The sequence below is a fragment of the Hyphomicrobiaceae bacterium genome (genome assembly GCA_041397645.1).
Lineage (GTDB): Bacteria > Pseudomonadota > Alphaproteobacteria > Rhizobiales > Hyphomicrobiaceae > Hyphomicrobium_B.
Window position 1 is genome coordinate 1 of record JAWKWE010000004.1, and the last position, 57671, is coordinate 57671.

The 57671-nt window shown below is 58.4% G+C and carries 43 protein-coding genes, 1 tRNA gene and 1 pseudogene (1 of these 45 running past the window's edge); 23 read left to right on the forward strand and 22 right to left on the reverse strand.

The window, feature by feature from the left end:
- The 9 genes and pseudogenes from R3D51_00120 to R3D51_00160 form a co-directional block, all read right to left on the reverse strand.
- Window positions 1-327 (reverse strand): hypothetical protein (locus tag R3D51_00120; protein ID MEZ5897875.1); only part of this gene is annotated, 327 nt, incomplete at its 3' end.
- A gap of 1133 nt (window positions 328-1460) precedes the next feature.
- Complete coding sequence (locus tag R3D51_00125) at window positions 1461-1994, reverse strand: hypothetical protein (protein MEZ5897876.1); 534 nt, start codon at window positions 1992-1994, stop codon at window positions 1461-1463.
- Window positions 1995-2069: 75 nt separating this feature from the next.
- Complete coding sequence (locus tag R3D51_00130) at window positions 2070-2483, reverse strand: hypothetical protein (protein MEZ5897877.1); 414 nt, start codon at window positions 2481-2483, stop codon at window positions 2070-2072.
- Window positions 2484-2580: 97 nt separating this feature from the next.
- Complete coding sequence (locus R3D51_00135; protein MEZ5897878.1) at window positions 2581-3321, reverse strand: hypothetical protein; 741 nt, start codon at window positions 3319-3321, stop codon at window positions 2581-2583.
- A gap of 548 nt (window positions 3322-3869) precedes the next feature.
- The gene (locus tag R3D51_00140) at window positions 3870-4430 is read right to left on the reverse strand and encodes a hypothetical protein (GenBank protein MEZ5897879.1); all 561 of its coding nucleotides are present in this window, start codon (window positions 4428-4430) and stop codon (window positions 3870-3872) included.
- 45 nt (window positions 4431-4475) lie between these two features.
- Window positions 4476-5147 (reverse strand): hypothetical protein, encoded by a 672-nt coding sequence (locus R3D51_00145; protein ID MEZ5897880.1) that lies wholly within the window; start codon window positions 5145-5147, stop codon window positions 4476-4478.
- Window positions 5148-5375: 228 nt separating this feature from the next.
- Window positions 5376-5834 carry a hypothetical protein gene (locus tag R3D51_00150; GenBank protein MEZ5897881.1) on the reverse strand — a complete coding sequence of 153 codons (459 nt, stop codon included), beginning with the start codon at window positions 5832-5834 and terminating at the stop codon, window positions 5376-5378.
- A gap of 112 nt (window positions 5835-5946) precedes the next feature.
- Window positions 5947-6093, reverse strand: a pseudogene (locus R3D51_00155) (ParA family protein).
- A 341-nt stretch (window positions 6094-6434) separates the two neighbouring features.
- Window positions 6435-7991, reverse strand: coding sequence for a DUF1254 domain-containing protein (locus R3D51_00160; protein ID MEZ5897882.1), 1557 nt, complete (start codon window positions 7989-7991; stop codon window positions 6435-6437).
- A 220-nt stretch (window positions 7992-8211) separates the two neighbouring features.
- Here R3D51_00160 and R3D51_00165 point away from each other — a divergent pair, with 220 nt between their 5' ends.
- Window positions 8212-9177, forward strand: a complete 966-nt coding sequence (locus R3D51_00165) for an AraC family transcriptional regulator ligand-binding domain-containing protein (protein ID MEZ5897883.1) — start codon at window positions 8212-8214, stop codon at window positions 9175-9177.
- Between the two features lie 773 nt (window positions 9178-9950).
- Here R3D51_00165 and R3D51_00170 read toward each other — a convergent pair.
- Window positions 9951-11450 carry an MBL fold metallo-hydrolase gene (locus R3D51_00170; protein ID MEZ5897884.1) on the reverse strand — a complete coding sequence of 500 codons (1500 nt, stop codon included), beginning with the start codon at window positions 11448-11450 and terminating at the stop codon, window positions 9951-9953.
- Window positions 11451-11916: 466 nt separating this feature from the next.
- On the opposite strand from R3D51_00170, the gene R3D51_00175 reads away from it, so the two are divergent.
- From R3D51_00175 to R3D51_00200, 6 genes are all read left to right on the forward strand, one after another.
- Window positions 11917-12192 carry a hypothetical protein gene (locus R3D51_00175; protein ID MEZ5897885.1) on the forward strand — a complete coding sequence of 92 codons (276 nt, stop codon included), beginning with the start codon at window positions 11917-11919 and terminating at the stop codon, window positions 12190-12192.
- Between the two features lie 99 nt (window positions 12193-12291).
- Window positions 12292-12900: a hypothetical protein gene (locus tag R3D51_00180; protein ID MEZ5897886.1), complete on the forward strand. Its 609-nt coding sequence runs from the start codon at window positions 12292-12294 to the stop codon at window positions 12898-12900.
- A 115-nt stretch (window positions 12901-13015) separates the two neighbouring features.
- Window positions 13016-14359 carry a DNA methyltransferase gene (locus R3D51_00185; GenBank protein ID MEZ5897887.1) on the forward strand — a complete coding sequence of 448 codons (1344 nt, stop codon included), beginning with the start codon at window positions 13016-13018 and terminating at the stop codon, window positions 14357-14359.
- Window positions 14356-14733 carry a DUF5681 domain-containing protein gene (locus R3D51_00190; protein ID MEZ5897888.1) on the forward strand — a complete coding sequence of 126 codons (378 nt, stop codon included), beginning with the start codon at window positions 14356-14358 and terminating at the stop codon, window positions 14731-14733. The genes R3D51_00185 and R3D51_00190 overlap by 4 nt, the downstream gene beginning before the upstream one ends.
- Window positions 14720-15901 carry a hypothetical protein gene (locus R3D51_00195; protein ID MEZ5897889.1) on the forward strand — a complete coding sequence of 394 codons (1182 nt, stop codon included), beginning with the start codon at window positions 14720-14722 and terminating at the stop codon, window positions 15899-15901. Before R3D51_00190 ends, R3D51_00195 begins: the two co-directional genes overlap by 14 nt.
- 480 nt (window positions 15902-16381) lie before the next feature.
- Entirely contained in the window at window positions 16382-18127 is a 1746-nt protein-coding gene (locus tag R3D51_00200; GenBank protein MEZ5897890.1) for an AAA domain-containing protein, read from the forward strand.
- A 214-nt stretch (window positions 18128-18341) separates the two neighbouring features.
- Here R3D51_00200 and R3D51_00205 read toward each other — a convergent pair whose 3' ends face one another.
- The 7 genes from R3D51_00205 to R3D51_00235 all read right to left on the reverse strand — a co-directional run bounded on the left by R3D51_00205 (window position 18342) and on the right by R3D51_00235 (window position 39742).
- Window positions 18342-20555, reverse strand: a complete 2214-nt coding sequence (locus R3D51_00205; protein ID MEZ5897891.1) for a 3'-5' exonuclease — start codon at window positions 20553-20555, stop codon at window positions 18342-18344.
- The gene (locus tag R3D51_00210; protein MEZ5897892.1) at window positions 20552-26950 is read right to left on the reverse strand and encodes a DEAD/DEAH box helicase; all 6399 of its coding nucleotides are present in this window, start codon (window positions 26948-26950) and stop codon (window positions 20552-20554) included. The genes R3D51_00205 and R3D51_00210 overlap by 4 nt, the downstream gene beginning before the upstream one ends.
- An 85-nt stretch (window positions 26951-27035) precedes the next feature.
- Window positions 27036-31895, reverse strand: a complete 4860-nt coding sequence (locus R3D51_00215) for an N-6 DNA methylase (protein ID MEZ5897893.1) — start codon at window positions 31893-31895, stop codon at window positions 27036-27038.
- Window positions 31892-34591 (reverse strand): helicase-related protein, encoded by a 2700-nt coding sequence (locus R3D51_00220; GenBank protein ID MEZ5897894.1) that lies wholly within the window; start codon window positions 34589-34591, stop codon window positions 31892-31894. The genes R3D51_00215 and R3D51_00220 overlap by 4 nt, the downstream gene beginning before the upstream one ends.
- A gap of 657 nt (window positions 34592-35248) precedes the next feature.
- Window positions 35249-38608, reverse strand: a complete 3360-nt coding sequence (locus R3D51_00225) for a TM0106 family RecB-like putative nuclease (GenBank protein MEZ5897895.1) — start codon at window positions 38606-38608, stop codon at window positions 35249-35251.
- Window positions 38609-38640: 32 nt separating this feature from the next.
- Window positions 38641-39354, reverse strand: a complete 714-nt coding sequence (locus tag R3D51_00230; GenBank protein ID MEZ5897896.1) for an RES family NAD+ phosphorylase — start codon at window positions 39352-39354, stop codon at window positions 38641-38643.
- 1 nt (window position 39355) lies between these two features.
- Window positions 39356-39742, reverse strand: coding sequence for an antitoxin Xre-like helix-turn-helix domain-containing protein (locus tag R3D51_00235; GenBank protein MEZ5897897.1), 387 nt, complete (start codon window positions 39740-39742; stop codon window positions 39356-39358).
- Window positions 39743-39864: 122 nt separating this feature from the next.
- On the opposite strand from R3D51_00235, the gene R3D51_00240 reads away from it, so the two are divergent.
- The 8 genes from R3D51_00240 to R3D51_00275 all read left to right on the forward strand — a co-directional run bounded on the left by R3D51_00240 (window position 39865) and on the right by R3D51_00275 (window position 45647).
- Complete coding sequence (locus R3D51_00240) at window positions 39865-40350, forward strand: hypothetical protein (protein ID MEZ5897898.1); 486 nt, start codon at window positions 39865-39867, stop codon at window positions 40348-40350.
- Between the two features lie 2 nt (window positions 40351-40352).
- Window positions 40353-40832 carry a hypothetical protein gene (locus R3D51_00245; GenBank protein ID MEZ5897899.1) on the forward strand — a complete coding sequence of 160 codons (480 nt, stop codon included), beginning with the start codon at window positions 40353-40355 and terminating at the stop codon, window positions 40830-40832.
- Complete coding sequence (locus tag R3D51_00250; protein ID MEZ5897900.1) at window positions 40786-41313, forward strand: hypothetical protein; 528 nt, start codon at window positions 40786-40788, stop codon at window positions 41311-41313. The genes R3D51_00245 and R3D51_00250 overlap by 47 nt, the downstream gene beginning before the upstream one ends.
- Complete coding sequence (locus R3D51_00255) at window positions 41310-42665, forward strand: hypothetical protein (protein MEZ5897901.1); 1356 nt, start codon at window positions 41310-41312, stop codon at window positions 42663-42665. Before R3D51_00250 ends, R3D51_00255 begins: the two co-directional genes overlap by 4 nt.
- 272 nt (window positions 42666-42937) lie before the next feature.
- A complete protein-coding gene (locus R3D51_00260) occupies window positions 42938-43303 on the forward strand; it encodes a DUF3489 domain-containing protein (GenBank protein ID MEZ5897902.1) in 366 nt (121 codons plus the stop codon).
- Window position 43304: 1 nt separating this feature from the next.
- Window positions 43305-43763, forward strand: coding sequence for a DUF2924 domain-containing protein (locus R3D51_00265; protein ID MEZ5897903.1), 459 nt, complete (start codon window positions 43305-43307; stop codon window positions 43761-43763).
- Window positions 43756-43953 carry a hypothetical protein gene (locus R3D51_00270; GenBank protein MEZ5897904.1) on the forward strand — a complete coding sequence of 66 codons (198 nt, stop codon included), beginning with the start codon at window positions 43756-43758 and terminating at the stop codon, window positions 43951-43953. The genes R3D51_00265 and R3D51_00270 overlap by 8 nt, the downstream gene beginning before the upstream one ends.
- Window positions 43950-45647: a recombinase family protein gene (locus R3D51_00275; GenBank protein MEZ5897905.1), complete on the forward strand. Its 1698-nt coding sequence runs from the start codon at window positions 43950-43952 to the stop codon at window positions 45645-45647. The genes R3D51_00270 and R3D51_00275 overlap by 4 nt, the downstream gene beginning before the upstream one ends.
- A gap of 207 nt (window positions 45648-45854) precedes the next feature.
- Here R3D51_00275 and R3D51_00280 read toward each other — a convergent pair.
- Together R3D51_00280 and R3D51_00285 are read right to left on the reverse strand one after the other, a co-directional pair.
- Window positions 45855-45928, reverse strand: a tRNA-Gln gene (locus R3D51_00280).
- Window positions 45929-46272: 344 nt separating this feature from the next.
- Entirely contained in the window at window positions 46273-47088 is an 816-nt protein-coding gene (locus R3D51_00285) for a M15 family metallopeptidase (protein MEZ5897906.1), read from the reverse strand.
- Window positions 47089-47342: 254 nt separating this feature from the next.
- On the opposite strand from R3D51_00285, the gene R3D51_00290 reads away from it, so the two are divergent.
- The gene (locus R3D51_00290; protein MEZ5897907.1) at window positions 47343-48725 is read left to right on the forward strand and encodes a Ppx/GppA phosphatase family protein; all 1383 of its coding nucleotides are present in this window, start codon (window positions 47343-47345) and stop codon (window positions 48723-48725) included.
- Window positions 48726-48784: 59 nt separating this feature from the next.
- On the forward strand, window positions 48785-49504 hold the full coding sequence (locus R3D51_00295) for an RlmE family RNA methyltransferase (GenBank protein ID MEZ5897908.1): 720 nt from the start codon (window positions 48785-48787) through the stop codon (window positions 49502-49504).
- Between the two features lie 67 nt (window positions 49505-49571).
- Here the strand turns inward: R3D51_00295 and R3D51_00300 are convergent, their stop codons facing one another.
- Together R3D51_00300 and hpt are read right to left on the reverse strand one after the other, a co-directional pair.
- Window positions 49572-49934: a response regulator gene (locus tag R3D51_00300; GenBank protein MEZ5897909.1), complete on the reverse strand. Its 363-nt coding sequence runs from the start codon at window positions 49932-49934 to the stop codon at window positions 49572-49574.
- A 52-nt stretch (window positions 49935-49986) separates the two neighbouring features.
- Window positions 49987-50529 (reverse strand): hypoxanthine phosphoribosyltransferase, encoded by a 543-nt coding sequence (hpt, locus tag R3D51_00305; GenBank protein MEZ5897910.1) that lies wholly within the window; start codon window positions 50527-50529, stop codon window positions 49987-49989.
- A gap of 232 nt (window positions 50530-50761) precedes the next feature.
- Here hpt and ftsE point away from each other — a divergent pair, with 232 nt between their 5' ends.
- From ftsE to R3D51_00335, 6 genes are all read left to right on the forward strand, one after another.
- Window positions 50762-51418, forward strand: coding sequence for a cell division ATP-binding protein FtsE (gene ftsE / locus R3D51_00310; GenBank protein ID MEZ5897911.1), 657 nt, complete (start codon window positions 50762-50764; stop codon window positions 51416-51418).
- Window positions 51402-52520 (forward strand): ABC transporter permease, encoded by a 1119-nt coding sequence (locus tag R3D51_00315; protein ID MEZ5897912.1) that lies wholly within the window; start codon window positions 51402-51404, stop codon window positions 52518-52520. Before ftsE ends, R3D51_00315 begins: the two co-directional genes overlap by 17 nt.
- Before the next feature lie 155 nt (window positions 52521-52675).
- Window positions 52676-53341, forward strand: a complete 666-nt coding sequence (locus R3D51_00320) for a YdcF family protein (protein MEZ5897913.1) — start codon at window positions 52676-52678, stop codon at window positions 53339-53341.
- A complete protein-coding gene (locus R3D51_00325) occupies window positions 53334-54155 on the forward strand; it encodes a lysophospholipid acyltransferase family protein (GenBank protein MEZ5897914.1) in 822 nt (273 codons plus the stop codon). Before R3D51_00320 ends, R3D51_00325 begins: the two co-directional genes overlap by 8 nt.
- 79 nt (window positions 54156-54234) lie before the next feature.
- Window positions 54235-56724 (forward strand): adenosylcobalamin-dependent ribonucleoside-diphosphate reductase, encoded by a 2490-nt coding sequence (locus R3D51_00330; protein ID MEZ5897915.1) that lies wholly within the window; start codon window positions 54235-54237, stop codon window positions 56722-56724.
- Between the two features lie 317 nt (window positions 56725-57041).
- Window positions 57042-57467: a hypothetical protein gene (locus R3D51_00335; protein ID MEZ5897916.1), complete on the forward strand. Its 426-nt coding sequence runs from the start codon at window positions 57042-57044 to the stop codon at window positions 57465-57467.
- Window positions 57468-57547: 80 nt separating this feature from the next.
- Here the strand turns inward: R3D51_00335 and R3D51_00340 are convergent, their stop codons facing one another.
- On the reverse strand, window positions 57548-57671 hold the final stretch of the coding sequence (locus R3D51_00340; GenBank protein MEZ5897917.1) for a gamma-glutamylcyclotransferase. It continues 539 nt past the right edge of the window; the window shows 124 of its 663 coding nt (coding positions 540-663); its start codon lies off the right edge, out of view — the gene reads right to left on this strand; it ends in the stop codon at window positions 57548-57550.

A 57671-nucleotide genomic window follows, 5' to 3' on the forward strand; every position in this document is an offset into this window, starting at 1 on the left:
TGCACCTGTGATGGCACCGTTAGCGAACTTGCCGCCTGAGAGCACCGAGGCCGTACCGCCGGCCACAGCCGAAACGGCGGTGCGGGCGGCGACGTTCTCAGGCACACCATCGCCCGAGTGGCCCATGAGACCGGAGCTGTCCATGAGCAGGCTTGAACCTGCTGCGACTGCGCCGGTGAGCGCACCTGTTTCAAACGATCCGCCTTGCGCGACCGAGACCGCGCCGCCGACAACCGCATGCAGGCCGATCTTGACCGCCGCAGAGAGCGCCCTGTCGGCAATGCCCCCGATGATCTGGTGGATCTGCGTGTACGCACCTATCTGCACGAAGGAGATCGCCGCCCCTATGAGGGCTTGTTCTATCGTGCCGCCGGAGGCCCGCTAGCTGCGGTACGCGGGCCGAGACGTTAGCCTCTCGTCCTGCTCGGTGGTGTCTTAGACCCAAGACGGAGGTACCCTGGCCGGGCTACGATGCGCGGCTACGCGTTATCCGAGGTCATTCCATACATATCGTCACAAATTCTGCTGAACCGCTCCAAAAGCCTCCGCACCTCTGATGGCGATACCCCAATGCGCGTTTGAAATTCCCACTCTTCGATATTCTCGAGGCTCTCTCCAAGGGCACTCGCTATTATGGCAGCTTCTTGCCATGAGAGTTGCACAGCAACAGCGTCTTTCTCGAGCTTGAGCAAGTTCATGCGGCACCCTATTTCAGCACGTTGTCAAAATAGTATCGGCCTAATCGAGGCACAAAAGTGGTCCCACCATCAACTGTACTTGGGTTACGTATCACGACTGACTGAGTTGCGTTGTGCCAATAACCGATCCGCCCATTACTCAAATTTTTAACGGCTGAAGGGTTCAGTATCACGTCTTCAATATGACTTGCCATCTGATTGCGCTGCTCGTGGCATGTGCGTGCGGCCGGCTCGACGCAGGAGAGTCGCACGCACCTCTAAAGTATAACCGCGGGGCGAGAGCTGCCAGTTGAAGGGGTTGGACGGCGTATAGCTGGTCCAGTCGATCTGACGGCGCTTGCCCGCTTTACGCGCGTGGCGGCAGGCTCGCGGAACGCGAGTCGCCACGCGCACGCAGGGGGCGTCGAAGGAGTAGCTCTGCTGGATGACGCCCTGATCGTCGGCCTCTATTTCTTTATTACTGCTTCTAGATATTGCTCTGGCACCTCTACAGCATGTCCGTTCGGGCATTCAATCAAATACAGGAGACTGCCAATGGGCGCATGAAATGCTTCAGCAAGTTTCTGCGAGTCGATAGATCTTATTCCGCAGACGCCGCCTATTAGTATTTCCTCGGAGAGATGTTTAGGTTTAACGATTTTCACTGAATCGCCCCACGAGAATTTAGTCATTGTCGCCTCACTGGGAGCCAAGGTGTCCCGTCTGAATTGGTGACACCAGGAACATTTGCATGTGAATCAAGTGCTCGAGGGTCAGAATGGGTCACCGGACTATGACCTCCATCGATTCGCATGCCCGTGGGTCTCCATCCGGTTTTCTGACTTGTATCCATTTGCCATCGGGTGATCCTGTCAGGTACTCGCCTTCCTGAAGCGGGATTGCATTGCCCTTAGAATCGACGGCGACAGTCTCTGGAGAACTATCCTCGGTCTTGCTATACACCTCTCCGCCGAGCACATTTGAGACGGCATCATAGATCACACCTGCGGTTTGTCCGCCAACCAATGCTCCGCCAACTACACCGGTCATTATGATACCGGGAGTTACGGTTCCGCATGCTCCGTAAGTTCCAGCCGTGCACAATCCGGCGGTACCCGTTCCGACTATACCGCCGAATATGGCACCCAGAGCACGACCGCCGCCTACAGCAAAGCTCTTTCCTATGCCATCCGCATTATACAGCTGCGCAAACGCGCCTGTTATTGCGCCGTTAGCGAACTTGCCACCTGCGAGGACGGATGCGGTGCCGCCGGCGACAGCTGCGACGGCAGTGCGGGCTGCAACGACCTGTTTCAAACGATCCGCCTTGCGCGACCGAGACCGCGCGGATGTGGGTGGGCATCCGAAGCGCAAGAACAGGACAACGTGCTGCTATTTGTGTGGCTCGTCCTTTTCAGCGAGGTGCACATGGGCCGCAAGCACCCAGCCCGACAATCCCATTGTAGATGTGATGACGACTGCGATCATATTCGCATCAATCAGCGCTATGGCCGCAGCTTCTTTGCTCAGCGCCCAATTATCCAATGCTCCAGCTTCCTTAAAGGCAGCAGACATCTCGGATGCATAACACTGGATAAAATCTTCGACTTTAGGAGTTTCGATACTCATGATGATGTTGCTGAAAGCGTCGTTCTTAAAATGATATCCTAGAACACCTTGAAATTTGATGGTCTGTCCATTGGGTGCCGACTCCCAATGGGGTTGCTGTGTGTGGAGCGTAATCGTTCGATTAAGACAATCCACCTCATAACCGATTAGGAGATGATCATGCAAAGTCGGGAGCATTGGAACACTCTATATGGTTTCAGCTATCCAGGTGGAACGTTTGGCCCGCGTGGCATAGGCGGATCGCCTTCCTGGGGTAAACGCGGAGGTCCTCGATCTAGATGTGTCGGGCGGCCCCACCTTCCGGCCTTCCCCAATCATGGCAATGATCACCGCAACCAACACCTGCTTCGTCCTGATGTGGCCAGTCCCTATCTATAAGAGGATAGCCGTCCTCGCCATATGTTCTGGAACCGGTCCCTGTGCGAACGGTTGAGCCCGGTTCTCCCACAATGGGCGGTTTATTGCCCGACAAGTCGGTGTATCCGTCGCTATTGAAGATGTAGCCGTAGACAGTTGTCACCGCATCATAGATCAGAAGGCCACCGCCAATTATGTCGCCAACAGGGAGTGGCCCGTCCATCGCGGCGATAGTGGCGGCCGTCGCGGCTGTTGCGGTGAAGCGCACTGCGAAACCACGCGTAGCAGCTTTTGCAAGAGCTGCGGCGTCCGCATTATACAGCTGCGCGAATGCACCTGTGATGGCACCGTTAGCGAACTTGCCGCCTGAGAGCACCGAGGCCGTACCGCCGGCCACAGCCGAAACGGCGGTGCGGGCGGCGACGTTCTCAGGCACACCATCGCCCGAGTGGCCCATGAGACCGGAGCTGTCCATGAGCAGGCTTGAACCTGCTGCGACTGCGCCGGTGAGCGCACCTGTTTCAAACGATCCGCCTTGCGCGACCGAGACCGCGCCGCCGACAACCGCATGCAGGCCGATCTTGACCGCCGCAGAGAGCGCCCTGTCGGCAATGCCCCCGATGATCTGGTGGATCTGCGTGTACGCACCTATCTGCACGAAGGAGATCGCCGCCCCTATGAGGGCTTGTTCTATCGTGCCGCCGGAGGCCCGCTAGCTGCGGTACGCGGGCCGAGACGTTAGCCTCTCGTCCTGCTCGGTGGTGTCTTAGACCCAAGACGGAGGTACCCTGGCCGGGCTACGATGCGCGGCTACGCGTTATCCGAGGTCATTCCATACATATCGTCACAAATTCTGCTGAACCGCTCCAAAAGCCTCCGCACCTCTGATGGCGATACCCCAATGCGCGTTTGAAATTCCCACTCTTCGATATTCTCGAGGCTCTCTCCAAGGGCACTCGCTATTATGGCAGCTTCTTGCCATGAGAGTTGCACAGCAACAGCGTCTTTCTCGAGCTTGAGCAAGTTCATGCGGCACCCTATTTCAGCACGTTGTCAAAATAGTATCGGCCTAATCGAGGCACAAAAGTGGTCCCACCATCAACTGTACTTGGGTTACGTATCACGACTGACTGAGTTGCGTTGTGCCAATAACCGATCCGCCCATTACTCAAATTTTTAACGGCTGAAGGGTTCAGTATCACGTCTTCAATATGACTTGCCATCTGATTGCGCTGCTCGTGGCATGTGCGTGCGGCCGGCTCGACGCAGGAGAGTCGCACGCACCTCTAAAGTATAACCGCGGGGCGAGAGCTGCCAGTTGAAGGGGTTGGACGGCGTATAGCTGGTCCAGTCGACCTGACGGCGCTTGCCCGCTTTACGCGCGTGGCGGCAGGCTCGCGGAACGCGAGTCGCCACGCGCACGCAGGGGGCGTCGAAGGAGTAGCTCTGCTGGATGACGCCCTGATCGTCGAGTTCGGCAGCAAGCGAGCCCAGGTGATCCTTGAGGAAGTAGCGGGTTTCCGAGACGCCCCAGGTGGCAGGCGCGCTCTCAGAGCGCATGACGACAGCAGTGCCCGCGATGTAGGCGCGCTGCGTCTTCAGACCCGATTGGGCCACCGAGACCTCGAAGCTTCCGCCTGCAATGTAATAGGTGGTCGTGGTGCCGGTCTGGTTGACATCGGTGCGCTTGAAGCGACCCCGCTCGGGGCCATACGCGAGATCGATGCTGTTGGTGCCCTTCTCAATGTGCGTTGGTGGGCGGGGCAATCAGCAACAATTGGATAGTATTTTAATCTGTCTCGCTTCTATTCCTTAATCCCCAACATCAAAACACTTTCTGACAAAATCAAGGGGTGCGGAGGTGAGTTCGCGTGAAAGGCCCGATGCTATAAACTTCGAATATGGTGTAAGTTGTAACAGGATTTGGTCGTCTGCAATCCCGGCTTTTCTGCCCGCCATGACAGCTTGTGCCGCTCGCAAGGCGCCATGCACTTGGCTCCATCGGAATGCAACTGAATCGGAGACAAGAACGCTATAATAGCTGGAAAAACTTGTTATATCTTCGCAAGGCCTAACAATTTCTTCGCGAATTTTGCTCTCTAGAATCTTCGACGTATGTAGCAAGTCCGCATCCGGCAAATACACCGATAATCCCCAACGGCCGTGATCCTCAAGCAGCGGGAACGCCATATATCCATTGTCAAGCGTGTATTTTGAGGGATTATCATGTTGATACAATTTGCCACCAAATGTACAGAGCGCGTTCCCCGAAAAGGCGAACACGTCGGGGTTGAACATTCCATACTTGACTCCCAGCATATCGGTGGGTCCGCGGGCGTTCGACCGCCCCTGTTTTAAGTACAGATAGTGATTGACCTCTGTCGAACTCCACATTCCCTTGTACCGATTTCGCCCCGCCGGAGTATACCCGCAACTCTCAATTGCCTGACGCAATACAATCGCTTCCAAGTCCTCGGGCTTCATTACCTACATCCTGATACGGTGCATGATTGGGGCTCTGCCCCGACGCTTCGTAATGCGTCATTCAATTGTTGATTTTTGATCCAGGGAGACACGTCTGGGCCAAATCCAACAGCCTTATACATAACGCCGGACACTTCACCATGAACGCTTCGTCCGCCCTCGGTCGCTACGACAACGTCCTTGGCGACTTGGTCCTGACTAAGAGAGATTCCGCCAACTGACGTCGTCTTAACTTCCACGCCAATTAGCGTTCTCTGTTTGCAGCCGATCGAGGAGGCCAACTACCATAGGCTGGGTGGCAATAAAAACGATAGTTCTATCCCGCACGAAATTCCTGATTGATGGAACCAGTTGTGGAGCGACCTCTGTCTCTTGAGCAACGTCGAGCGGGTCGTGGCATTCAACGAGACGCCATTCACTGGAAGTTTGAACAACTGATTCAACGTTTCGCCATGCCAAGTGCACTTCCGCAGTATTTGTCACTTCGCTTGGTAGCCAGAATGGCTCCTTCTGCGACTCGTAGTTGGTGAGAGCGGATCGCAAATTTTCCGCATTGCGATTAACTGTCGTCACAGCATATACGCGATTCCGGTACTCGATATCGCTCGCAACCGCTTGAAAAAAAATGACCGACTGATCGCTCTGTCTGAGTGCAATTCCCGATATTGGTCCATCGTAATAATCCATTGCGATAAGCCATCGACAGTAAGGACTTTCTGACATCTTCAGTAATCTCAGTTGGCGTCTCGACGTTCGGACCATGGCCGCTGACGATAATGGGATTGTCGGCCGTTCTAAGCCGTGCCCAGCGGGCGGCCGACTGCTGCGGGTCGAGATCGATGATGACGACTGATTTGCCGCGCAGTGCTGCTGCTATTGCGAGATTGATCGAAAGGGTCGTCTTCCCCGACCCACCCTTTTGCGAAAGCAACGTCACTATCCTCATGACGACATGAGAACATGTAAGCCTGTATACGTGAACACGTGGGAGCACGTGAATGCTTATGGAACGGGCAGTGTTCGACTAGTGACGTCGGGTCTTGAAGCACAAGCGGCGGCGTGGACACAGCGACGAAAAGTCGGCTAAGGGCCAGGAACGGAAGTTGCCTGATCGAGGATGAATGGTTTTCTGACGACAGTTTGTGGATGGACAGCAGAAGGTCGCGGAGAGGGAAAACTGTCGCGTTTCACCCCGCCGGGCAATCTCTCAGCGTCGAGCATCAGGGAGCAGGAACACGTCAACCCCCTGATATGCCTTTGCGCTAGGTAGCCAATCGAAGCAGTCTGCTACTTGGTCAATTCGATCTCGCCTGGCCGCCAAGTCTTGTCGAACCACGGCTGAAGCGGGCCATAGAGCCTGAGGATCGGATACCATCCCTTGCCGGGAACAGTCTGGATCCAATTCGCCTCCTTGCCTACAGGCGCCGTCGCCCCAAAATAGAGGTCCACCGAACCATCAGAGTTTTCGAAGAGCTTGTCGCGCTTGTTATTCTTGCTCGGGAACGTTTGCCCCGTCTGGAGTTCCGAGCGGGTCTGGGGGTCGTAGACCACCACCGACCAGAAATCCTTGGCGGGAGCATTGGCCGGGATTTGCAGCTTGTATGTCTTCGAGCCGTCGAGATACTCGCCGTCCTTGTCTACCGTCGCGATGGCGTATTGGGACCCTTTGCCGACCATCTCCAAAACCATCGCGGGTGTGTTGACCGTGGCCTGGTAGAAGAACATGGTTCGGGCATCTAGGTTACGACCTCCCATTCCCTTGTTCTTGAGCCATTGATAGCTTCCGCCGACAAAGCCGGTGCCCCAGGCGCTGTTGGGGTAGTAGGCGAAGCCCTCAAGCCGCGGTCGGAAAATGATTGCCCGGGCCGTGGCATTGCCGATGGCCACGGCCTCGGTCAGTAGCTTCTTCATGCGCGCATCGGGCGCAAAAGGCTTGCCCTTCTCTATACCAACCGCAGAAAAGATACCGCGCAGGTGCGGATCGAGCATTTCAACGGGCTCGCGCTCGATGACGGTGTGAAGCTCCTCGTAGAAAGCGTAATCGTTAGCGTGAATCGTGTTGAAGGGTTTGCCCGAGCCGCTGATGAATTCCATCTTCGGCGGGTTGTTCCGATCGGCCAACGAGTAGATCTTCAGTCCATTCTTGTACATTGCCGTGGCGACGTCCGGCTTCCCGTCGACGAGGAACCCGCGCAGGATGAGCAGGTTTGCGTAGCTGGTCGATTTGGACACGTAGTACTTCTCACCGTCGACCTCGGCCTCCATGCCGCCCTCCGGCGGGTCGAGATCGCCCTTGTAGTCGGGCGGCAGGATAAGGTACTTGCCGCCGTTGCCGCGGTCGGGTCCAGGAATTCCCATGTCGATCACGAAGCGGAAATAGGCATCGTCGACAGTGCCTGGGCCTGATCCAGGCGGAACTTCGACCACGGTCGCGCCGTCGCGCTTCAGGTCAAGCATGGTCACGACATAAACGGTGTCTGTGTTGCCGGTGAGGAACAGCGGTGCCGAATCCAACAGCCTGTCCATTACGACCACTTTTTGTGGAGTATCCGCGCCGACATCGATGAAACCACGCCGCAGCCCCTCGATCGACGTTGCCGGGATTCCGTTCAGAAAGGTCTCCACGCCGCGGTTGATGATGAGGTTGTCGTAGAGCTTGTCCACCGTCTCCTTGTCAGGCATGCCGTCGAAGAACTTCAGGGTACCTAGCCGTGTTTCGACCACGTCCGGTGTCATTATTTCTTCTGGAATTTTATGATTGTAACCGGGCGTTTTGTCTTCAGCACTGGCGACAAAAGTACCGGCGAGCAACCCGGTTGCGGCCAGAATCAATAAGTTCTTCATAGCATTCTCCGTTCAGACTTTGAGAAGGCTGTTCGTTCTGCCTGTGCGCGGGCGCTTTGAGTGTCGAACCGTCCTGTTGCAAGAGAACACGGTACGACACGATTGTTGCAATTCAAACTCGGATCGTCCAGGATCACTTGTCATCTGATGCCAAAATGACTGACGACGGCGCGGCTCCGAGCTGGAATCGACAGGCACCGGATAACTCATCTTGAAATGCATGGCGCCTGAAGGAAGAGCTGCGGTCTGGAGCGTTGATACGTTACTTCACTTGGGACCTTACCTTGCGAAGAACGATATAGACGCCTTAGAATTCATTAGCCGCCTCGGCATCTCCCCCAACATATTCCTGCAACACGATGCGTGGTTCGAGCGCGACAAAGTGCTGGAAGCGGGAAGCCGACTGGCGGAAGTTACCGGGATTCCGTTTGCCGGCGCGTTCGCGGGTAATGACGTCCCGATCCCAAATTTTGGCACATGGGGGACAATCGTCAGCCAGGCGGAAACTCTGCAGCAGGCCTGCGAGCTGGTGAGGGGGAAGCTCTATACGATCGAACAAGGATCAATGGTTTCGCTGCGTGATGAGGACGGCCCGCTTTGTCTGGCGTACTCAATTGAAGGCCCGGTTCGTGACGATCCCCTGCAAATCCTACTGGCTTCCGTCGCGATGCTGAGAAATGTTGCCTTGCTGTACGGTGAAGCCGATGCAGTGCGAGTTCATCTAACGATGCCGTGGAGTTACGATGCACGACATCTCGAAGAGGCGTTTGGCGAAAGGTTGATTTTCAACAGCAAGTTTAACGGGGTCGAAATCGACAATGATGTGCTGGCGAACGAATTGATAGCCCGGCCAACGGCCGATTTCGCGACACGGGCCATCGACACAACAATTGCAACTGCTACTTTAATCAATCAGTCGTTGATCACGGGCAATACCTCGATTCACCAGATTGCTGCCCATCTTTACATATCGGTGCGCACCCTACAGAGACGGCTGAAATATTGCGGCGTGAACTTCGAGGATCTGTTGGACGTCTCTCGTCGCGATGCCGCTGTTTCGTACTTGGCAAGCGGCGCCTCAAACATGAGCGAATTGGCGACGCGCCTTGGCTATAGGGACCCCGCTAACTTTACGCGCGCCTTTAAGCGCTGGACCGGCAAGCCACCTACGAAATTCTTTAACTAACGCCAAGGCCCAATTTCCGCAGTTGGCCAAGGGCTGTCTTCAGCGGTCTGCGCGTGTTGCACTTGCCTGGGGGCAGCTTTGGGTCAAAAGCGTGCCCGGCAACGCGAGTAGATCGCGTCTGCTTTGACCGAGCTAACTGACAAAGCGTCGGCCCAACGTTGTCACTGCCACAAGCATCGAAACACAGAGAGTATGCTGCAAGCTTTGTGCGGAGCGACGGCATCCGCTCCACCTCGTGAACGGTACGCCCGCGGTACGCCGGACGATTTCGAGGTGATTTCGGAAGCAGCTAAGTCTTTGATTTCATTGGCTGTGCTGGCAGTCTGGCGCGAACCGGTCTCTACCGGAAAATTGCCTGTTATCAGGGAAAATTCCCGAAATCCGGCCCTAAGGCGCTGCTCAATGCCCCGGAAAACGGGGCTGTTTGCGGGTGATTTCCCTGCAAACGGAACAGGGTCCTAGTCGAACCGAAACAGGGATCGATCTCGTGGGTACTGGGATCTATTTGCCCATAACACGGATCGCCCTATCAGCATCTTTCTCATCCCCAGCCTGCTATTTGTCCGTGTGTCGGACGCAACTGCATTGATTTAATAGCTGACAAATACAGCTCGCGCTCCCCGTCATCCGCAAGACAAAATACGGTTATTATGCCGGCGTCGCAGGACAAGCCCGCCTCTCGAGAGCAAGACTAGGACTTTTCCCAGGACCTCACTGCCATTGTGAGCATCGCCGCGGCGCGCCCAGGGACCCGGTGCTAGGTCGGGTTTGCCTCAGAACCGCGATTTGAACTTCTTGACCGTCCACGTGCCCTTGCCCTCGTTGAGGGTCGCGGTCAGGATCATTTCGCCGTCCGTGCGCACATTTACAAGCCCGTATATCAGGCCAGCCACAATGCTTGGCCCCGACAGTCGGCGCGCTCCCTTACGCGGCCTGATCGCGCCGGGCAGGCGCTCGGTATACTCAACGCGCGCCGATGAGAGCCGTGATCCCGTCAGCTCCACATCCTGTCCTTGCCCGTCTTTGAACGATAGGCTTACGGGCGTGCCGAAACTGGTGGAACGCGCCAGCTCGGTTGAATAGACGAGCGGCGTGATGAGTTCGTCCTTATCGAGCGTCACATGGCCCGCCGCGCCGCTCGCGGCAACAATGCGCGGCCGCGGGTGGTCGTGACCTTCGGCGTCGCCAGAGCTGATGACAGTGACGGCCGCTTTCATCGCTTGCAGGAACGAGAACGCCACATCCTCGCTGCCGTGATGGCAACCTTTGGCAACATCGCACTGGAACTCAAGCCGGTCGCCCGCGAACGCCTCCAGCAGCAGGTTCTGGCTTTCGGTGTTGAGATCGCCGGTCAGAAGGATACGCGTCCGCCCGTAATCGAGGCGTAGCAGAATGCTATTGCCGTTGGTCGTTGTTGAATTGCTCTTGAATTTTGGCAAGGCGGGCTTGCCGCCGACCGTTTCCTCTACTGGGCCAAGCACCCGTATAACGGCTTCGCCGTCACCGGGCGCAAATCCGGGCAAATGGCCGCTCTTGTTGCTGAGCCGCGTGAACGGCGACGGCGTTCCATCAGAAGCCTTCGCCGCAACGGCCTGTCTGATGAATGCACCCCAATTGCCCTGGAGCGTGGGTCCACCGCCGCCGGGAGCCGAGGCGGATTCCGCCGAAGCCCGGTCGACCAGCAGCTGCGTATAGTAGCTCTTTCCGCCTTTTTTCGCTGTCCGGCCGAGCGTGCGCTTGCCGCCGTTCAGCCACCACGACAGCCCCGCATGGCAAAATCGCTCGACCGTGACTTCCTTCGCATCGAGCTGTGTTGCCTGAGCGGCGTCCAGCAGGTCGGCAAGCCCACCGTAATGGTCGAGATCGTTGTGCGAGGCGATAATGGCATCGAGCTCGATTGCTTTGCGCCCATAGTCCTTCACGAACTTCCAGTCGACGAAGTCAGCGGCGTTCTTCCCAGTGTTCTGCCGCTCCCGCGGGTTGCCGCCGTCGATCATAATGTGCCGGAATTCGGGTGTTTTGATCAGCACGCCGTCTCCCTGCCCCACGTCGATAAAATACACCTCAAGCAGGGACTCGCCCCCGAGTGCGCTTTCAGCGATCCAGCCGGTCTTGCCTCTGGCCTTCACCTCGATACGCCCGCCGCTCTGCTTGCCCGACCTCTTGACTCCGTCACCCCATAGGAGGTGGCCCTGCGTTTTGGACCCCGTCGCGGAGACGTGGAGCGGCGTGGTATCGACACCGACGAATTCGGAAAAAGGCTTGCGTTTCATGGTGACCTCGGCCCGGCAATAACTGTGGTCCCGGATCATAGCCCGTTCCTCGGCTTGCTTAACCGCTGCAGTTCATTGTGATGAACACTGAGGGCGGTGCCCTGCTCACTCCCTGGCGTTTTCACCTTGATCGCTGCCATTATTCCGTACGGGCGCGCAGGCCCGTCACCCTATGAGTAGTGGCCGCTCACCTGTGGGGGCCTGTTACCGGTCTGCTTGCCCGCCCGACTCTGCATTTCGCGTCAATGTGAAGGCCAATTTGAAGGGAAAAAAATCAGGACGCATCAGTTAACAACTTTCGCACTCGAGATCGCCGCGCAATGAACTCTTGTCGTGTTTCCTCGGTGGCGTTCATTCGTCGTCACCGCGTGATTATTTTCCCGCCTTTCATCGTCGCGTTTGCGGGAAAGCGATCTGCCGACAAGTGTCATATGTAGAGGGCTTCCAAAACTCAAAGGAGGCCAATATGGCTAAGTCAAAAGCAAAGCAGGCGACCAAGAAGTCCTTCGTTCCTCTTCTCAAACCTGTCTCCCCCGAAATCAACGGCGTTGTCCATCCGCGCCGTCTCGTGCCCGGACGCGAACTCGAAAGCGTTCTGACCGGGATTAAGGATGCTCAGGCCATCCTCGAAGAACTGCGGAGTGGAAGGATTTCGCAGCGCAACTTTGTCGGCTTGTGCGATGCCGTGACCGTTCTCGATGCGGCGCGCCGCATATTGGCAGGTAAGATCAACAAGGATTGACCTGATGTTAGGCGCTGCGTTCGGGCAACCGAACACAGCGCTTGGCCTGCGTCTTGCTGTCAAAACCATTGGTTGCACCAAACCGGGACAGTAAATGCCATGGCCGAGGTCAAGAACGGGAAAACAGGACGCAACGACGACAAGCTTGACCAAAGCGTGTCGGAACGCGTGATCGACTGCCGCCTCGAATTACCAAAATCCCTGCGCGACAAGGGCTTTCATGAGCTATGGGGACCGGGTGGCCCAGCTGCACTCTTTCGTCGGTTGGAACAGGAGAATGAACTCGGCCCCTTGGCACCGTATCCCCTGTCAAACAAGGAACTTGCCCAGCTTGTACAGTTTTGCGACGGCGAACCATTGCCATCGGCGCTAAGAAGCATCTTGATTCAAGAACTGCGTGGTGAGCGGCGTGTGCGGACCGGTCCCAAAGTTGACCTTAGTCCCACTGCTCGACTCAAAAAGCTTCTGCTCCCGGCGCTCTACGAGCAAGGGAAGCTTATTGCTCGCCGCTATCGTCGCCGATTGCAGCTGATCGAAAGTCGTAAGCAGCGCCGGCATCGGGCCGAACAAATCCCAACTGAGGCCGATGTTGCTCTGCGCTACGTTCAGAAATGGTCACCTTTGAGCGGCAAGACACTCGCGAATAAGTTAAGTGCGATGAAGGATGAGACTGAGAAGAGGCCGAGAGCCAAAGGGGCCAGGCGCTAGTCTTTTCCGGCTTGACGCGACTTTCCCTGAATTCCGGACGACAATCCCGTGAATGCGTTTAGTGCGTCATGCGCCTAATTGAAGGGTCGAACTCTGTTTTTCGGAGCCCCGACCCATGCCTGCAAAGCTCACCATCGAGCACGTTGCCGTTGCTGCTCTCAAACCATACAGCAACAACGCGCGCGTCCATAGCCCCAAGCAAATTGCCGAGATCGCGTCGAGCATCAAGACCTTCGGGTTCAACAACCCGGTCTTGATCGACAAGGCCGGAATTATCATCGCCGGTCATGGTCGCGTGGAAGCCGCGAAAAAGCTCGGCATGGCTGCCGTGCCGTGCATGCGACTCGAGCATCTGAGCGAGGCCCAGAAGCGCGCCTACATCCTTGCCGACAACAAGCTTGCGGAGAAGGCGGGCTGGGATCGCGAGATTCTAAGAATTGAGCTGCAGCATCTCACGACGCTGGATCTTGATTTCGACGTTACGATCACCGGCTTCGAAATGGCCGAGATAGACGTTCTTCTTGGCGAGGCTGAGGTGAAGGCCGACGCGGCAGACGTGGTGCCGCCTCTGGCCGACGGTCCGGCCATCACGCGGCTCGGCGACCTTTGGCAGATCGGCGCGCATCGCCTCATCTGCGGCGACGCGACCGACCTCGAAGTCTCGGCTCGCCTGCTCGATGGCGAGCGCGCGCAGATGGTCTTCACGGACCCGCCTTATAACGTGAAGATCGATGGCCATGTCTCGGGTCTTGGAGCGGTAAAGCACCGCGAGTTCGCGTTTGCGTCCGGCGAGATGACGGGAGCCGAGTTCACAGCCTTTCTTGAGCGCGTCTTTGCCAACCTCGTTCATCGCGCGGTCGATGGCGCGATCCATTTTGTATGCATGGACTGGCGCCACCTCGGCGAGGTACTGGCGGCCGGCGGCAGCACCTTCAGCGAACTCAAGAACATCTGCGTCTGGAATAAGACCAACGGCGGCATGGGTTCGCTGTACCGCTCGCAGCATGAAATGGTCCTTGTGTTCAAGAGCGGGACCGCGCCTCATATAAACAACGTCGAGCTTGGCCGCCATGGCCGTTATCGCACGAATGTGTGGACCTATGCCGGCGCCAACGCCTTCAGCGCGACGCGTGACGCAGACCTGGCCATGCACCCGACCGTCAAGCCGGTCGCGCTCGTCGCGGACGCCATCCTTGACTGCTCGAGGCGTCGCGGCATCGTGCTCGACGCGTTTGCTGGGTCTGGCACGACGCTCGTTGCCGCCGAGCGCACTGGCCGGCGCGGCTATGGCATCGAACTCGATCCCGCCTACTGCGACACCATCCTGAAGCGCGTCAGCAGCATCTCTGGCGTCGAGGCGCGCCTGCTTGCGACGGGGCAGACGTTCGCGGAAGTCGCGGCCGAGCGGCTCGGCGAGGCGGCCCTGATGCCCTGCGAGCCGTCGGAGGTCTCATCATGAGCGCCGAGGACGACGATGAGGTTGGCTACTGCAAGCCTCCGAAGCACAGCCGGTTCAAGCCCGGCCAGTCGGGCAATCCCCGTGGCCGGCCGCGCAAGAACCGCAGCATCGAAGCCATGATCAAGCGCGAGCTCGATCAGACCGTCGCCCTCAAGGAAGGTGGGCGTGAAATACGTCTGACCAAGCGTGAGGCCTTAATCAAGCAACTCGTCAATCGCGCCATCAGCGGTGACCTAAAGCCGATGCAGCTGGTCCTCGCGCATCTTGAGAAACACAAGGACATCGAACCATTCACGGCGACGGAAGCGGATGACGCCGAGCTGCTGAGGGCACTCGGGTCCCCACCGACAGGAGAAGACAATGAGCAAGGCTGAACAGATCAAGGCTCTTTACCGGTCGAACTTCTCGGCCTTCTTGAGATTCGCGTTTCGCGAGTTGAATCCCAAGACGGATTTGATCGACACTTGGCACATTGACGTGCTGGCAGACTATCTGGAGCGCGTTGCCAAAGGTGAGATCACGCGGCTGATCATCAATCTTCCGCCGCGCTGCTTAAAGTCGCTAGCAGCCTCGATCGCGCTGCCGGTCTGGATGCACGGTCGCAACCCCGAACTCAAGATCATGTCGATTGCCGGCTCTCGCGAACTAGCCCGTGATTTTGAGCGCGCGACCCAGGATCTGCTGAACTCGCAGCGTTGCCGCGCCCTGTTCCCGCATCTGAAGGCTGAGAGTCGTGGTGGCGACCTCTACCTTCCCCATGGCGGCCAGCGAATCTCGAGCGTCGTTGGCGGAATCCTGGTGGGGCGTGGTGCTGACCTTATCGTCGTCGACGATCCGATTGCACCAGCCCGCGTGCACGATGAGTCGCGCCGTCGCGCGGTCAACAAGTGGTTCGACGCTGAAGTCATCCCACGGCTCAACGACAAGAACAAAGGCCGCGTCGTCGTCGTGATGCAGCGGCTGCATCACGAGGATTTGAGCGGCCATCTGCTGTCAGGCGAACAGCCATGGGTTCATCTCAACTTGCCGGCGATCGCCACCGAGGATGAGGAATGGAAGCTGTCGCGTGGAGGCGTTATCACGCGCCAGAAAGGCTATCCGCTGGCGCCCAAGATCGACAGCTGGGTGCCGCTCTATCGGCGTATGCTTGACATCGGCGCTTATAATTTTGCCGCGCAGTACCAGCAGAAGCCCTACGTGCACATGAACGACGAAGCAGTGCGAGGGGGGTGGTTTGCGCAGCCTGACGAGTTCGGCTTTCCCATGGGCGCAATGTGCACGGTACCGGAAACATCAATCTTGGCCTACGAGCTTTTCGGGATCGGTGAGAGGCATCCCGCAACGCCGCCCCGCCAAATGACGCTGGAAGAATGGGAGCGGTATGCTGTCTGGACCATGGACTATCAACGGCGCCTCCTTGAAGACCCCAAAGCTGAATGGGGGCCGCCCGAAAACGAAGCTGCCCTTCTCGCCGAGTATCGGGCTGGTCCTGTTGAATTCGGGCAGGAGCCGATGGACGATGATGGACCCGATTCGTTCTGATGGATAATCGACGGATTGCATATCGCCACAAATCAACGCGTGTATACGCGACTTCATTAATCAAGCACCTGGACGGACTGGCCTTCTTGGGCAGGAGCATACCCTCGGATGGAGGGTGGTCGCCAAAGGAGCTTAGCAAACGATCATTGCAACACCGTGTTCGAGTTTGAGCGAAAGCCGACATCACGCCGAGATTCGATGGCGTGCGAGCCATGGTCATGGCAGCCGATACGGTCCAGACGGTGTCTAATGTGCCCATGGCCTCAAAGCTAAACCGGGACCTAACCTTGATCCGACTCTGCTCAGCCAGATCCGCGATCGTTGAAAAGGTAGATGCTTTGCTAGTCGTTTAGCGTGGCTCATGACATGCTTTACATGCTGATTCGCGCGCTGGACTTTCTGGCGTACCGTACCTGAGTGGTTTGTTCAGCTAGATGGTGCGCTTTAGTCCTTTGCCATAATCGATTTGAGGGGAAGTTCGTGAGGACTGCATCTCAGATAGGTGCCGCGATTGAACGCGAGCGCGATATTTCACGTCAGCCGATATTTGCAACCGCAAAGCAGGTAGTCGCCTCTGCCGGCGGCATTCGCATCGATCTTGACGATGTGAGCGATCCCTTCAAACGTCCGGTCGATGAGGCGCTGGAAGGCGCTAAGGCTTGGTGGAAGGACGAAGTGCCAACAATGGCTGAAATTCACGCCGTCGATCCGGATAGGCCGTCCATCTTCGCGCGGTATTTAAGCGGACCGAAGCCGGAATTAGGACAACGCATCGCGATATACGAGACGGATTACCTCAAAGCGCTGGCCGAGCTTTGGAGCATTCCTGATCACGCGGCGGCCGCGTTGGCCAAGCTATCGCCGAAGCGGCACCCTCTGCAGGAGCCGCACCCAGCCATCGATGTTTCGTTTCTTCGATCAAGCCAACGCAAGGCGCTTGCACTGCCTCGGCACAACACCGCGCTGTTATGGGGCCCGCCTGGCACTGGTAAGACCACGACCATTGGAATTCTGGTTGCCAATGAGATCGTGTCCAATGCAAGTGTTCGCGTGCTCATTGCGGCGACCACGCATACGGCTGTTGATCAATCTGTTCGTCATGTTGACATCGCGCTACTCCAATGTGGACGCCTCGACTTGCGCCAACGCGTCAAGCGCTTTGGATCGGGCGTCGATCCAAAATTCTATCTCGGCTGTGAGCATCTCCTGCCTGTGCAGGATAAAGACTCGTTTGCAAAGCTTGCCGCTCTGATCGAACGGGAACCACCGAAACGCGAGCTGGAAGAATGGGCCGCTTGGAAACATGATGTCGACGTTTTGCGTGCTCGCTTGAAAGCCTCCGTGCTCCAAATCCTTGCGGAAAATTCATGCGTGGGCATGACGGTGACATCGGCGCTCTTCTGGTTTCAGGAATTGCGTGCGGCTGGCGTCGATGTGCTGATCATTGACGAGGCGAGCCAACTCAGCGGCCCGGCAGCGCAGATGGTCGCGCTCGTGGGGCGGAATGTCCTGTTCGCGGGCGATCCCAAGCAGCTCTCCGCCGTGGTGAGGACGAAGGATGCGCAGGCAAAGAAAATCCTCTCGGAAACCGCGTTCGACATTGTCAAAGATGCGCCGCAGATATTTCTCGAAGAGCAATCGCGCATGGCTCCGCCAATTTGCGCAGTCGTGAGTAAAATCTTCTATGGTGGCAGGCTGCGGGTTGCGCAGCGGGAGCTACAAGACAAGACCTGGAAGCTGGAGCGCTCTTCCTATTGGCTCAATGGGCGCGAGCAACCGCAACTCCAGATACGATCAACGAATGCTGTGTCGACTTGGTCTTCCAAGTACAAAGGACCAATTCGGTATGACTCGGCGAAGGCCGTGCTCGATCTGGTCGATGAAATCCTGGGCATCAACGAGGTCGCCGAGAACATTCTGATCCTGACACCGTTTCGTGCGCAGCGCGCCCTGCTCAACATGCTGATCGAAATGCGCAAGATCAAAGGCCTAAAGGTTTCGACGGTGCATAAAGCCCAAGGCGGCGAGCGAAAGATAGTGATCATCGATCCGGTGGATGGATCAAATGCGTTTCTGAAGGGGACCGAGGGGGACCGGCTCATCAATGTCGCTATATCTCGCGCGCAGTCATGGGCGATCCTATTCCTATCGGATATCGATCTTTCCAATTCCACTTTAAGTCGGATTGCGGAGCTGGCCGGCAGTAAATTGAAGGCCTTGGCTTAGTCCCAGATTCCTTTCCTCTTCTGCCTAGACGCTAGCAGCAGCAGGACGATTGAGCCGACGTTGGACGGAATCATAAATACCGATGCGCGAGTCTGGCGGCGTAATGGGCAGAGTTCGCCAGCGCCGATCATCGATTGTTGGGGATCGACGGGAATCGTGAATGAGTACACTACAGAAGACATTTGCCTGAACAGTTCTCCAGTAGAGCGCCACCCTACTCGACAGTGGCTTTCCCATTGCCAATGGCTGGAGCGAGTAGTGCTGATGGTTCTCCACTCCATGAGACCCGGAGAACTCGCTTGGCGCGCGTTGCGGCTACGTGGAGTAGAGACTTTTGCTGCTGCAGGATGTTGCGGCGATCGGCCTCATCTACCGCCGATCGCAGAGCTTTGGAAGGTGGGAAGGTCGAACGCGAGAGGAACGGGATCGCCACTGCGTGAAATTCGAGCCCCTTCGCCCGATGCATCGTGCATAGCCGAACGCCTGGAAGCTCTCTGTCGTCTGCCTGATTTGGCGCGAGTTTGACTGAAGCGATGCCTGCATCTGCCAACTTGCCAGCCAGTCGATCCAACTGAACCCGCGTACTCGCCAAAATGCCAATATCGGCAAGCTTTGTGTTTGAGGCATTCAACTTTCCGATCCAAGAGATCAGCGCGGCTACCTCGTCCTCCTCGCTGTCAAAGTCGACCACGACGGGGGGTGGTCCCCGAAAGACGCTAGTGTAACCGTTCAGGCTGTCTAGGCCGCTATCGAGATCATCGACAGCTACCCCCTCAAGAATTGACACGGCCCACTTGCGGATTTCATCGCTGGTTCGGTAGTTCAGTCGCAGTTTTCGTGAACGTCCCCTAACATTAATTCCGCATGCCGACATACCGGCACGACGCGAATAGATTCGCTGATGTGCGTCCCCAACAATGAAGATCGAATTGCGATCGTGGTCGGGGCCTTCTGGGACGATCGACCGGATGAGGCGAAAAGCTTGTTCGCCCATATCCTGCGCTTCATCTACTACCACCGAGCTATAGGGCAAGCTCGGCGCTTCAGACTTCAGCAGCTCGACGGCCTCTCGGTATGCATCATCTGGCTCTGCGAGCCCTGCATCCATCATGCGAGCGCGATAATCGGAGAAGATTTTCCAGAGCGCCGCCCTTTTGCGGCGGTCTATCGCGGTGCCGCGGCCGGTGCGCGGCGTTTTGAAATACGCCTGCTCTGTCAGAACACCCTTCGCCTGGATCACTTGCTCCCATTCGGCACGTACGAACTCCTCTGACAGCCCTTCTGGTATGGTGTGAGCATCCATCAATTCTCGCCATATCTGATCGAGCTGTTCACGCTCTTCGCCAAAGTAGGCGATGTCGCGCCCAAATTTCTTGCGCTTAAGGAAGCCGCTGACCCAGCGATCCAGATTGATCACTTCTATCCGCGGATTGGGCTTGCTGAGATGCTCCGGACAAAGCGTATTGAGATTGGCTGAAATGTCGTGGGCAAGACTCGTTGTGAACGTAGTGAAGAGAACCCGCTCTGCCGACCGCTGGGGATCGCTTGCAATTTGATCTGCCAGATATTTGGCTCGATGCATTGCCACGACCGTCTTGCCCGTACCAGCTCCGCCACGGGCCATCGCGGGACCATTGTAATCGCGATAGGCAATACGCCGCTGATCACGGTGCAGAAATACTCGCCAACCTTCCAGATCTCCCTCGAAGAAGCGGCGCAGCTCATCCTCGGTTTCCGGAATGAAGATATGCTGACGACTTTCATCCGATGCGATGACTTGGGAAAAGGTCGCCGCTACGTCGGAGGGCTGTTCAGCAGCCTCGGCAGGTGCCGCGCCGATCAAGTCGCGAATTTCTTCATCCGAATATCCCGCTGCCAAAGCGATCAACGCGTAAAACGTAGTCGTGTCGAAGTCGTCTTCGGCAGAGTCGAGCTCCGCCTGATTGTGAATAAGGCGCACCTTGGGTAGCTCATCCGTGAGCACGCCGAGCGAGATCAAGCGATCATCGGAAACGTTCGCAAAAAGAAGAGGAGCAACGGCAGCAGCCTTTGCAGAAGCCTGAGGAGCAGCAGAAGCTACGGTTTCGACCTCTTCATAGACACGAATTCGATTGGTGGCTGAATCAATACGTACCGTGCGGCCTTCAGCCCAACGGTAGGCCTTGTCATGTTCGTTGACGTGAAGGAACATGATGTCACGGCCACTTACAAAGGCGATAGCACGGTAGCCCTGGTCAATCCGTATCGATTTCAATCCGCGCTCTCGCGCACCCTCGACCGACTCGAAGTTCAAGCCATTGCCGGATGGATCGCTCATATAGCGCGTCATCATATCTAAAAACTTCGCCGAGATCCTATCCGGCAACTTCTTAAGCGACCGCATACAACCGAGGTCATAGGAGACCCTGTGGGCAATTTGATTACTCATGAAACCATCTCCTCAATTTTTCGGATGATGTAAGTCGCAACCTCAGTCACTGACTTTTCCCCTTCCGGATTGAATGAGACGAGGTCCCAGTTCGACATTTCAAAACTCTCTTCGCAGACGCCGAGCTGGATGCCCGACCAGCCAATCTCGATCATCCCAACAACTTCTCCGTGTTGCGTGAGGTCGGCACCTATCAGGTCGGGCGGAGCCACGTTGCCCGCCTGTAGCGCCTCAATCAGCGGACGGAAGCCCTCACTTACGAGCGTACTAACTTCGAGCCATGCACCGTCCTGCGGTCCCTTCCCAACCGTTGTGAGATCAGGAGCTGACAGCGTATCAACTCCTTCGAACTCGACGTGGAAGCCTGGGATGGCTTGCATCAAGTTGATGAGGCGCCACAGCCCGCGCCACGCCTCGGAGTACCCAGGGCTCGCCGCCGGATCACCAGACACTTGGGGCAATGTCCCACGAACTAAGAGACGACAATCTTCAATATCACTGCGCCATGTCTGAGGTGATCGCTTCTTGACGGCCAGATAGACATCCAGATTCCGATCATTGACGTGCCCAAACATCTCTCCCTCTTCAAGGAAGCTTCGTCCATCTTCGGTGATCGTAGCAATTCGAGGTAGCGTCTCGATTTGGCGCCCGTGCCCCACAATCGTGCGCATCAGAACTGACGTCGAAGCAGCGAGATCCGCATTGGGCAATGAGATATGATGGAGCAGGCCATGTAGTGATGACCCGCTCTGCAATATGCCTACGCTTGTCGCCAGATCAGACATGGCCGGCTTAGCAAGCACAGAGGCCATGATACCGGCATGGGTCGCTCCGAGACGGGCCTCGGCTATTGGATTTGGAACCAGCGAGTCAAGACCCTGGTCAAGGTCGTGCCAGCCTAGCGTCCAAACCCGCACATGCCCCGAGCGAATCAGAAGCACACGGGTGATGAGGTCTTCTGCTACGGTGCTGGCATGGTATTTCAAGCCATCCATTTCGACCACGATCGGCCTCGCCTGCAGGTCGCCGATGGGGCTCAAGAGGAAGTCAACGCGCTTCTTGGGCACATCTATGAACCGCTTGTCGATCTGGACTTGGGTCTCGATAGTCCAAAAATGAGTCTGTTGGCCTTCAACGACCTTTAAGAGAAAGCCCTTTCGTCCACCTTCAAGCACCTGGGGTTTGATACATCCGGCGCCGAAGCGATCCTCCAGCGTTTCAAGGAACCGGTGCTCTAGCTTGCTATCAACCAAGAAATCGCGAATGCGCGTATCGATCCCGCTACTGGTACGGGTCAACTCACCCCACTGAGCGAGGATGCCTTCCATCATGTGCAGGGCAGTGTCGCGATCAGGCTCGCCGGGACCGAACTGAGAGCGGTAAGATTTGACGCAACGGAAGCAGCCGCTCTTTCCGTTCTCAACGCAGGCACAGGTGCGCAGCGCCTCAGCGGCTCGCTCGACCACTGCGCGCATCGTATCGGGGTGCTCAGCCAGTTGCCGCAAATAGCCAGATCCGCCAGGCACAGCATCATAGAGATAGAGGCTGCGAACGGCAGCAAGTCCATCGAGTTGAGCTTCCACTACGGCACTGCGAATGTGGTCAACCTTGCCGGCGAAGTGCCTTCGCATCCCCAGATTAATGGCGGCAACAAAGCTCTTGATATCATCGTGATTTGCCTCTCCTGCTACGGGTACGACAATACGGATTGACTCGGTTTCGAACTTTCGCATCAGGAAGACATTCGCTTCCCACTGTTCGCGCGTGATTTCACCATCGCGTTGCAATACCCGGCAACGAGGTTGGTGCTCACCTGCGGCGCCAGTGTGCCGCGCAGGGCGCTGCACTATCCCGCAGTGACGACAAATCGAAAAAGGGCGCGAATGCCGCTCCTCGCCGGCAATCTTCGGGCCTGCAGGTCCCGACGTTCTCTGACCGAAGTTAAAATCCCTAAATGCGCAAGGTGCAATGAACTCATAGCCAAACGGCGGCGCTGTTTCGGCCCCCTCCGCATACCACGACGATTCGATGTCTGCCGGGCCATAGAAGGGTACCATCGCGCGATCATATTGCTTTTGCTGGCGATCGTCGGCGTCCCGGATCTCTGCCTTTTGCTCTGGTGTAACAGCGATGACGGTCTTCAGCTCAACGGTCTCGTGCGCTGAACCGACGTCATCCCACATGTCGTCACTGCAGCGCGGGCATTTGTCGGTTGCTTGAGCTGTCGACTGGAGCTCTACATGCGAGCAATTCTGGCAGAACCTCCATGTTGAAAGATCCTGCTTGTTCAAATCGAGTCTATCGATAATTACTTCGCGGCCATTGGCGTAGAAATATTGTCCGGGCGCAAACTCGGTTAGGGCCGAGCTCGCAGGTCGCATATACTCCCGCGTGATGAGGTTGTCGCCGTTTTCCTCGCGATGGCCGCTTTCAGGTTGGCGGGCGATGATGGATTTTAGCTTAACCCCTTCTTCTGGAAACGCGTAGTTGGGAAGAAGGCCTTTGTCGGTCAAAAACCTGAGCACTTGAACGTCGTCGATACCTTGCCTGATCGCGTGGTTTATTTCTCCTTTGTCGCGTTTGATTTCAGCAAGTCGAGCCTCAAGCATCTCTGGCGTCATCTCATTTTCACGACGTTTGACGCGCTTGGCCTCGGCGTCGAGTTCAGCTCTGCGTGCAATGAGCTCGGCGCGTTCTCTCGCGGCCTCATCAAAGAGAGTTCGAATATGCCAAATGAGAGAGTGTTGGTCACGGGTGGTCAGGTAGTTGCGAATGCGAGAAGCAATTTCAGGGCGCGCTGACAACTCAGACGGGAGCAGTGACAGAAACTGACTTGCCAGGCTCGAGCTGTGCTCGTCAATGTAACGAAACCAGTCCAGAGGAAAGCCATCGCCGCGACTTTCCTCCAGTTGCAGCAATACCCGACGCACCTTCCCGTAATCTCCGGTGTGTGCGCCGCTGCCGACAAAGCCATCCAAAGTGAATGCAGCAACCTGTCTTAGCAGAACGGACAGCGCGCCAATGTAAACCCCCGGAACGCGAACTTGTCCCGCAAGCATGCTGTCTGGCTCTTCCCAGAACTGCAGGTCGTGCGGCCGCGCAGTAGCGATAGTCAGATTTAGAGAGTTGCCGTCTCGGCGGCCTGACCGACCAATCCGTTGGATGTAGTTGGCTTCTTCGGGTGGCACGGAGCACAGAAGCAGCGTGGAGAGGTCGCCGATATCAATACCCATCTCGAGCGTTGGTGTGGCCGAGATGAGGTTGGGTGCCCAAGGACTCTCCTTCTTGATGAAGTCAGTCTCAATCTGGCGGCGTTCATCAGCTTCGAGCAAACCGGTGTGCTCACGCCCAACAACACGATGGTTCCGGTCAGTTGACAGAATTGCAGCGGTAGAGGCAGACACGGAATGATTTGTCTCAAGGAGAGATCCATGACAGCCAATGCGTGTGCAGGTAGATCCGATCGCTAGCCGGTTCTCCGAGAGGGCAATTTCATTTCTTCGGCATCTGTCGCAGCGCAGATGAAGTACGCTATCTGTCACTTTGATGGCGGTCGGCTCGATAACGAACCCATGATCACGCGATGGAGCCGGACGATCGATGCGGCGGACTACACCTTCTGCTTCGAGTAATCGCATGGTCGTCTCAAATACAGCGTCATATTGAGAGACCATTGAAAGTGAGATCGGAAGGAAGAATTTGTCAGCCCAGTCTCTGTACCAGTTGGTTGAGTGATCTTGGAGCAGAGGCTGATATCCTGGCACTGATCTGAGCAGTGTCACCGGCATAGGTGCCGCCCCGTTGCGATAATTGGGGACGGGCAAAGTATCCGTTTTTCCGAGGGCCATCGCGCGCGCCGCCGCAAAATAGTTAGGCCCGCCAATTCTTGATGGCGCGGCGGACATGCCCGCCACTATATACTCGTGCCCAACCGCTCCTCGTCGACGCATCTGCTGAAGTAGTCCAGCCAGAAAGCGCGTGGCAGTGGGCTCATCCATCTTGAATGCACCGGACAGCGCGTTTGCAAGATGTACCGGGAGCTTCTTAGCCACGGCACTTATGCGCTCTATCGACACTTCTGCCAGCGCAATGCCTGCGGCTTCCAGCGTCTGAGAGGTATGCGACCGATAGGTAAGGTCTGAGAAGTATTCCCACCCAAGCCGAAGCTTAACATGCTGGATGAATCGATCGTCGGAGGGAAGTCGGTCGCTCCGCAGTAGCTGCTGATAGGGTTCGCGCCATGTTTGGTTGCGAGCAATGTAATTCGCGACGAACGCCTCATCTCCCAGGGCTATGCGGATGGCCTCGGGAACTGCAGAGATGACTTCTGCTAGCGTGATCTCATGGTGAGGGTCCGATATTATCGCCTCATATAATGACTTGCGTACCACGGCGTTGGTGTTGCGGATCTCGGCGACAGCTGCGCGCTGCGCTGCATCCTGAACGGAGTCAGAGAACATCAGAAATCGTGGCTTGGCCTGGGGATCCTCTTCATTGTGTTCTGATCCGTAAAGAGTATTCGCGAGTGCAGACGTCATTCGCGATGACCGCAATCCGAAGAGCAGCAACCCATGGGCGTGCCCACAGGCTGGGCAGGTGCGGTCAAACTCGCCATTCTCATCCGTGGGGTCGTAGAGCCATACCGGGCTTCGTATTCCTTCGTCCGTCGTGCCTGCGTGGTCGGCGGGCGTAAAGTCCAGGCTGCCGGCGTCGAGAAGTCCAGTCACGACGCTGCCCCGGCCTGAGGTCCCGGCCTTGCGACTAATGCTTTCGTGATAGATTAGTCGGATACGGTTGGAGGTGCCGTCGAAGAAGTCCTCGTAGAGATCCGACAGTGGAGCCCAGAGGCTAAGACCTCTTGCTGATTGGCGTCCCAAATGAGCTGAGGTGCCGCAACGTGCACAGTTCACGATCGGCAATACCTGCCGCAAGTCGCGCTCATCCAGGTCATTGGCGTGTGCGAGATCTATCTCGGATCGCTCGTCAGTTGATCGCCACCGTGGAAGGTTGGCGACCATGCGGGACATCTCGCGCGCCCAACTCTGGATGCGAACGCTGAATAGCGGCTGAGGCGAGGCCCGAGAGCCCGAGCGTGCCCAGCATATGAGTGAAACAATGACTTCGGCCAGGCCGATGCGCTTGTCGGCAGACCAATTGCTAAGGGCCTTGACGGTGCCCAAGCTCTCCGCGATGGCGCTCAGGGTCGTGGGCCGAGCAGTCTCTGCAATGATGCGAAGAACTCGCTGTGCGGCAGCGTGTTCTAAGATCAGGCGACCAAGTAGCAGTCGCCATTCTATGGACTCCGGATCTCCGTCGTTGAGTGCGATCAGGTCTGCGTCGGTTGTCGATGGAAAGAGGCAACGGGTAAACAGCTGCGCTGCAGCTGCTTGCGAGACGTCGATGGCAGAGGCAAGCGCGGTCTGTACTTCAGCGGGCTCTGGCCAATCGAAGTATTCCGGGGTGGGAAAGGCCTCGTCGGGGGTCTGCCGCGTCTCCCTGATCACTGAGCCGTCGTCAAACGGTTCGCCGAAGATGGTTGCAGCGTACTCTCGCAGCTCGACAGCTGCCTCTTCTCCCGCACCCAAAGTCGCAGAGGAACCTACACAGGCGAGATGCTTCTCAAGTGTACCCAGCCGGTGTTTCAGCCGCCGGATCAGGAGCGCAAGATCGGCTCCTTGTGCGCCATCGAAGGTGTGCATCTCGTCAACAACGAGATATCGGAGCGTTTCGGGTGAATTCTTCTCCCACAAATGCCGATCGCTCCCGCGTATGAGCAGATAGTCGAGCATCTTGTAGTTTGTGAGGAGGATATCCGGCGGATTCGACCGCATGGCATCGCGGCGCGTAATCACATCCTGCTCAGTCATGCCATCGGTCGGGGACTTCGGTTCGGCATCAGCGTAGATGCCCGCGCGAACGCCTGCTAGCGAGGAGATTTCGTGGATGGCTCGTGCGATGCGACGCGCCTGATCGGTGGCCAGTGCGTTCATCGGATAAATTAGGATCGCCTTGATCCCTGGTTTGCCCTTGTTTGCACGGCAGTAGTCAAGTATTGGCCAGAGGTACGATTCAGTCTTACCGGATCCGGTCCCTGTGGCAACGATTGTCGACCGAGGTGCTGCGCCTCCTAGTCTGTCGAAGGCGGTCAACTGGTGCTGATAGGGCGCGAATTTGAGCGGGACGTCAGGAAATGGTTGCTTGAACGGCTTGCCCGGCTTCACCGCTTGCTTGAACGGCATACCGACCGAGATCCACGGTCCCTTGATGTAGTTGTCAGGATTCACGAGGAAGCGATCGACTGTGCCATCGAAGGCACGGCTTGTGGTGTTGAGTGTCGAGCGAACTAGGTCCTTCAGGCTCCTCTCCACTTGGAGCCCTAAGAGAATGGGGTTCATAGCTGGACCCTCATGTGGGCCGATATTACTTCAGAAGACTGTTTTCGAGCGTCACAGGAAGGATGAGCATGCAGGAGATTCGCGTTCATGCCGCTGCCTCCTGCTCTTTCGCTGCCTCGAAATACGCCCAGGCTCGCTTGTAGTCTTCGATGCGATCGCAGGTGTCGAAGGGGCCTTCAAATGTTCGGGTCACGGTCTGCGGGCCGCCTGGCATGAAATCGACGACGGCTTGACACTCAAGTTTGGTACATCCGCTTTCAAGGATCTGCTCCCATCGCTTGCGGCTCGGGCTTTTCCCATCTTCGAGATAACCGACGCCGGGAAGGCCTTTGGAGCAAGTCCAAGCGATGCGTCCGTTGTGGTCATACCAAGTGCCAGCCTCGTTCTCCTGAAGGACCGGGAAGTAGATCCGGTAAATCTCGAGCAGCTGGTCGACGGTCAGTCCGAGAGCCTGGGCGACCAGCACGTCGATCTCGACCAAAGCCATGCGGCGGGCGAACTCGGTGCGCAGGCCGGCCGTGCGGTCCCAAGTTGCGGGGCCTTCAGCCACACCATCGACGCGAAGGCGTGGGTCAGTGGACGACCAATCTTTAACGTGAAGACTGGCAGCATTTCTGTCCCATAGCTCGGCGTATGGCACAGTTAGGCAAGCCAATCGCAAACCACGATGCAGAGCCGTTTCATCAATCTTGACCCAAGGCAGCATCCCTAGATCTGGCCCGTATAAGTTTTGTCGATTGGTGGCCTTGATCAGAAAGTCGAACGGCAAAGATAGCCAAAGAGCGTTGGCCGTGAGCAAGTCGTCGTCCGTTCGAAACGCTGCGCTAACTATAGCGTCGATGTGACCGATTTCTCGCGGGATCAGGGCCCCGGAAAGCGTCCGCTCTCCGTTCTGCCCCATCATCTTCCTCAAACCTATGCGATAAAGCGAAGAGTAGCTTTTCGTTGAATCCCATTTTAATCTTGGTTGAGACGTTGTTCCCTGCTCAACGTATTGATAGTTAGTGCGCGGGACAAAGTCGTCGGGCGCATTGTTTAAATCGATAGATTCGAAATCGCGATGATTTCGGCAATTTCTTCTCGGCGCTTTGTAAAGTGGGTTCCCAACAAACAGCATGCTGCCAGACAAGACGGCTTTTGAAATGTCTGCGGGGAAGTCCGTGCGGCGCTCGAGAACGCCCGCTGTCACAGAAGCGCCCTCCGTCCACATAGTCGAGACCTGCCATTCCAAATTATTCTGAGACAACGTTGGGTTCTTGAATATAATGGCGATTGCGGCAGCTATCTTTGTCGAAAACGGTGGGATGAGCTTGCAGGAGGCATAGCTTCCTAGCTCACCGAGTGCCCGACTAATGGCTCTGAGGTAGTGGTCATCTAAAATCGTAATTCGGTCTTTGTGGCCCTTAATCTCCCATTTTCCGCTTCTGTTCTTTAACGATGGGACCTCGCCCGCGCCATCGTGCAGCAAGCTCTCCGCAAGCTGAGACGCAAGGAGCATGTTTGCTGCATTGGTGAATTTTATCTCTGACTTCGGGGCTCCATATAAATTGAGCGAGAATTCCCGCGTGTTCCCTATCTCTGAAAAATTCTTTGATTTCAGCTCGTTTCTAAAATGAAAATGGGAGATAATGCGATGGTACCAATGACCTCGAAAGCCGGCAGCCTCTTGAGTGTCAGTCAGATGGCTGTCCTGATGAATCATTGAGATATTCCCAGCTTCAGACATAAGTCGGAACGACAGGTCAATAAAGCACTTATAAAGATTGTTCGATCCACCCCCAGCAAATGGATGCATCACCGCCGATGACGTAACCTCCATTGCTCCCCGAGTGAGCACGAATTCATGAAGAAATCGCTGGTGCCCTTTGGCCTTCTGCAGCGCCTCGGGCAAAACTCTTCTGGCATCTGCCGCAGAAAAATTAGCGTAGAAGGGGTCGATATCTGCAAGCACCAACCCGCCGTTCCAAGATGGCTTGGACCACGGAGGATTCCCGACAATGATATCGAAACCACCCCGCTCCTTGAGGATATCGGCGAAGATCAGATCATAATGGACAAAGCGTGCTTCTTTAGCGACATCGACGGCAACGCCGAGCCAGTCAACTTCCTGAACCAATGAATCAACATCGGTTTCGCGGAACAGGTCGTGCTTTTGCTTCCGTGCGGCGGCCTTGAATAGGTTGGCAGCGGGTGCGTCTGGCTCCAGCGCGTCAAAGAAGTCGGGCACTGTATCGACGAACTCAGCCATGCTCGGAGCGGCGAGGGAGCCGTCTGGCATGAAGCCACCCTCTAGGATCATGGCCATGCCTTGCAAGAATTCAGGGCGGCTTGGCAGCTTGTCGGCTTTATCGAGCGGCCAGAGCCACAGGGCGCACCAGGCGTCCATGGCCGTCTTGAGCCGCTTGTAGGGCAAGGTGTTCGTGGCGTGATCGGCGCCCACGAGGCGGCTGAGCCTTCGTGCCTTTTCGTGGAAGTCGAGCCCTTCGACACCTGCAAAGCGCTTATCGGGCCAGAGCGTGATTGCGTCGTTCGAGGATGCTCGGCTTCTTGCCAGATCGGCCGCCACAATGTCGAACAGCTCCTCGACAATGCGGCTCAGCTTCTGCAGAAGCTTAGTCTCGTGCGGCTCGAGCTTGTCAAAGAAGCCACCCTTGCGCCAGGCCTTGATCGACTGCTGGGCCGCGTCCGCAAATTCGGTGATCGACTTGTCGGTGTCGAACTTGGCCATGTCCTTTGCGGGCAGCAAGAATTGCCAAATATGACCCTCGGGCAAGCGAGACTTCCAGCCGATCTCCTGCGGCACCTGGTTGAGCCAGAGATCATCCTTCTTACGGGCGGTCATGAGAGTAGCGGGATAGGACGCTCTGCGTGCGCCGATCAACGAGTTGCCAGCATGGAGCTGGTCGCCGAACCAAGGCGTGAATTCGCTGGCATGGAGGCTGTTGAGCCACAGAGAGATTGCGCCAAGCTCGACTGCCACAGGGTTGAGGTCGACACCGAAGCAATTGCGGTCTGCGATGAAGGCGCGAACCTTCTGCTTCTCTATGATGATCTGATCCTGAGGAATGGTCTTGCCGACTTCCTTCTGCTTTCGCTCCAGGTAGAGGTCGGCGAGCTGATTGGTCGTCTCCACAAGAAACGCCGCTGATCCCATCGCGGGCTCGAGTATCTTGAGGTCTAGGAGCTCATCGGTAGTGAGATCCTTGCAGCGCTCTAGCAGCGCGTGTTTGACCAACAGCCGAGCGAGGGGCTCTGGTGTATAGTACGAGGCGGACTTTTCGCGATCTCGTCCGGCAAGCCGGTAGATGAATGTGCCCTTCTTGTAGACTCGGGCTTCAGCACCGTCGAAGACGATTTCCTCGGGACGGAACTCGACTGCGCGACTACGTGGAACGAAATAGCTTGGTGCAAGGAAGTCGATCTTGTCCCTTCGCGATATGGTCTCGTCTTCGGCGTCCTCTGTGTCCTCTAGCGCGTCATCCATGTCATCGTCAGCATCGATTGCTTCCGAATCTTCCTGATCTTGATCGTCTGCGGACTCAGTGTCCTCGTCCGAACTCGACGTTCCGCGGCCGGTCTTTAGCCGCAACTCGATGAGATCTTGCTTAGCGACGACGCCAGTGAATGAGATGAGCGTCTCATAGACCGCGCCGAGCTGGCCAATGCCGAGCTTGGCGTAGGAGATGCGTGCCGTCCCGCTGCGAGACTGCTTGAGCGAGAGCAGTCGGATGACCTTCTGGACGGCCTCGTTGCGTAGGTTTATCTCACTCAGGATCGGCGTGCTCTCAGGATCGAGCAGCGATACCTTGACGGCTGGGAGGCGCATTGCCGTGCTGTTGCCTGCGTACAGCATCGTGAGGGTGCGTTGCAGGCTTTGCCAGAGATAGGTTCCGTTCTTCTCAACGGGGGTGCGGAGTCTGACGGACTCTAGCTCGCGAAGCGCCTCGATACTGTAGCCCGTCGCATATACCGGATCCTTGAGATCAAGGATATTCAGACGAGGGTTGGCTTCAGCGTAGAACAGGAATAGCAGGCGGTACATGTACCTCAGACATTCGAGGGACAGCTCAGGACCTTCAATCCAAACGCTCTTGCGCGGCCCCGACGGGTATTTCCCGCCAGTGACATCGAGCACTTCTTGGCCAAGGATCTCAATGGCGTCGCGCACCGTACGCTTGAGCGACGTCGTGACGGCATTGGCGTTGCGCTGTGCTTCCTCTTCGATCCGATCAGCAATCGGGATGCCCTGTCGTGGTACGCGAGCCTCACGAGAGATCAAGCAGGCCATGACTGCCAGCGTGTCGCGATCCTGGCGTGAGTAAATCTCCTGCAAGTCAAAGCGCAAGACGGATCGTGCTGGCCATTTGTGGCGATCGATCAGCACGAGTTGGGAAAGTGCCATCACCAGCACGTAGCGAGGGGCATTTCGAAGTCCGAAGATCCCATCACCAAGGACTTCTTCTATTGCATGACTGGTCTCAGCGAATTCGCGTTCGTCTTCGGGAAACTGATCGGGCTCAAAGCATCCTCCAAGAGGATCAGACGCCTCATCGGATGCTCCTTCCAAAGGGGCCTCGAGAAGCCACGCCGCATCGCGGCCCTCCTCGTCAGCGACCACTGAGAGGCACGGAACTAAGGTGTCTCCATCCATTGCGGTCTGCTTGCGGAGACGTTTGTATTCGTAGCCAAGAGCTGTGACTAAGGCATGGGTCGCCTCGGTGCGCAGTTCGATCCGGCGCGCGTCGTCCTTCGTATTACGGATCTGCCGAAGTAAGGCGAGGTAGGAGTCTGCGCAGCGAGACAGACGCTCGATTGGACTTACCTCATCGTCCTTTCGTAGCCAGCGCGCCGCAATTTCGCGAAGCTCTTCTTGGAGTGACGCCGAAAGGGCTCCTGCCGGGAAGAACTCGGCTTCATTTTCAATGCCGGTAAGATCCATGGTCATCCGACAAACACCGCCTTTATCTCAACGAATGGATTGGGATCATCCACCATGCGACGGGTCCGCTCGTACCAAGAGGCCCAATCCTCGAACAGTTGGTCGATCTCAATCGCCCTCGTATCTCTCCGCGCCTTCTGGCGCCTCTGCATGGCGTTGAGCTCACTTCCATCGTTGGGGACGTCGGCAAATTTGAGCTCAAGTTGCCGTTTGAATCGCGCTTCGAATTCGGCAAGGCGCCCCAGAGTCCTTTGCAAGGACGCCTCAATCTCAGTAGCTCTCGCTTTGCGATGATTGACGAGATGCGACTGGAAGGCATCAACAGCGACTGAGAGCGCCGCGCTTGCTAGTCTTGGGTCAGCCGCGCCGCTGTTTGGCGTGTTGCCGGCCAACCCTACTCGGGCTGTAAACTCATCGACCGTCTCGAGCTGCTTGACGATGCCATCGACCACAGACACGACGGCCCAACGGTCTACAATTGGCGCTCCCATCGCGTTCGGTATTGCGCCATGCAGCAATACCGCCACCTCTCGATCCCCGAGGCGACCGCGCAATCCGCACAGCGGTGCCGTGCGCTCTGGGAAAAATGTCTCGGCCCGATCGCCAAACCAACCGAGGATCGGATGCCCATCCCATAGATACTGGACGGTCGGCCAGCTGCGCTCTTCGGTCTTGGCGTTTTCGATCGCGGTGTTGATCACGTCGGTGCGATCGGTGAGTTCGATTATGCCTCCGTTGCCGACAGCCTCGACCGGCATATAGCGATCATCGACTTCGTCAGTCCTGGTATATCCTAGGCCTCCGTCACTCATCATATCCGCCGGTATTCGCATCCGGATGAGTCGGTTGGCATCTTCAATCGCGGGCGCGGTGCTGAAAATGCCTTCCTCTGGCTCAGCCAACCGCTGAAGCATGACGCGGGCGTAGTCAAAGGCGTCCGTAAATAGCCTAGGTGGCGCACCTTCAGGTATCGTAGTGATGTCAGTGCCCGTACTTGAGTGGTCGACCCCGCTGTAGTCTCCGAAGAGTGCGTCGAATTCGTCATCGATTGTAAGTTCGTTCTCGATGCTCTCCGCGCGGTCGTTCATCTCGTTCTCAAAGGCCTCGGCGCCGACACCGGAGCTGACGGCTCGAGCAACGACTTCTTCCTCGAGATCTGCGTCTCCTGCACCGAGGAAGACAGCAGGGTCGCCGACACCTTTTTGCGCAGCTGCATCTTTCTCAACCAGCTTCTCCAAAACCCACATATCGCGAACCTTCGGATCGCTGCTTTCGCCTACGAAGTAATAAATCTGAGGCGCACGGTCCTGACCGTACCGGTCGATCCGTCCATTCCGCTGCTGAAACCGAAGTAGCGACCAAGGCAGATCAAAATGGATCAGGCGGTGGCTCTGGAAATGCAAGTTCAACCCTTCAGACGCCATGTCGGAGGCAATTAGGATTCGGATTGGCGATTTCTCTTTTTCAAACGCTTCGAGAAGGTGTCGCGCGTCTTCCTCCGCTTCGACGCTTCCGCCGTCTATCCGGCCGATTGCTCCATCATCGAGACCGAGATCCGCGTTGAGTCGCTCTTTCAACCATGCCACAGTCCGAATTCTTTCGGAAAAGATGACAAGTCGGTCCCTTGGATCCTTCCCGGTCCACTTTAACTCTCTCAGAAGCTGAAGTAGATTGTTGTATTTTTGAAATTCACCTGGTGCAATTGAGTCAAGAATAGCAGCTAACGATTCAAGTTTTAGGCGATCCGCCTCTGTGCCCCTGGCTGTTCCGTTCCGAATTCGCGACAGTCTTCCGGTTACCGTTTCGAGACATGCAGCAGGGCTCGAAAATATCGCTTTTGCTAGAGTTGTACGGAATAAGTCAATCGCTCTCGTTCGCGGGTTGTCTTCGTCCAGGTCGAGCTTCAATTCAGCGATCATGCTGTAAGCTTTTGCTTCCTTCCCACCGAGGGGGAATCTTCTGCGGTGCAGCTCTCGCGGGGGGACATTCTTTCCCATCACCGCCAAGACCTCTGGAGATGAGCGAAATCGACGGACTACTAAGTCTTCGATGTCCTGTCTTTGCAGCTCCTCGGGCTGAGGGACGCGGGTGGGATCGAGCATCTCGATCAGACTGGCAAAGCTCTCACGCGATCCGTCATGGGGAGTCGCCGTCAACAGGAGCAAAGAGTCTGCTTTGCGAGATAGCAGCTTGGCGAGACGCGAACGAAGACTTTGTTCCGATCCTGATCGGACACGCTTTGCCGCGTTGTGGGCTTCGTCGATGATGATGAGATCCCAGTTGGATTGCTCAATCGCGGCACGGATTTGACTATCTTGTTTGAGGGTATCAATTGACACGATAGACCGATCAAATTGGTCGAAAACATTGTAGTGAGCTGGAATTTGAGTGCGCATTCTCCGAATTGCGGCGCTGTCCAAGCGCGACAAGGGAATGGAAAACCGTGTCCAAAATTCCTTTTGAAATTGGCTCAGCGTTGATCGGGTTGTGACGACAAGAATCCTGTTAGCACGTCCGCGAAGCACAAGCTCTGCGGTTATCAGACCCGCTTCCAGGGTCTTGCCAAGGCCAACGTCATCAGCGATCAACAGCCGCACACGGTCCTGAGCGAGGGCCATCTCTACGGGAACGTGCTGGAATTCCAGATCGTCGATAGCAGCTCTGCCGAAGGTAAGGGGTCGGGCAGCTGTCGTCGGGGTCAAGCGAAACGCTGATTCCAAAAAAAGTTTTGTGTCAATCAACCCACGGGAAGTGTCAGGGACCAGCTTGACCTTCGCGGAGTCGAGTAACTCGTAATCAGCTTCAAGTTCCAAGACGAACCGGGCGGACTTGCCCTTTACGATTCCAGCAATGCCGCGGCATGAAACGATGTGGCCTCCCGACCGACGTTCGTGTCCCGAGACCTTCCAGGTCGAAGATCGGACTCTAATGAGGGCGCCCGGCGTCGGGATCGCAAGACTCATCCATGTGCCTCTTCAATTGTCCGCTACGGGTTTCGGCCAGATCGCCAGTGCTCGCTCAAAAGTGTCTCGCCTCGATTGATGATGTCCGTTTCCGACAGTGGCTCCAATTGCTCTTCCTGCTTCAGAACGTAGGAGCGCTGGTAGAGCGGGATTACTTACCGACACACCTTCTCGAAGACTTCATTTCTCGTGAGCTTGTCTGATCGCATGATCCGATCCCCACGCGAAGCATACGTCGAGAGCGACCGATTGCAATCGTTGGGTGCAATTTATGAACGCTGAACTGCGCAGTGTTTGGTATTTGGAATCATTGCCATGGGCGAGGACGCGCTAGGTGCGATTCTCAGCTGCCTCGGAGTAATTTCGGGACAGCAAGAGCAGGGTGCTCCTCGCGGGTCACGCCGCGCGATGTCCACTCAATTGATCGTCTGCAGGAACGCGCTGCGCATATGTCTTGGCCCAGCAAAGCGCATTGACCAGCTTCATCTGGCCTATCGTCTTGCAGGGCACCGCCAACAGCCGTGGGCTCGCGACCAAGATGGCAAGTCCCTGTGCCCTCGAGATCGCCACGTTCAGACGATTGCGGCTGAACAGGAATTCGTGGTCGCGAGGCATCTCCTCGCCGCTCGAGGTCGTCATCGAAACAATGACCACCGGGGCTTCCTGCCCCTGGAATTTATCCACGGTGCCGATGCGCGCGTCAGCCGGTAACGTGCCTTCGAGGCAGGCCACCTGCATGTTGTAGGGCGTGACGATTACGATATCGTCGAGCGTGAGCCTGCGCCTGTTCCCGTCCCGATCCGACCATTCCTGCTCCAGCAAGCTATCTACCAGCCAGTTGACGACCTCCGCTTCCTGCTCCGACCGCTGACCGCAGCCGGTATGCTCGACATTGACGAACGAAAGACCCGACGCCTTAATTGCCGCGTGCGCTCCCGACCCCATGACGATGCCCTGCCGCTCGTTGCCGGCTGCCGCTTCCAAGCGGCCGTCATAGAACGCCTCGGATATGAACCCGCAGACGTTAGGATGCATGCGCCGGCTGGCCGGCAGGAATATGCCGAGATCATCCGGCACGGTCGCGTGCTCGCGGAGCACGTACTCGAGCGCCGACGATCCGGATTCGCCAGGGTGGGTGCCTTTGATCGGCTGACCGAGCTGCGCCTGATCGCCGACCAGCACGATGTTCCTCGCGCTTGTGCCCATTGCAACCACGTTGGCGAGTGACACCTGCCCCGCCTCGTCGACGAACAAATAATCGAGCGTGCGATCCAGATCTGTCCGGCTGAACAGCCACGCGGTTCCTGCGATCAGCTGGTGCCCCGCCACGTCTGCATTGTCGGTCGTATTGCCCACGTACATGCCGCTGAAGGACTGGCTTTCCTTGCTTGATTTCTTGATGCCGCGGAACGCGAAGCCCTTCGCAAGCGCGACCGCCTCGATCTCTTCCAGAAGCTTGTTGATGGCCTTGTGGGAGTTCGAAGCGACGCCGACGCGCTTGCCCGCCTGCAGCAGCGTGACGATCGCCCGTGCCGACGTATAGGTCTTGCCGGCGCCCGGCGGTCCCTGCATGACGAGATAGCTCTCATCGAGTGCCTGCACGGCCTCCACGGCCCGTGCGAGCGGATCTCCGGCGAGGCCCGCCAGCGTCTTGCCGCCGGACAGGCGGGGCGCCGCCTTCGCAACAAGCGCCCTCACGGCGGCATAGTCACCGCCGCCCGCACATGCAGCCTCTGCCACGCGGAAGATGGCTTCCTTGATCGGCTTTGTGTTGATAGGACCGCTCGGGATCAGCGAGAGCGTATGCGGCAGCGCCCCGGCTTTCTTGCCGCGCCTGAGCTGGATGCGCCGCGCCTTCTCGTCGAGCATCGCGACTTCCCCGGCCGGCTCGAGCGAATCCGCAAGCAGCGGTTTATCATCCTCCCGGATTTTCGTGTCCTGCGCGGGGTAGTCATAAGTGAACACCAGAGACTGCTTGTCGGCCACGCCCTGCGCGACCGGCGCGGCGACCAGACCACCGAGACATTCGGCATCGTCAATCAGATCTTCATCAGGCCGCGACTGCCGATCGAACATGGCCCAGTAATCGGGCTTGGCCTCGCGCCGGTGAAATTCCAGTAGATCCGCCAGCACCGCAGCCGACGGATCAGACGACCGGTGCAGCCGCTCACTCAATTCCGCGGTACGCTGTTCTGCTGCCTCGCGTTTGTCGGTCTTGCTCCGGTCCTCGCCGGACGCTGTACGCACGAACCAGCCTGCTGTCGCCGGCCTAATGCGGAGGAGCCAGTCGCGCAGCATGATCGTCGAGACGCAGTCGATCCGGTTGTACTCGGCGATCTCGGCTATCAGCGTGGCGTCCTGCAACTCGCGCCACCGCTCGTACATGACGACGCTCTCGCCAGCCGTCTTCACCTCGCCGGCACGCTTTTCCATATAGAACACTTCCATGTTCTTGATCGAGTAGCGCGGCTCGGAGACTCGCACGCCCTCCGCCACAACCCGATAGAGGTCCACGAGTTTGCCGCGCCTCAGGAGATCGTCGATTTCGGCCTCGCGGGTCCCGTGCAGGGTCGACAAGCGCTTGAGCGCCGAGGCTTCATAGGATGCGTAATGGTAGACGTGCGCAGCCGGATGCGCTCCGAGCCGCTCCACGATGAAATCAACGGCCTGCTCGAACGCCCGCTTCTCTTCTGCCCGGTCATGCGCCCAGAACGGCGTGAACACCGCCTTGTCCGCGGTGCCGGTCAAAAATCCGAGCAGATACTCGAGCCCTCCCGGATAGAGAGGATCGCCTTCCATGTCGAAGAACATATCCCCAGGGTTCGGCTTTGGCATCCGGCAGAACCCGCGACCTGCTTCCGTCGGCAGAATCTCGAACCGGTCCTGTCCATCGTTACGCTTTGCCACCTGCAGGCGCGCCTGCTGACCGAGACGCTCGACGATCGCCGGCGCCAGGCCCTTGACGGCGCCGATCTTGAGCGACGCCAGCTGCGCCATCGTCGATATCCCCGCCTCACGGAGGTACCGCGCCTGCGTCGAACGCATGTTGGCGACGCCGCTCAAATGGTCCGTCTCGATCCAGTGTGCTTCACACACCGTCGCCCAATGGCAGTACTGGCATTGTGCGCACGGCTCCGGCTCGGAGGCCGCCGGAGGCTCCGCGACGAACTGCTCGAACCGCTGCATCGCGGCCCCAATGTAATCATAGCAATCACTGGTTTTCAGCGATGCTTCCGAACCATCCCCGAGCTTGACATGCAGCGTTCCGGGCAACACGCCCTGATCTGACTTCAGCAGCTTCGCATAAACACCAAGCTGCACCGCGTGACTCGCTTTCGCCGTGCGCGCGAGCTTGGTGTCGATCACGACATAGCTCCACCCGCCCAACAGCGAAGGCACCTCAACTCTGCGAAGGAAATCGGAGTAACCATGCCAGGGGCGATCAATAAGTGCTCCTTGATAGATGATATCGGCGCCCCGCTTCATCGCTTCCCGCGTGGCGGCTGCGCGCTCGTCAACGGTACCCTCTGGCGCGATCGTTTCGATCGTAAGGCCAGCCTCGCCGAGCTCCCGCAGATAGGCCCGCTCGTGCTCAAGGCCCCGCTGCTGCAGAAGCGTGGTCTGCGCGTCAACGATGTCGGGAGGTCGCGGACCGCCCCTTGCTGCCGTGGCGTCGAGCCACGTCGCATGGCGGCACCCAATGAACGTCACCAGATCACTGGCCGAAAACAGCAGACCGCTTGCCGTGTTCCTCACGTCCCTCTCCCCGCCTTATCCCCGTCACCACGTCATGCTGCCGCCTTGGCTCCCAATGTAATCAAAGTCGCCGGATCGAATGTTTGCTCGGTCTGGTCGGAGTAGTCGTAGATGCCGCTGATGCGCGAGCCGTCCCATACGAAGCAGTAGTGCTTGGCCTGGGTAGCCCGGGCCATCGCGGTCGGCCGGAACAGCACTGCCGTCGATTCCCTCACACGGAACGGGCTCGCCAGCAGCACGCCGTACGAGCCCTGTTCGCGCAGTTTCTGACAAATGCGTCGCGTCTCTGCGCTGTCCCCGACGCGTGGCCAGTTAGTAAGATCGTGCAGCGTCGCCGAGACCGGCGTTACCAGCTGCCGCATATCCAGTCTCATCGGCGGCATGGCGGTCGCGCGCATGAACGCCTCTCGACGCTGCACGGCCGCCGCAAGGGCGCCCTTCTCGGTTTCCGCAACGATGCAAACGCCGTAGCTTCCATCGGAGTACGGCGTCGGCTCTGGATCGAGATAGGCGAATGGCGCGACCAACCATGGCTGCATTACGTGCCGATCATCCGGGCGCAGGAAGTCGCCCACGCCGCCGTCGGGCGACAGCCGCGGGTTGGTCAGCGTCTCAAGCGCCTTGAGTGCCTCTCGGCCCTTCTGGTCGGCGACAGGCTCGTACAGCTCCACCGGCGGAAACCGCGACGGTATCAGCCGGCAGGCTCTCCCCCATGAAACATGCTTGCTGGGGATATCATCATCCATCTCACCCGCCTCGCTGCGCATCCAGATACGCACGCACCTTGTAGATCTCGACGATCGAACCGGTCGCCATCATGAACTCGAGCGCACTCTTGCCCCCGAATATCGGGGCCGCGTTCTTCCTCCTGATCCACTCGTGTGCGAGCGCGTCATCCGGAATCAGAAGTCGGAGGCACCGGTAGATCGACGCGACGTGAGAGATTCGCTCACGCGTATCTTGGGAGAGAGCGCCGCCGTCCTTCTTCCACTTGAAGAAGGTCGATCGCGGCGGCGCTCCGAGCAGACTGATCTGCTGCTCCGTCGATAGCCCCCACTTCTCTGCGATCCCGAAAAAACCCCGCAACTCTGCGCTGTTGTCGGTGTCGGCCTGCTTTGCCGCTGCTTTGGTCATCACATCCATGGCTCCTCCTGATAGTCCCATTTTAGACTTTTATGTTGACGAAGTCCAGACATGGCTTTAAGTCTAAATTGAGACTAAGCGATACATTTAGTCCAAATCTATAGGAGAAGCCAATGTCTCAAGTGCCTGTATTCGTTCATGTTCACGGCGAAAACGCCCTGCATGAAGCCGACCTCAAAGTGCCGCTCGACGGCCACACTCTGCTCGAATCGCTGCGGGCAGCCGGCGTGGCCATCGGACCGGACTCCTTGGTCTTCCTCGACGAGGACGACCAGCCGGCCGAACCCTCTCGACGCTTCCAAGAGCTCAAACCCGGCACCCTGATTCACGTCAGCAAGTGCCGGCACATCGATGTCACCCTGAACTATCTCGATCAGGTGCTACGCCACCCGTTCCCGCCGGGTACGCCGCTCAAGCGCGTCAAGGAGTGGGCGGGAAAGCAACTGCACATGGCGCCGACGGACGCCGCGGAGCACGTCCTGCAGGTGTGCGGCGGACACGACCGGCCGGCCTCCGACACGCCGCTGAGCGAGCTCGTCGGGTACTGCGCCTGCGGCGTCTGCTTAGAGTTCGTTCCCGACAAGCGCGTTGAGGGCTGATCATGTCGCTCCCGCCCGACCGCGCCATGCTCGAACGTGATCTCGCCGGGGCTGCGTTTCGCCTCGGCGAGATGTCCGGCCGATGGCATCTGGTGAAGCAGTCATGGCCGCATGTCTGCATCGCCGTCACAGCGTCGGAGCGCGCAAGCGCTCCCGCCGCCTTCACTTTCCGCTTCGAATGCAGCGGCTATCCGGCACGGCCTCCGTCGGCCCAGCTTTGGGACTGCGACCTCGACGCGCCGCTTCCCGCTTCACGCTGGCCCGGCGGCCGGAGTCTGGTCGCCGACGTCTTCAGGCCGGACTGGGAGCAGGGCCGCGCTCTCTATCACCCTTGCGACCGCATCACGATCGATACGCACCCCGATTGGCGCAACCAGCATCCGGCCCGCCTCTGGCGACCTGAACGCGGCATAACCTTCTACCTCGAGCAGATCCATGATCTCCTGCATTCACCGCATTATTCAGGCCTTCGCGCCGCCTGATCACCGCCTCGACTGTCCGCCGCGTCTCTGGCGGACCCTTGTTGCCGAGCTCGAGCGTCGCGGAGGCCGCCGGCACGAAGCAGGCGCGTTCCTTCTCGGCACCATCACCGGCGAACGGCGCCGCGCGAGCGACATCGTCTTTTACGACGACCTCGATGTCCGCGCGTACGCAAGCGGCATCTGCGTGCTGGACGGCAACGCATTTGCCCGGCTCTGGGCAATCTGCCGCGAGCGTGGCCAAACGGTCGTGGCCGACGTCCACACGCACCCCGGCGCCGCCTGGCAAAGCCATTCCGACCGGACGAACCCGATGATCGCGCGCGCAGGGCACGTCGCGGTGATCCTGCCCGACTACGCACGGGCTCCGGTCGATCTCTCCCGCATCGGCGTCTTCGAATACCGCGGCGCGCATAGCTGGGAAGACCGCAGCCCGGTGCGCGGACACCGATTCCTGAACCTCTCCCGATGGAGCTGGCCATGAACCTCCGTGCCAATCCCACTACGCTTCACCGCACCGCCAAATACTTCATGGACACCGGGCGCGCATCGAGCCCCGAGTCCGCGCTCGACATCCTGCATGGCTTCGGCCTCTCGATCAGCATCGCCCCGGACGTGGCCGCAACCCGCAACGGTCAGATCGCGCTGCTCACACTCGTCAATATCGCCCGCCGCACATTCCTAAGCGGCGTCGAGGTTGCCGGCGTGCCCGCGATACCCTGTGCGCTCCCGCTGACCCGCGCGAAGGATCTGCGCGCTGCCGTAGCCGAGCTCGGCGGCAGGTGCGTGATCCAGCTGAATGGCAACTGGCCTCTAGCCGCCATCGGGGATGTCGCATCACCGCCGGCTGGTCCCCACTTCAGGCTCGTCTGGTCGGGTTGGCGCGGCGGTGTCATGACCAGAGCCCCGGGCACGGTCCCGACCGACCCCGACGCCATTCCGCTGACGCCCTGCCTCGCAGCCGCGATCTGCGCGGCTGAAGCCTTCGCGTATCACGCCAAGGACCACCCGCTCGCAGGGCGTCGCAGCACCGGCCTGTCCCTCTGGAAGCCGGGTGCCAACTGGCTTACCGCAGACGTTTCGGAGCCGGTCCTCGCGTTCCTGCCTGCGCAGCTCTGGCTGATTGGGTTGGGCAATCTTGGACAGGCCTACTCCTGGCTCCTCGCCTGCCTTCCCTACCGCAAGCCGTCGGACCTCGTACTGACCCTTCAGGATTTCGACCGCATCGAGCCCTCGAACGACAGCACATCCATGCTTTCGACGCCGGAGGTGGCAGGATCGAACAAAACCCGCCATGTCGCCGGCTGGCTTGAACAGCAGGGCTTCACCACGCACATCATCGAGCAGCACTTCTCGGCACACACACGTCGTCACGACAACGACCCGCGCGTCGCCGTCTGCGGCGTCGATAATGCCCTCGCGCGCGCGTCGCTCGAAGATGCAGGCTTTGATCTCGTCATCGAAGCCGGCCTCGGCGCAGGGCCGTCGGGCTTCCGAAGCCTGTCCATGCATACGTTCCCGTCGTCCCTCAGCGCGCGCCGTCTGTGGGGCGTTGCATCTCGGGCCCATCTTCCCGACGTCTCGGCCATGCCGGCCTATCAGGCGCTCAAGGATTCAGGGATCGACGCGTGCGGATTGACGAGGCTCGCCTCCCGGACCATCGGCGTGCCATTCGTAGGGCTGAGCGCGGGTCTCCTTGTGATTTCCGAGATTCTGCGGCGGTTGCACTCCGGGCCTGCCCATGAAGTTATCGCTGGTTCCCTGCTGAACCCGGACGACCTCGAGGCGATAACCATGTCAACTGGACCATATGCTTTCGGCCACGTCTGCCTCTGACTGGCAGAATTGATGCTCACGCGCAAAACACCTTGTGGCTGACAATCTCTCCGCTCGACGCTCAAGCGGTCATAGGCTTGCTCAACAAGGGAGCACGAATTCGCACATTTGCAGCGCTAACAGCCCTCGACTTCTGCCGCAAAGGACGCATTGGTGGTGGCACAGGCGGCGGCTAGCCGCCCGCCAGACTCCCAGGGCTCGCCTCGCGGATCGCGGGGCTTCGGGTGGTGGGAGCGCCGCTGGGGCGCGCCCTTGAACCCACGGAGCCCACCATGACGACGATCGAAGCCCGCCACACGACCTCGGCTAAGCGGACCAAGCCTGCGACGACCGCAAAGGGCGAGAAGCCGAAGGCAGCCGCAAAGCTCAAGGGGGCGCACGCCGCCCCGAGCAAGATTGGCCCCACCGACGATGTCCACGCCGCCCGCGTAACGAAGCACGATCGTGTCCTGACGCTGCTGACCCGGCCGGAGGGCGCCACCATCCCAGAGATGATGGAGGCGACCGATTGGCAGCAGCACAGTGTGCGCGGATTCCTGGCGGGGACCGTCAAGAAGAAGCTCGGCTTCAATCTCACCTCGTCGAAGTCCGAGGGCGCCTTGCGCCGTTACCGCATTGAGACGAAGCGTGCTCGCTGACATGAAGTCAGACCCGATTGACATATCTGCCGAATTGGTACGGCTCGAAGCACTGACCAACTTCGAGCTACGGGCAGAGTGGCGGCTGCTGCATCGCACGCAGCCGCCGAAGAGCCTATCGCGCGATCTCCTGCTTCGCGGCATCACCTACAAGATCCAGGAGAGGGCATTTGGCGGCCTCTCCAAATCGATCCTGCGAAAGTTGTCCGCCTCTGAGCCTGAGGCATCTTCGTCCGAGAACCGGAGAGCTGCGCCTCGCACCACCGTGAAGCCGGGGACGCGGCTCGTTCGCGAATGGAATGGCAAAACACATACTGTCCTCGTCCATGCAGACGGCGTGGAGTGGCGCGGCACACGCTACCGGTCGCTCTCAGTCGTCGCCCGCGAAATTACCGGCGCGCATTGGTCCGGTCCGCGGTTCTTCGGCCTAACTTCGAAGAAGGGGGCAGGCGATGGCTGAATTCGATCAGGATGCTGTTCGGGTGGATTTTGCTGAGCTGACGGGCCTGTTCAAGGAGGCAGCGCTGATTGCGTCCGCCAGCCAGGGCGTCATGGACCTCGATGAAGGGCGACGTCAATTCAAGCGCCTCTCGACAGCGATGCACCAATTCCGAAGACGTCTCGTCATTCTTGAGGGGCGCCGCCGATGAAGCAGCTGAACTGCGCCATCTACACCCGCAAGTCCTCCGACGAAGGGCTTGAGAAGGAATTCAACTCGCTCGATGCGCAGCGCGAAGCATGCGCTGCCTACATTACGAGCCAGAAGCATGTAGGCTGGTTGCCAATTCCTGACCTCTATGACGACGGCGGCCTCTCCGGTGGCACCATGGAGCGTCCGGCGCTCAAGCGGCTGCTTGAAGAAATCAAATCCGGCAAGGTGCAGATCGTCGTGGTCTACAAGGTTGACCGGCTGACTCGGTCGCTGGCCGATTTCGCCAAGATTGTCGACGTGCTCGATGCGCATGGTGCCTCGTTCGTCTCGGTGACGCAGCAGTTCAACACGACCACCTCGATGGGTCGCCTGACGCTCAATATGCTGCTCTCGTTCGCCCAGTTCGAGCGCGAGATCGCCGGTGAGCGCATTCGCGACAAGATCGCAGCGTCGAAGGCCAAAGGCATGTGGATGGGCGGCAATGTCCCGCTCGGCTACGACGTCCGCGAACGCAAGCTGATCGTCAATGAGGCCGAGGCCGAGACGGTACGCATGATCTTCCACCGCTATACGGAGCTGGGATCCGTGCGGCTGCTCGGCCACGAGCTTGACCGGATCGGTGTCGTCAGCAAGCGCCGAGAGGGGGCAGGTGGCGTCCTTGCGGGCGGCAATCGCTTCTCTCGCGGCGCACTCTATACCTTGCTACAAAACCCAATCTACCGCGGCGAGATCAGGCACCAAGGTAAAGTCTATCCCGGCCAGCACGAGGCGATCATCGATGCTGAACTCTGGCAGCTCGCGCAAGAATCGCTCGCCAGCAACCGTCAGGCCCGAGTACACGGAGAGACCGTGGAACAGCCGAGCCTCCTTGCCGGGTTGATCGCAGATGGCAACGGACAACGAATGACGCCGACGCATGCGGTGAAGAAGGGCCGCCGCTACCGGTACTACGTCTCAACGGGACTCATTTCCGGCACGCGGTCCGATCACACCAAGGGCTGGCGCATCCCCGCGGGCGATGTCGAGATGCTCGTCCACGATCGGCTTCGCGCATTCTTTGCGTCCGAAAGTCACCTCGGTGAAGTGCTGTCCTGTTTCAACCTCGACGCCTCAGCCGTCCAGTCCGCCATGGCAAAGGCGGGCGACCTCATCGACGGCTGGTCGAGCATGCCGCCAATTAAGCTCCGGGAACTGGTCCGCACGGTCGTCAAGACCATCACCGTGGACGACGAGAGGGTCATTGCGTCTCTCAAGCCGACGAACGTCGCAACAATTCTGCTGGGCGACAGATGCGATCTTTCAGAGGCTCGCCAGCCCGGTGCGATCGAATTGATCATCGAAGCCAAGCTGCGCCGCGCCGGGAAAGGCATCCGACTGTTTGTCGGGGGCGGCGTCGCCGAGAAGCCCGACGGGCAGATGGTCGGCCTGCTGCGCGATGCGCACGCGACTCGCGAGGCACTGCTGTCGGGTCGCGACGAGACGATCGACGCCATGGCGCAGCGGCTCGGCAGCAATCGGGGCATCCTGTCGGCGCACATGCGGCTCACTCATCTCGCGCCGGATATCATCCGCGCCCTTGTCCTCGGGCGCCCCGCGGAGGGGCTGACGCCGGCCGGTCTTCTCGCCCTATGCAAAGACCTGCCGCACGACTGGCAGCTCCAGCGGGCAGCCCTCGGATTTGAGACGCGATAGCGCTCCGCGAAACCCCGAAAACGATGCGAGTGTGACCGGCCGAAAAGGCCACCAGAGATAAAACCGGCAATGAGGCGAGGAACGTCGCGCTGAGACGCGGTTGGATGCGCGGGCTCCAAAATTGCACGTCGCCAAGGCACGGAAATCGCCACGGAATTTCGCGTCCGCGAAATATAAATTATGCAGCTATGTCAATGGCTTAATCTGTGGCTGGGGGACTAGGATTCGAACCTAGACAGGCAGAGTCAGAGTCTGCAGTCCTACCATTAGACGATCCCCCAATCCTTGACCGCGGACGGCGCCTGGCCGGTCTGGGCTGGAAGGGGGGCTCTTACCAGCACTTTTGCCTGGGCGCAAGCGGCGAGCGTGGAACTGCTCCAGGGAGCCATCGCGCATCCAAACAACGGCCTCACCTGCATAAATCGTCCCAGCGCTAGCCAACGGAAAGCCCCACGATCCGCGATATGGATGAAAGTGCCGAGCGATCAAGAGAGGGCTGAACATTTGTCATCTTCACGTTCGTCCGCCTTGCGCGTTGGAGATCACGCATCGAGGAAGCTAGCAAAGTCAGACGCTATACGATTGTGCCCTATCGAGAAGAAGCCCTAGCCACTGCCTGGGCATTCTATTTTTGGGCGCCAGAACGTAACGCGGGACCCTCCGAAGGCGGCAGGAGCTCTGGCCTATATTCAAAATGCATCGTGTCGAAGTGGTTCCATTTGCCTCCCCAGATGAAGCCATGCTTCTCGAACACGCGAACGATCTCCATTGGCACCTCGTTGCGCCAGGCTGGAGCGGTGTCGCCCTTGGCGCCACTCCAGCGCCAATAGCTTGCACGTTGTACGGCGATGTCGATGGCGATGCCGTAGCCATGCGCTGAAGGCGTTGTTGTCCCCGCAATGTCGCGACAGTTGTACGTGCCCGCCGCGGGATAAAGGAAGACATCAAAGTCGGCGGGGAGCGCATCGAGTTCTGCTGACACGGCTTCAAGCTGTCTTGCCACGCCGTTGATCGAAGTGACCTTCAACATCTGCCCAGCTTTCTTGGGAAGCCAGTTGACCGCAACAAGAGTCGGAGTAACCGCGCCCTTAGCGCAGTCTCCATAAACCTTCTTGAAGAAGGCAGCGTTTCGCGCTCGTCCAGGATCGAAATTTGCAGGGGGAGGCGCAGTCAGCGGACTCTCTGGGTATTCGAGGGCAAACATGTCGAGAATGTCGGGATGGCTGAGCCACTGCTGAAATGACTTTGGACGATTGCCAACCCCAAGCGGGAGACGCGCACCGTCTCCAAAGATGACCTCGCCGTTCTCCACACTCTTAACGATGCCTGGATACCCGCGCGGGAGCCGGTCCGTCGCAAGTTTCAATTGCTCTTGGGCCGTAAGCGAACTCGAAACTTCGCCGGCAGCAATGCCGCCACTGGCTAGAAGCCTGAACGCCAACACAACAGCGCCGCAGAGGCACAAAATCCTGCCAAGGCATAAGCTCGCGAAGTTCAATAATTTCGCTGTTTTAGGCCGTGTCATTCCAATCCGTTTACCTGTCGGGCCAAGAGATAGGTATCTATCTCGAAGGTGTCTTTACGTGCGAGCGCGAACTGATACAGTGTATCCAAGTTCAGTCCAGAAAAGACCTGTAGAGGGCAGTTTATGCGCGCTATCCGCGCCGCTGTCATGCCAGGCCCTGGAGACCACGTGTGAAAGACAAATGTGCCAACCCGCAAGCGCCCAACGGCGCAGAGGGCTCAATAGCAGGTCAGCCAACGCCGCCTTTCTCAGCGGCGGACGAGGCAGACACGAGCGCTCGATCCACCGTTTCCGTATCTGAAACAACCGCGACATCAGCACCTTGCGCCCTCGGGCATGAGGAAAAGAACCATAACCGTCTATCGAGCGGCCGCCCGGCCGCAGACTTCGACAGGACTGCGCCGCGCGGCTCTCACGCCCCGACGGTCAACAAGCTTACGCCGCCATCGCAAACAAGCGCCTCGCCCGGATATCGCCAACCCCGTCATGGTCACAGCATTCACGTGCATGACCATTCCAACGGCACCGTCTATGGCGCGCTTGATCTCGGCACCAACAACTGCCGCCTGCTACTCGCCCGCCCATCGCGACGCGGCTTTCGCGTCGTGGATGCCTTTTCTCGCATCATTCGCCTCGGCGAGGGCGTAGCCAACAGCGGAAAGCTATCCGAGCCGGCAATGTCGCGCACCCTTGATGCTCTCAAGATCTGCGCTGCAAAACTCGACCGCCACCGCGTTACACGTGCTCGCTTCGTCGCCACGGAAGCCTGCCGCATCGCGCAAAACGGTATGGAGTTCATCGACCGCGTGCGTAAACTTTGCGGCTTGGAGATTGAGGTTTTGAACCCCGAACTCGAAGCGCGCCTCGCTGTGTCGGGATGTTCCTCGCTCATCGATTGCTCGGTCGACTATGTGCTTGTGTTCGACATCGGTGGAGGTTCGTCAGAAATCATTTGGCTGGACTTGACGCGAGAAGGTGCGCGCAGACGCGGTCCCGGTGGACGCATTGCGGCCGATTCATCTATCGCTGCCTGGACGTCCCTGCCGGTTGGCGTCGTAACGTTGGCCGAACGGTTCGATGGCCGCAACGTGACCTTCGACGACTTCGAAGCGATGGTCTCTGCCGTTTCCGAACTTCTAGCGCCTTTCGAGGCGCACCACCGCTTCGCTGAGCGCCTGGAGGGTCGTGGTGTTCACTTTCTGGGAACCTCCGGAACGGTTACGACCATAGCTGGCATCTTGCTGAATCTGCCTCGCTACGACCGCAACAAGGTCGATGGATGCTGGCTCGCGGTGCCCGATATTTTCTCGGTGACGCAAAACCTACTTGCCAAGAGCTACGCAGAGCGCATCGCAGAACCCTGCATCGGGCGCGAACGCGCTGATCTGGTACTGGCGGGATGTGCTATTCTTGAAGCCGTTTTGCGCATGTGGCCGGCCCAGCGCCTGCGCGTCGCCGACCGGGGACTGCGCGAAGGCATCCTGACTACGTTGATGCAGGAAGATGGCGTCTGGCGTCAGGGGCGCCGCCGGCGGCGGCAGCGCAGCAACTAGCAACGCGTCGTTCAAATGCGCAACGGCTTAGCGCGACCCAATCTGGAGATCAGGGCGTTATGAGGAAAGGCGGTTCAAAAGACGCTGGCAAAGGGCCAGGCGGCGGACAACGCCAGCTTCGCCAGACGCTCAAACACGCGCGCCGTCATTCGTCCTCGTCTCAACGCTGGTTGGAGCGCCAGCTCAACGATCCTTATGTGGCCGCCGCCAAACGCGAAGGTATGCGCTCGCGTGCGGCCTACAAACTCAAGGAAATCGACGACAAGCATCACATCCTTAAACCGGGCCAGCGAGTCGTCGATCTTGGTTCTGCTCCCGGCGGCTGGAGCCAGATTGCGGCCAACAAGGTCAAGTCACCCGAAGGTCATGGCCAGGTCGTAGCCATCGACTATCTCAGCGTCGATCCAATCCCGGGCGTCGACTTCGTGCAACTGGACTTCACTGATCCGGGCGCCGAGAACAAACTCAAGTCGATGCTCAAGGGCGGTGGCGCCGACATCGTTCTATCCGACATGGCCGCGCCTACTGTCGGCCACACCAAGACTGACCATCTGCGCATAATGGCGCTCGCAGAATCGGCCGCCGCATTCGCTTGCGATATCCTTGCGCCCGGCGGCGCGTTCCTCTGCAAGGTGTTTCAAGGCGGTACGGAACGCGATTTGCTCGATTTGCTGAAACGGAATTTCGCAGTCGTCAAACATATCAAACCACCCGCCAGCCGCTCCGATAGCGCGGAGCTTTACGTTCTGGCCACCGGCTTCCGCGGCCCGCCCGCCTGAGCGGCGCGCGAGTTTGAGTGATACCTGCAGTTTATCAATTTAAGTCGCCACGCCGTTCGCGAAGGCATTAACGCGAAACGGCACGCACTGCTTGTTTGATTTGGTCAAGAGTGAATGGCTTGGTGATCGAAGTCAGACGTGTCTGTGACAGGTCTCTGGCGCGATCGAGCTGATCGGAAAATCCGGACATCAACACCACGGCAATCGCGGGCTTGGCCTTTTGCGCCTTCATGGCCAGACTGACGCCGTCGAGGCCGGGCATATCCACATCGCTCACGAGAACATCGACGGAAGCGGCGTTGGCGCTAAACACTTCGAGCGCCTCGCTGCCGTCCTGGGTGACCAAGACGGTGTGCCCATCGAGCGTCAACGCGCGCTTCACAAGTTCGCGGACTGCCGCATCGTCGTCGGCAAGCAAGATGGTGGCCATGGGTCCCTCCCAGCGCTCCAAATATGGATGAGAGTGTGCCTATTGGCCACTCTCAGTCAGGCAGCCGACCCACGAACGGCAGCTCGCGGTACCGGTGGGCCACATCCATGCCGTAGCCGACCACAAATGTATCGGGACATTCAAAGGCGCTGAAATCGGCCTTGATGTTAACGGCCCGGGGCACCTTCTTGTCGAGCAGCACGCAGGTCAGAATCTGGCGAGCGCCGCGCGCACTTATCAGATCCTTGGCGAAAGCCAGCGTGCGGCCGCTATCGAGCACGTCATCGATGATGAGCACAGTACGTCCTTCAACGTCGAGGTCGAGATCACGCAGTATCGTTACCTGCCCCGATGAGACGCGGCTCTTCTTATAGCTTGATAGCGTGAGAAAATCGACTTCGGGCGCCAGACCAGCGCGGTGCAGGGCACGGATGAGATCAGCGGCAAAAACGAAGGATCCCTTGAGGACCGGAACCACCAAGAGGCCGGGGATTTTGCGGGCCGCTATCTCCGCTGCCAGGACATCCAGCCGTTCAGCGATCTGGCTTCCCGAGAACATGATTTCGATGCCGTCAGTGCCTTGATTTCTAGTCATTCGGCCTTTCCTGCGCGGCGCCCCCGTCAAACTTACGGGGGCGGCCTGCGCTCACCCTTTCAAGTTGCTCAGGAAACACGCTTAGACGTAATTGCCCCTGAAAGGGCCAAATATTGTGTACACGAGGGTGCCACAATCGTGATCGATTGATCTAGATCGAGGGCACGCGTTTATAGAACCATGCGCGAGGGCTTTGAGTCTTCAACTTTTGTTTGCCGCGGATAACGCTGAAGTGATTCGTCTTTCTAACGTCGCCTTAAAATACGACCGGGGTCCGGAGGTTCTCACGGACGTAAACTTCCACCTGCGCCCAGGGTCGTTCCACTTTCTGCACGGTGAAAGCGGCGCGGGAAAGACCTCTCTTCTGCGCTTGATGTTCATGTCCCTGCATCCTACGCGCGGCCATCTTCATATGTTTAACGACGACGTTTCGCAGGTGAATGCGCAGAAGCGTGCACAGTTGCGACGACGCATCGGCATCGTATTTCAGGATTTCCGGCTGCTGGACCATTTGACAGTTTGGGAAAACGTCGCACTTCCGTTGCGGGTGATCGGTAAGAAGGCCTCCGACTACCGCGAAGATGTGACGGACCTATTGCAGTGGGTCGGCCTGGGCGATCGCATGTATGCTAATCCCTCTGTTCTGTCAGGCGGCGAAAAGCAGCGCGCGGCCATCGCCCGCGCTGTCATCGGCAAGCCTGAGGTTCTTCTTGCTGACGAACCTACCGGCAACGTCGATCCGCAGATGGCTCGTCGTCTGCTACGTCTGTTCGTAGAGCTGAACAGGCTCGGCACATCGGTCGTCATCGCGACCCACGATCATCAACTCATGCGGCAGTTCAAAGCGCCGCGCATAGAGGTACACAGAGGCCATGTCCGGATCATATGAACGCCTCCCCGGGCGGACGTTGCCGCCAGGTGTGGCGGAGATTCCGGGTTATGGAGATCCGGTGACCGGACTACCAACCGGGACGGTACGCACGGCAGGAGCCTTGAGCATCGACAGCACGCGCGGCTATGGCGCGGGAGAAGAACCTACGCGCGAAATCTACGCGCCCGCACGTGATGCGAAAGACCGCAACAAAAAGCTGAAATCGACGGCGCCTGTAGTGCCGCCCGGCTCCGTTACGGGCCGCTCTCTGACGCTCGTGATCGCGATCATGTGCTTCCTCGCATGTCTGACGGCCGGTGCCGTGTGGATGATCAAGCAATCTGCGGACGCGTGGCTCAAGGACATCGCGAGTGAAGTCACCGTCCAGGTCGAGCCGATTGAAAACGGCGATGTAGAAAAAGTCCTCCTCAACGTCGTCGCCTATCTGCAGCGTCAGCGCGGCATCATCTCCGCAAGACCCCTGAGCCTTGAGGAATCGGCAAGTCTGCTGGAGCCGTGGCTCGGTTCGACCGAGGCCCTCAAAGCGCTGCCCGTGCCACGCCTGATCGCAGTCGAGGTTGACCGTTACAATCCGCCCGATCTCTCTGACGTTGGCTCATCATTGCAGCGCGAGTTCAAGGGCGTTTCGCTGGACGATCATCGCCGCTGGCAACAACAGATCCGCGCTGTGACAGGTTCCTTCGCAATCGGCGGCATCGGTATTTTCCTGCTGGTGGCGGCCGCAACAACCGCCGTCATCGTTTCTGCAACCAAAAGTGCAATGGCCTCAAACCGCGACATCGTCGAGGTTCTGCATTTTGTGGGAGCGACCGACAAGTTCATCGCTCGTGAATTCGAGAAGCACTTCCTGCGGCTCGGGATCAAGGCTGGCATCGTTGGCGCGTTGGCGGCGATGGCCGTGTTTCTGACCATGCCCGCGATCATGGAATTACTGGGCGGCGGGGCGGTGAGCGCCGTCGAAATGCAGCGTCTTATCGGCACCGGATCGCTCGACCCAGCCGGATATGCACTGCTGGGGCTCGTGGTCGTTATCATCGCCGGGCTGTGCATGATAACATCACGCGTCGGCGTGTTTCGGATCCTGAACGGTCAGCACTGACGTTGGCACCCAAAACAAGCGTTCTAGACCAATGCTTTATTGATTCCTTTTGCATGAGTTTCTAGCGTTCAGTATCAAACCTTAGATGGGGCCCTCGGGAAGGGGGGCGTATGCAGGCAGACCAAGCTATCGAACACCGGGGCGGGATAGGCATAATGCGGCTTATCGGGCGCAGCATCGTCGTATTGTCGGCGTTTGCCGCCTGCGCGCTCGTGTTCGGCTTCATGCTGTTCGCCACCTCAGTCATGCGTGAGCAGCCCACCGCGGCTACATTGGCGAACGCAGACGGCATTGTGGTGCTGACGGGGGCTGCGGCGCGTATTTCGGCAGGTGCCGAGCTTCTGAAGCAGGGCCACGGCAAGCGATTACTGATTTCCGGCGTTAATCGTATTACGACCAAGAATGACGTGGAGCGGCTGTCAGGGCTCGACCACAAGAGCTTCATCTGCTGCGTGGACTTGGGGTACGAGGCGCTCGATACGGTTGGCAATGCGGACGAAGCCCGAACATGGGCCAACGCCAACGGCTATCGCAAGCTTATCGTTGTCACTTCGAGCTATCACATGCCACGCGCGCTCGCCGAATTCGCGCTGGCAATGCCGAATGCGGAGTTCATCCCCCATACCGTGACACCAAAGGACTTTCCTGAATCCGGTTGGTGGTTAAGCGTGCGCACCACGCGGTATCTGCTGTCGGAATACCTGAAATACCTGCCCGCAGCGGCGCGGCTGGCGACGCAGCGCGCCATGGGTTGGGGTCAGACACATTCCGTAGCCTTGCAGCCGTCGGATCTCCAATTGCCGGATCGACGCGATGGCTGAAGATGCATCTATGCGAACAGCCGGCGGACCAAGGACGGCCAGCGTCGGTGTGGTCGTCCGCTCGGCCATTTTTGCCGTCGTCTACTATATCGTGACCGCGCTCTTCCTGGTGCTCGGTTCGTGGCTGCTGTTTGCGCCACGGTCATGGGCAATGAAAGGATTAGAGACCCACGCGCGCACGTGCACGTGGTTGCTTCGCGTCATCTGCGGCACGAAACTGGAAGTACGAGGCCGCGAAAACCTACCCAAAGGCGCCTGCCTCGTCGTCTCAAAGCATCAGTCGATGTGGGACACCTTCGCCCTTATTCCGTTGCTTCACGATCCCGCTGTCGTGCTCAAGGACGAGCTTAAGTACATTCCGTTCTATGGTTGGTTTTGCATCAAGTTCCAGCACATCTTGGTCAAGCGGGACCGTGCAGCCGCCGCACTAAAGACCATGCTGGCCGATGCCAAGGATCGGGCAACGGCGGGACGGCACATCCTGATCTTTCCGGAAGGCACACGCGCTGCACCTGGCGCACCTGGGGACTACAAACCCGGCTACGTCGCATTGTATGAAGGCTTGAACCTTCCTGCCGTGCCCCTGGCTTTGAATTCGGGGCTGTTCTGGCCACGCCGTTCCAACATGCGCTATCCCGGCACGATCGTGGTCGAGTTCCTTGAACCGCTTCCCGCCGGGATGCCGCGCAAGTCGTTCCGGGCGAAGATCGAGGCCGAGTTGGAGGCCGCTTCACAGAGGCTTATCGCAGAGGCCGCAAACGCGCCCGATCCGCCCCCCATTCCGGTGCCCGCCCCGGCGACGTCTCGAAGTTAGTTCTTTTTTTGTTCTATTTTTGTTGCATGCGGATTTGAGCGACCCTATATTGTGGGAACGTTCAGCCGCGTGAGGACCAATGTCCACCTCTAAGTCATCCCAGCCTCAGTTCTTGGCGCCGATTTCTCGGGAGATCTGGACGCGCAAGTACCGTTTCTCTGGCTCTACGGAACAGGCCGGCGACACGACGTTGGACGATACCTTCTGGCGCGTTGCCCGCGCGGCTGCGTCTGTGGAAAGGGGCGGCAAGCGCGCCCAGGAAAAGTGGGCGCGGACTTTCTATAATTCTTTCTCGGACTTCGGCTTCCTTCCCGCGGGCCGCATCCTTGCGGGTGCGGGAACCGGCCGCAACGTCACGCTATTCAACTGTTTCGTGCTCGGCCGTATTCAGGATGATCTGGCTGACATCTTCGACAACGTCAAACAGGCCGCGCTGACCATGCAGGCCGGCGGCGGGATCGGACATGATTTTTCAACGCTGCGGCCCAAGGGTGCGCTGGTCAAAAGCATCGGCGCGGATGCCTCCGGCCCGGTAAGCTTCATGGACGTGTGGGACGCCATGTGCCGCACAATCATGTCTGCAGGGCAGCGGCGCGGAGCGATGATGGCGACGCTGCGGTGTGATCATCCCGACATCGAGGACTTCATCGCGGCCAAGTCCGACCCAGCTCGATTGCGCAATTTCAACCTGTCGGTGCTTGTGACAGACGCTTTCATGGCTGCGGTACGCGACGACACGCCGTGGGATCTCGTCTTTGCGGGCAAGGTCTATAAGACCGTATCGGCGCGCGGGCTTTGGGAAAAGCTTATGCGCGCAACATACGATTATGCCGAGCCGGGTGTCATCTTCATCGATCGCGTCAACGCGCAGAATAACCTTTCTTATTGCGAGACCATTGCAGCCACCAATCCATGTGGCGAGCAGCCTTTGCCGCCTTATGGCGCATGCCTGCTCGGCTCCATAAATCTGGCGGCCCTGGTGCGAGACCCGTTCACGGGCGGAGCCACGCTCGACATGACGCTCCTGCAGGAGCAAGTGACGAGCGCGGTTCGGTTCCTCGACAACGTGATCGACATCTCGCTTTATCCATTGAAGGCCCAAGCCGAAGAGGCACGCGCCAAGAGACGCATCGGCCTTGGGATAACAGGGCTCGCAGACGCGCTCATTTTTGTCGGTCTTCGTTACGGCTCGCAAGAGGCGCGCGACATGGCGAGCCGGTGGATGGCCGCCATTCAGAATGCTGCTTACAAAGCGAGCGCCATGCTTGCAGCCGAGAAAGGCGCCTTCCCGCTTTATGACGCAGCCGCCTTTCTTGCTTCTCCCAATGTTGCGCGTCTTGATCCGCAAGTACGCGCACTCATTGTGGAGCACGGCATTCGCAATGGCTGCCTGACCTCAATCGCACCTACGGGGACGATCTCACTGCTTGCCGGCAATGTATCGAGCGGTATCGAGCCAGTGTTCGATTTTGCCTACCGCCGCCGCGTGATGCATGACACAGCGCGAGTGGAGGAAACGGTGGAGGATTTTGCGCACGCGCGTTTCCGCGCTCTAAACCCGGATGCGACATTGCCCGATGTCTTCGTGCGTGCAGGCGATTTGTCCCCGGCGGAGCATCTTGCCATGCAAGCTGCGCTGCAGCCGTTCGTGGACAGCGCAATTTCCAAGACCATCAACTGCCCGCAGGATATGACGTTCGAGGAATTCCGAGACGTCTACACACAAGCCTATGCGCAAGGCTTGAAAGGCTGCACGACCTATCGGCCGAATGCCATCACCGGCGCCGTCCTGGTAGCTGGCGAAGCAACGGCCGCATCAGCCCCCGTGCCCGCGACGTCTGCCGTATCGGTGTCACCCGTTGCCGCCCATTCGGTGTCGGGAGACACGTCGTCAGGTCGTTCTCGCGACCCTGCTCTGTCAAGCGGTGCCGGCGACGTGGTTTATCTCAGCAAGCCGCTGGAACGCGACGAAGCGCTCGAAGGCGTGACTTACAAGATCAAATGGCCGGCAAGCCCGCATGCGTTGTACGTAACCATCAACGATATCGTCCGCGACGGACGCAGACGGCCGTTCGAGATTTTCATTAACACCAAAAATCTAGAGCACTACGCCTGGACCGTCGCATTGACGCGCATGATCAGCGCTGTGTTCCGCCGAGGCGGCGACGTGTCGTTCGTCGCTGAAGAACTGAAAGCCGTGTTTGATCCCGAAGGCGGACGCTGGATGGGCGGGCGTTATGTCCCGAGCCTGCTTGCCGCCATCGGCGACGTGATCGAGGAGCACATGATCCGGATCGGTTTCCTCGTGCCCGAGGGCGCCGTGGGGTCCGAGCCCCAACCGCACGCCGCACGTGCGCTGGCCGCTGGCCATCCGGCGGCTTCTGATGCTTCGGATAGACCTAACAACAAGACGGACGCTACTGCCGGCGCGCCTGCGCAGATCTCTCCGAGTGCGCACTCGGGAGCGGATATCCATGCTCGGATCTGTCCGCGTTGCGGTGTGCGCAGCCTTCAAAGGATCGAAGGTTGCTGGACCTGCACAAGCTGCCACTATTCTCACTGCGGCTGAGCATAAGTCGGTCGCCAGCCTCAGCTTGGGCACGTCCCCGCAGCCGGGTGTTGCTCAATCGCTGCACAAACTATGCAGTCGTGAGACGAATTCCTAATCCGTATTTACAACTACCCGCCTTCTCGTGTTTTAGATGTACTCAGAACGTTGCCGGGGGAGGCAGCCTTCAACAGTTTTTTGACCAAGAGTGAGAAACTGAGCTTCGAAGACAAATTTGCGCTTCAATGCTCCCAAATCGTTCATCGCTCGCGGGTAAGACTGGGTCGTACGTAAGGGTGGCGTACGGCCATGAAGAGCCGATCTTGGGATGTTTGAGTATGAGTGCCGAAGTAATCCAGTTCGCGGACTTCCGTGCCCGCAAGCAGTTTGTTCTTTTCGGGAGCGATGCGGCTCCTGCCGGTAAGCGCGCCGGCCAATTTGAATCTCCGACCCGTTTCCACTTTTGGACCGGCGCCTCGGGCAAGCGCTATGTGCACACCGTCTATAGCTTGTTCGATTGCCCGCCTATCGGCATGGCAAACTATGTTCTTGTGCGCAAAGAAGGCCGCGCCAAGCGCTCGGTGCTCGCCATCGGTCGCGTGATGGGCGACTCCACCAGCCTGAACCTTGCGGAAATCCGCCAGCACGGCGCTTCGCTCGGCGCCGACGAGGTTCATATTCATCTTCTTGCCTCCAGCGACCACGAGAGCCAGGCGGTCGAAGTCGATCTGCGCACGGCACAGTTTGCAGCAAGCGTGACCTGATCACAGGACTCTGGTTCGACGAATTTCGAGCTCGCACGGTTTGGACCATCGTGCGAGCTTTGCTATTCGATAGGCTGCGATCAAAGCCGCGCGCGAAATGTGAAGCGTTTCACGTCGGCAAGGCGCAGAACCGGCTTTCGAGGCCAATCCTTCATATCCCTGCGATTGACGGTGGTGCGCGCGGCACTGGCCTTAGCGCGTGCG

Bases quoted from the DNA above. Each gene is read 5' to 3' on its own strand.
- R3D51_00180 (MEZ5897886.1), top strand. From the start codon at position 12,292: ATGGCCGAGGTCAAGAACGGGAAAACAGGACGCAACGACGACAAGCTT.
- R3D51_00210 (MEZ5897892.1), bottom strand. From the start codon at position 26,950: ATGAACCCCATTCTCTTAGGGCTCCAAGTGGAGAGGAGCCTGAAGGAC.
- R3D51_00320 (MEZ5897913.1), top strand. From the start codon at position 52,676: ATGCGGCTTATCGGGCGCAGCATCGTCGTATTGTCGGCGTTTGCCGCC.
- R3D51_00265 (MEZ5897903.1), top strand. From the start codon at position 43,305: ATGAAGTCAGACCCGATTGACATATCTGCCGAATTGGTACGGCTCGAA.
- R3D51_00190 (MEZ5897888.1), top strand. From the start codon at position 14,356: ATGAGCGCCGAGGACGACGATGAGGTTGGCTACTGCAAGCCTCCGAAG.
- R3D51_00255 (MEZ5897901.1), top strand. From the start codon at position 41,310: ATGAACCTCCGTGCCAATCCCACTACGCTTCACCGCACCGCCAAATAC.
- R3D51_00295 (MEZ5897908.1), top strand. From the start codon at position 48,785: ATGAGGAAAGGCGGTTCAAAAGACGCTGGCAAAGGGCCAGGCGGCGGA.
- R3D51_00260 (MEZ5897902.1), top strand. From the start codon at position 42,938: ATGACGACGATCGAAGCCCGCCACACGACCTCGGCTAAGCGGACCAAG.
- R3D51_00205 (MEZ5897891.1), bottom strand. From the start codon at position 20,555: ATGAGTAATCAAATTGCCCACAGGGTCTCCTATGACCTCGGTTGTATG.
- R3D51_00275 (MEZ5897905.1), top strand. From the start codon at position 43,950: ATGAAGCAGCTGAACTGCGCCATCTACACCCGCAAGTCCTCCGACGAA.
- R3D51_00245 (MEZ5897899.1), top strand. From the start codon at position 40,353: ATGTCGCTCCCGCCCGACCGCGCCATGCTCGAACGTGATCTCGCCGGG.
- R3D51_00175 (MEZ5897885.1), top strand. From the start codon at position 11,917: ATGGCTAAGTCAAAAGCAAAGCAGGCGACCAAGAAGTCCTTCGTTCCT.
- R3D51_00150 (MEZ5897881.1), bottom strand. From the start codon at position 5,834: ATGGATTATTACGATGGACCAATATCGGGAATTGCACTCAGACAGAGC.
- R3D51_00195 (MEZ5897889.1), top strand. From the start codon at position 14,720: ATGAGCAAGGCTGAACAGATCAAGGCTCTTTACCGGTCGAACTTCTCG.
- R3D51_00145 (MEZ5897880.1), bottom strand. From the start codon at position 5,147: ATGAAGCCCGAGGACTTGGAAGCGATTGTATTGCGTCAGGCAATTGAG.
- R3D51_00235 (MEZ5897897.1), bottom strand. From the start codon at position 39,742: ATGACCAAAGCAGCGGCAAAGCAGGCCGACACCGACAACAGCGCAGAG.
- R3D51_00160 (MEZ5897882.1), bottom strand. From the start codon at position 7,991: ATGAAGAACTTATTGATTCTGGCCGCAACCGGGTTGCTCGCCGGTACT.
- R3D51_00230 (MEZ5897896.1), bottom strand. From the start codon at position 39,354: ATGGATGATGATATCCCCAGCAAGCATGTTTCATGGGGGAGAGCCTGC.
- hpt (MEZ5897910.1), bottom strand. From the start codon at position 50,529: ATGACTAGAAATCAAGGCACTGACGGCATCGAAATCATGTTCTCGGGA.
- R3D51_00165 (MEZ5897883.1), top strand. From the start codon at position 8,212: ATGGCGCCTGAAGGAAGAGCTGCGGTCTGGAGCGTTGATACGTTACTT.
- R3D51_00325 (MEZ5897914.1), top strand. From the start codon at position 53,334: ATGGCTGAAGATGCATCTATGCGAACAGCCGGCGGACCAAGGACGGCC.
- R3D51_00315 (MEZ5897912.1), top strand. From the start codon at position 51,402: ATGTCCGGATCATATGAACGCCTCCCCGGGCGGACGTTGCCGCCAGGT.
- R3D51_00300 (MEZ5897909.1), bottom strand. From the start codon at position 49,934: ATGGCCACCATCTTGCTTGCCGACGACGATGCGGCAGTCCGCGAACTT.
- R3D51_00215 (MEZ5897893.1), bottom strand. From the start codon at position 31,895: ATGACCATGGATCTTACCGGCATTGAAAATGAAGCCGAGTTCTTCCCG.
- R3D51_00270 (MEZ5897904.1), top strand. From the start codon at position 43,756: ATGGCTGAATTCGATCAGGATGCTGTTCGGGTGGATTTTGCTGAGCTG.
- R3D51_00250 (MEZ5897900.1), top strand. From the start codon at position 40,786: ATGATCTCCTGCATTCACCGCATTATTCAGGCCTTCGCGCCGCCTGAT.
- R3D51_00240 (MEZ5897898.1), top strand. From the start codon at position 39,865: ATGTCTCAAGTGCCTGTATTCGTTCATGTTCACGGCGAAAACGCCCTG.
- R3D51_00170 (MEZ5897884.1), bottom strand. From the start codon at position 11,450: ATGAAACGCAAGCCTTTTTCCGAATTCGTCGGTGTCGATACCACGCCG.
- R3D51_00185 (MEZ5897887.1), top strand. From the start codon at position 13,016: ATGCCTGCAAAGCTCACCATCGAGCACGTTGCCGTTGCTGCTCTCAAA.
- R3D51_00130 (MEZ5897877.1), bottom strand. From the start codon at position 2,483: ATGCTCCCGACTTTGCATGATCATCTCCTAATCGGTTATGAGGTGGAT.
- R3D51_00335 (MEZ5897916.1), top strand. From the start codon at position 57,042: ATGAGTGCCGAAGTAATCCAGTTCGCGGACTTCCGTGCCCGCAAGCAG.
- R3D51_00330 (MEZ5897915.1), top strand. From the start codon at position 54,235: ATGTCCACCTCTAAGTCATCCCAGCCTCAGTTCTTGGCGCCGATTTCT.